This is a genomic window from Larkinella ripae, assembly GCF_054780775.1.
In genome coordinates, this window is the sequence record NZ_BAAGVR010000017.1 from 1 (window position 1) to 57671 (window position 57671).

The window sequence follows — 57671 nt, forward strand, 5'->3', positions numbered from 1 at the left end:
ATGTATTAGGCCTGCCGCTAGCGTTCATCCTGAGCCAGGATCAAACTCTCCATTGTAAATGATTTGTACTTGTATTTACGCAGAAACCTTACTTCTTACTTACTTGGTCAAATTGTCAAAGAACGTGTTTTCCTCGCTTGGAAAACTGTGGCTGAACGCTTCCGTTCAGCCGTTTTATCTAATTGGGACTGCAAAGATAGGGGTTTGTTTTGCTTAGCGCAAGTGCTTTTTCAAAAAAACTTGACTTGGCGCAAGTTTCTTTTTTCAATGCAATTCTATCCTTGTTTTGATCAGTTTACACCCTATTCATTCGCCCGCCAGAAATGGGTACCGAAAGTCGGTGGGGGAAACCAGCGTTTCCTTTATGGTCCGCGCCGACACCCAGCGTAACAAATTCAGCGACGAACCGGCTTTATCATTCGTGCCCGATGCCCGCGCCCCGCCAAAGGGTTGTTGCCCTACTACAGCCCCCGTCGGTTTATCGTTGATGTAGAAGTTACCGGCCGCATTCGACAACTTTTTAGTCACCAACTCAATTGCGTAGCGGTTTTTGGCGAAAAAGGCACCCGTCAAGGCATAAGGTGAGGTCTGGTCGACCAACTCAATGGTTTGTTCAAAATTGTCGGCGTGATAAAGGTAAATTGTTAAAACCGGCCCGAATATCTCTTCACACATGGTGATGTAAAGCGGATTGGTAGCTACCAGCACCGTCGGCTCCACGAAAAAACCGGCAGTTTTATCGACATTGCCCCCCGCTATGATTTCGACAGCCGGATCATTTTTTGCATTCGTGATGTATTGACTGATTTTATCGAAGGCCTTTTCATCAATGACGGCGTTGACAAAATTTCCGAAATCCTCTACGCTGCCCATTTTGATGGCTTTCAGATCAGCCAGAACGTAGTCACGGACCTCTTTCCATAGCGATGACGGAATGTAGGCACGCGACGCTGCCGAGCATTTCTGTCCCTGGTACTCGAAAGCCCCGCGGACCAGTGCCGTGGCTACGGCTTTCGGATCAGCAGATTCGTGCACCAGTACAAAATCCTTGCCCCCGGTTTCGCCGACGATACGCGGATAGGATTTATACAAGTGGATATTTTCGCCAATTGTCTTCCAGATCTGCTGAAAAACCCCCGTGCTACCCGTAAAATGAATGCCCGCAAAATCAGGATGTTTGAAGATTACTTCACCCGCTAGGGGGCCGTCCACATAGATTAGGTTAATTACCCCATCGGGTAAACCGGCTTCTTTCAGCACTTCCATGATCACCTGTGCCGAATAAATCTGCTGGGTAGCCGGTTTCCAGACGACCGTGTTGCCCAGCAGGGCGGGTGCCGTTGGCAAATTACCGGCAATGGCCGTGAAGTTGAACGGAGTCAGCGCGAAAACGAATCCTTCCAGCGGGCGGTATTCCAGGCGGTTCCAGACACCAGCCGATGATTGGGGCTGCTGGCTGTAGATTTCCGTCGCATAATGAACATTAAACCGCAAAAAATCAATGAGTTCGCAGGCAGAATCAATCTCGGCCTGGTAGGCATTTTTGGATTGGCCCAGCATGGTGGCCGCGTTAATTTTGTAGCGGTATGGACCAGCCAGCAGTTCGGCGGCTTTCAAAAAAATGCTGGCGCGGTGTTCCCACGACAAACTGGCCCATTCTTCTTTGGCATTCAAAGCCGCCGTGATGGCCTGCTCAACGTGGGATTCGTCGCCTTCATGGTAATAACCCAGAATCTGGTGGCGGTTGTGCGGGGCAATAATTTCTTTCTTATCGTCCGTCCGCACCTCATCCGCACCGATGTACATCGGAATGTCCGCCGTTTTTGACGTCGCTTCGGCAAGGGCGGTTTTTAGTTTTGTGCGCTCGTCGGAACCGGGGCGGTATTCTTTCACCGGCTCATTTTGTGGAATCGGAACCTGAAAAAAGCCTACTGACATCTGTTTGTTGATTTTTGAACCTGCAAATTTAAATAATGGAAAGCAACCGATTTAGGTTCCCGGCCCCTTGTAACCTTGTTTTTACGCTTTGTTGAAATGTTTGTTCGCTTAACGGTTTGAGGTTTCGTAACTTGCGACAATTTTTCCGCTCTTGATTATGAAGTTTTACAGTACGAATAATTCTTCACTCCGGGTTTCGATGGAAGAAGCCCTGCTCCGAAGTCTACCGGCCGATCGGGGCCTCTATATGCCCGAAACAATCCCGTTTATGGGCGCTGAGTTTTTCAATTCCATTTCGGATGGAACCCTCGCCGATATCGGTTTTCAAATCAGCTCAACCCTTTTTAAAGATACCATTCCGGCCCACAAGCTGGAAGAAATCACCCACCACGCTTTTCCGTTCGATACGCCGGTTGTGCCACTGGGAGACGGAAGAACGCAGGTTCTGGAGTTATTTCACGGCCCCTCGCTTGCTTTTAAAGACGTGGGCGCCCGCTACATGGCGGCTATGATGGGCTTTTTTCTGGAGCGGTCAAACCGGGAAGTGCATATTCTGGTGGCCACTTCCGGCGATACGGGTGGAGCCGTTGCGATGGGTTTTCTGGGCGTTCCCGGAATCAAAGTGACCATCCTCTACCCCAGCGGTCGCGTCAGTGAGCTACAGGAAAAGCAGCTGACAACGTTGGGGCAGAACATTACAGCCGTGGAAGTTGACGGTTCTTTTGATGATTGTCAAGCGTTGGTAAAAGCTGCATTTACGGACAGTGAATTAAATCAACAGTTTAGCCTGGCATCGGCGAATTCGATCAATATTTTCCGCCTGATTCCCCAAAGTTTTTACTATGTCCGGGCCTATGGTCAGGTGAAACACCTTGAAAAACCGGTCGTTTTTTCCATCCCCAGTGGCAATTTCGGTAATTTAAGCGCTGGTGCACTGGCCTACAAAATGGGCTTACCGGTTCGGCAGTTCATCGCGTCAACCAACCTGAATCGGGTGGTGCCAACGTATCTCAATACCGGTTTGTATGCTCCTGAGCCATCGGTTGAAACCATTTCGAACGCCATGGATGTGGGCAGCCCCAGCAATTTTGTTCGTTTAACGCACTTGTTTGATGACAATTTTGACACTCTAAAGGAGGTTCTGTCGGGCTATTATTTTGACGATGAGCAGACCAGACAGGCGATGGCGGATGTTTATCAACAATTTGGCTACGTAATGTGTCCCCATACGGCTGTTGGTTACCTGGGATTGAAAAGTTATCAACACTCAAACCCCGATACGAGTGGAATAACCCTGGCCACCGCGCATCCGGCCAAGTTTAAGGAATTGGTTGAATCGGTTATCCACAAACCGGTGGAAATTCCCTCGGCTTTGGAAGAGCTACTGAACCGGCAAAAACAAAGCTTCCCCATGAAAGCCGACTTCGCCGAATTTAAAGAATTTCTTTTGCAAACCGCCTAAAACAAAAAACCGCCGGACCGGCGGTTTTTTGTTTAATTGATAATGTCTCCCCGTAAGGAGCGAAACCGTTTTCGGGCCTCGGCTCCAAAAATACTTCCCGGATATTTCTGCAAAAGCTGGTTGTAGAGTTCCATCGCTTTGGTTTTATCCTGTTTGTTTTCCTCGTAAGTTTTGGCCGTTAAGTAAAGAGCATCGTCGCCCAGTACATCTTCACCGTAGTTAGCCGAAATTTTCTCCAGGTCCTGCAACGCTTCATCAACTTTGCTCTGCTTGATCAGCGTATTCGCCCGCAGCCACAAAATGTTATCAGCCAGATTGTGGTCCTTGTACTTGGTATAGAGTTTGTTTAGCGCCAGAGCCGCTGAATCGACCTTATTCTGGAACAGCATCAGTTCGATGGCGGCATATTCTTTCATGGCGGTTTCTGTACTATCCAAACCGGTATTATCCATGATCAGCAAACTAAGCGAACCCGCGTCGTTGGCAATTTCCCGGCTGGTGGCCTGTTTCAAAATGTCCAGCACTTCTTTCGATAGCTCAAAATCGCCTTTGTAGTAATGCAAACGAGCATTTCGGAGTTTAGCTTCGTAGCCCAGCAGATCTTCTTTCTGTGATTTTTCAACCTGAGAATACAGCAGCGTCGCTTCCCAGGGTTCGCCTTTCAGCAGGTAGATATCCCCCATGTCCAGCTTGCAGCGATCAATAAACGTCTTTTCGTTTTTACTGATTTCGGTCGCCAGTTGCAGGATTGTTAAAGCGGTGTCTTTTTCATCCAGGTAAAATGCGTACAAATTCGCGGTGCTCCGGAGGGCTTCAAGCGTCCGGTTGTTCTTGCCTAATTCCTGAAACATCTTCTGATAGTCGGCAATCAGTTTCCGAATTTCCAGATTATCGACCGGATACGTGTTTTTCACCTGCTCTTCCCGGGCCTTGATGACCAGTCGGCGGGCAAAGGCGTAGAGCTGCCCCTGCGGGTATTCCTTCGCTACGTACTCAAACATGGCCGCTGCGTTCTTATAATCTTTATTCTGGAGTGCAACTGCTCCCAGATCATAAACGCGCACACCGGTCAATTTTAAGCGTTTGTCGAGGGCGCGTTCCTGAATGAATGCTTTGTAAAACTCTTTCTTCTGCGTCAGGTACCAAACGAGCATTTCGGTGTAAAACATTTCGTTCGGATTCTCCTGCACTTTCTTGTACAGGACGGTTTCGAGCATCTTCTGATCGGCATCTTTCAGATTGTCCTGTAAGATCGCCTGCACATTATCCCGGTTTCCCGGAATCAGTCCCCAGTGCAGCAACTCGTCCACCATCTTCTCTTTCTGTCCGACGGCGCCGTACAAGCGCGCCAGTTCGCCGGCGTATGCCAACGGTTCCCGACTTTGCTCCCGGCCTTTTTTCAGGACTTTGATCGACCAGGTTTGCTTGTTTTTTTCCGCAAAATCCTGCGCCAGTTCCGGCAGACCATTTACCGCACTGCCGGCCACGGCCATTGCCTTGTTAAAATAAACCTCTGCTTTAGCCGAATCACCCCGGCTCTCCTCCAGAATACCGGATTGCAGAAATACGTACGGATTTTTATCATCCGATTTGGTAAGCTTTCGAAGCACTTTTTCAGCATCGCCGATTTTGTTCAGCCTAACTGCGCTCTCTACATAGTGATTCACGACTTGTTTGCTGGCGCCCGTTTTCATCAATCGCTGATAAATTGTGTACGCTTTTTCAAACTCGCCTTTTTTAAAATATTCATCGGCCAGTTCCTGCCCTTCCTGAGCAAAGCCACTCGACAAGCCAACGATAAACAGCAGGATCAGGACACTGGCTATCTTCTTCATTCTTCTTTTTTTATTAATTAAATAATAAAAGGATTTAAAGGATTGGTGGCTGTGGATATGTGGACAAGTCGTTTATGCACAATTAATTTGTTGAAATGTGAATAACATAAATAAGTTATCCACAGCGTTCAAAAAATTATCCACATGTAAGTTACTGATTTTCAACGACTATTTTGTTTATCCACATTCAGGTTGTCTAAAACCGTGGGTAACTGATCACATTTCCACAAGATACAGTTTAAACATTTCCACGTGTTAATAGAGAAGGGAATAATTTGTGGAGAAGAGTAAAGTTATACACGGGTCTTTTTCAAAACATCACTTATCCACACTCCATTCGGCACTGTCCACAGCAAGTTTTAGACCTTTTCACATGTTGTCCACAGAGACTCCTAACTTTTCCACTTACTTTTCCACCGAATAGTTGTGTTTTTTTAATTTCACATTGACCTTTCAAAAGGCGTTGACATCTTCACTAATATCGAAGTTGGCCTTTATCGTGATGATGTTCTTGGTTCGGGTGTTGGTGTAAAAGTGGATGGGTTCGGGCAAGCGGTTTTCAAGGACGTTTCCACTATCCCAGCGGCCGTTGCCATTTTCATCAGTAATAACGCGGAGTCGGTAACGGCCTGGTTTAATGTTAACGAAACGATACGTGGGGTTGTTTATTTGTTTATCAACGAGCTTAAAATTTTCATCCAGTAGTTCAACGATGAACTGTTTAGCTGTGGTATTGACCGTTCCGGTTAACACTCCATACTTTTCAGGATCGCGAATGAAGTAGTTCAATTCGTTTCGGGCGGTCGAGTCGTTCAGCACACTGATAAAAGCCCCTTTTCCTAAACGAATGATCACATTATTTCGGGCAGTAGTTGGCTTTGTCAAAACAAACCGGGTCTGGTTATCTTCCCACCGATAATCCTGCGGACTCAATGCAATCCGGTTGGTGCTGTCGCTGAACACCTGTAAAGAATCCATCGTAATTTGTTTCATCGGTTTTGAAAACTGCAGCGTTACTTCTACGTTTCGATCGACGTCCCCATTGTCAGCGGGCTTAGCAGTCAGCGTTACCGGCTCGGACGTTTCACGGCGGGTGGGGGTCCGGAACTTGAATTTTTGGGTTAGGTCGGTTTTATTTTTTAACGAATCGGTGACCGAAATCTGAATCCGAACCGTGTCCGTAGTGGCTTTGGCATTGAAGAAAGTAAGTTCGGTTGGCGTTCGGAAGTAAGACGGAATACTGTCCTGCGGATTGGTGAAACGGACGCTGTAATTTTCAATACCCCGATCGAACACATATGTATATGTACTGACCTGTTGCTGGGTTCGGACCGATCGCGGTGGAGTGTTGTAAAATGAGAATAACTGAAACGCCAGCGTGTCATTGTCGGCCTTCAGATCGAGTTCGCCCGGTAAAAATGCAGCCTTTTCCGTATTCGGGTTCAGGATTAGATTTAGGTTTTTATCATCAAATGCAAATACTTTGTAGCGGCCATCTTTCACATTCTCCAGCAGAAAGATACCGGATGTATCGGTTCGCGTAAAATAATACGGTTTGGTTTTGGTGGGCGTTAACGTGTCATTTGGAATATAAAGTCCGACCATCGTGTTCAGCGTCGGCTGACCCGTTTGGATGTCGACTACCTTCCCTCCTACCCGCAGCGAATCGATCGTGCTGCCAGTACTGAAAACGAATTTGAGACTGAGCGCCGGATTATTTTCGGTGACGTCTTTCACCGCATCCGTGAAATTGAACGTGTAGGTTGTATTTTCTTTGAACGGTTTTTCAAAACTCAATCGCAGACTTGTGGGCTTTATTTTGGCTTTGAAAGGCGCTTCCGGTTCTGGCGTGATCAGAATTTTTTGGTTAGGATTCTCAACCCGGATGTATTCGTTGAAAAAAAGCTCGATGGCTTTGTCGTTGAAATTTTTCTGTTTGTTGATCGGTGTACTCTTCACCAGCACCGGCGCCAGGGTGTCTTTTTTCCCACCGATCGGAGCGGCATATTGCGAACAGGAATTTAGAAAAACAGCGATAATCGCGAACAGAACTAGTGCTTGTTTCATCAGTTGGCAATAAAAAGCCCTGAATAGCCAAACTATTCAGGGCGTGAGAATTCATTTATTAGCGGGCTTGAGCGATATAAATCAAGCTTGAAAAATTTCCTCCCTCCTGGTAAGCTGCCCAATTAGAACGAAGCCCGTTCCAAAAACTTTCAAAGTAAGCCGGTTTTCCATCCCGGTTTTTAGTGCTCAGCATATTCACGTAAAAGGCATCGAATATCATCGGTTTTTGATTAATCACGGAAAAACCGTATCGGTTCAGCAACGACTTCATTGTACCCGGTGAGAAATGATACAGGTGTCTGGGCACGTCGTAAGCTGCCCAGAATTGTTTGTAATGCTTCGCATCCCACGAATGGTAATTCGGCACGGCAACGATCAGGTACTTTTTCAGCCGACAATGCGCCCGGATCCATTCCAATGTTTCCGGCAGTGCGTGTACGTGTTCCAGAACGTGCCACATCGTAATGGCGTCGAATTGCAGGGTATTGTCGAGGTCGAAAATAGATTGGGCCAGTGGAATCTGCGTCCGTTCTGCTGCCTGCCGCCGGGTGTTCGCATCGGGTTCTGTACCGCTGATTTGCCAACCCGCCTGCTGACTTGCCGAAAGAAAATACCCCGAACCGCAGCCAATGTCAAGCAACTGTCCTTTCGGCGGAGACAGTTCAGTAATCATTTTTACTTTCTGCCGTACCGTAATGGTGCGGACCGTGTGGTATAACTGGCTGATGATTCCTTTGCGGGTATCGCTGTGCGAGATGTATTCATCCGATTCATAATACCGTCCGATCTCTTCTTCTACCGGTCGGGGATTGGTCACTTTGAAACCGCATTTCTCGCAACTCTGAATGCTGAAATCACTTTCTGAAACCAGGAAATCTTTGCAATACATCCAGTGTGAAAAGGACTGATTTCCGCAAACCGGGCATTCGACAAGGTGTTCAACCGCCATACTCACCGACCTAAATAAACCATCAAAATGGAAATATCTGACGCGCTCACCCCGCTGATTCGTGATGCCTGACCAATGGTTTGGGGACGAATTCGCTTCAATTTTTCGCGCCCTTCATACGATAAAGCCGTCAACCGATCGAAATCAAAATCGGGACGAATCACCAGATTTTCGAGCTTCTCCGTCCGTTCGACCATCAAGCGTTCCTTCTCCACATAGCTCTCATACTTGACGGAAATAACCGCTTCCTCTACGGTTTCCTGGTTATAAGCGCTTAAGTAATCCGCCACGTTTTCGCCCAGCAAATGCAGCTCTTTTCGGTTTATTTCCGGTCGTCTCAGCAAGGAGTACGGTGATGTTTTCTCCCGAATCTGAGCGCTGCCCAGGGAGTCGAGCAGGGTGTTGATGGTTTCCGGTTGCACCCGCATTTGTTTCATTTCATCCAGAATCGCCAGCACATTGGCTTGCTTCGTTTGCATCAGATCATACCGCTCCTGCGAAGCCAAACCGATCTTGAATCCCTTTTCGGTTAACCGCAAATCGGCATTATCCTGCCGCAGGATGGTTCGGTATTCGGCCCGGGACGTAAACATCCGGTAGGGTTCCTCGGTCCCTTTTGTAATCAGATCATCGATTAAAACACCGATGTATGCTTCGGACCGTTTCAGGGTAAACTCCCCTAATTCTTTTGCCCTGTTGTGCGCGTTGATCCCGGCCATCAAACCCTGACAGGCGGCTTCTTCGTAACCCGTCGTTCCGTTTATCTGGCCCGCAAAAAACAGCCCGTCGATCAACTGAGTTTCCAGCGTTTGCTTCAACTGCGTGGGTGGGAAGTAGTCATACTCCACGGCATAACCAGGGCGGAACATTTTGGCGTTTTCAAAACCCGGTATTTTCCGGAGCGCTTTGATCTGAACGTCTTCCGGTAGCGATGTGGAAAAACCGTTAACGTATACTTCCACCGTATCCCAGCCTTCCGGTTCTACAAAAATCTGGTGCCGGTCTTTATCGGCAAACCGGTTTATTTTATCCTCCACGGACGGGCAGTAGCGGGGGCCTAGTCCCTTAATCCGGCCCGTAAACATGGGTGATTTTTCAAAGCCGGTTTTCAGAATTTCATGCACATCCGGATTTGTGTACGTAATCCAGCAGTGTCGTTGCTTCGTCAAAGCCGGTGTGTTCAGGTAAGAAAATTTGCCGGGTTCTTCGTCACCGGGCTGCTCTTCCATCCGTGAATAGTTGAGGCTCCGGCCATCGACGCGGGGTGGAGTTCCGGTTTTCATGCGCCCCGCTTCAAATCCAAGCTGAATCAATTGTTCCGTTAAACCGGTCGCCGAACGTTCGGCGGTTCGTCCCCCACCAAACGTTTTCTCCCCAATGTAAATTTTGCCATTTAGGAATGTGCCGTTCGTCAACACGACTGACTCCGCCTGAATTTCCAGGCCCATGCTGGTTTTTACACCCGCTACTTTTTTATTCTTCACAATTACTTCCGTCACCATATCCTGCCAAAAATCAAGATTTGGTGTTTCTTCCATGATTTTACGCCACTCGGCTGCGAACATCATCCGATCACTTTGACACCGGGGACTCCACATGGCGGGACCTTTTGAGCGGTTCAGCATTCGGAATTGAATCATGGATTTGTCGCTGATGATTCCGGACTGGCCACCGAGTGCATCAATCTCCCGAACGATCTGTCCTTTTGCCACCCCACCCATCGCCGGATTGCATGACATTTGGGCAATCGTTTGCATGTTCATTGTGATCAGCAAGACGGATGAGCCCATCGTCGCTGCTGCTGTTGCAGCTTCACAACCGGCGTGACCAGCACCAACCACAATTACATCATACTTATCAAACATAGAATTTCAATTTTATCAAAGTTGGAAAAATGTTCCACGTGGAAACATTTTACAAGAATGCGGAAAAAAGAATACAAAAGTAGAAAATTAAAAAATGAAGAAGCGCTAACAATTGTTAAAATCAACACCGCAGCTAACGAAAAGATTCAAAATAAGAAAGGGGCCGAAGCCCCTTAACTTACTTTAACTTCTTAAGATAAGAATCAACCTCACGCTTATAAAATGGTGAAAAATCGGGCGGAACAGAACGGAGCAATTCGACCTGCTTTTGTTTGTCTTTCACCAATTGCTCATATTGGGGGGGCGGTTTTCGCATAACCGGTTTTGCTGATTCCGCTTTACGCTGCATATCTTCCTCCTGTTCTTTCATGGCTTTTTCGGATTCGAGCAAGCGAACCAATACATCTTGCTGGCGCTTAATTGTATTTTGATTAACCCGTTTATTCACCAGATCGGTTTCGGTTTCATCCATTTTATTCATGAGCTCGTTTAGCTCATTGCCCAGTTTCTTACCCAATTCCGTTCCTTTCTGCGCGTCCTGAAGCTCTTTTAGCATCTTCCGCATCATCGACTGTTCAGCGGCCAGACGGGAAAGTTCTTCCGACATACCCCGTCCGCCTTTTCCACCCTGGCCCTGGTTCTGGCCTTGCTTCATAAGCTGCTGCATCCGCTCATTCAATTGCTTCTGCATCTCCCCCATCGCCATGCTCTTACCTTTGCCTTTTTTCTTGCCTTTGCCGGAACCGGATGCAGACATTTGGCTCATTTGCTCCTGCATTTGTTTAAAGACATCGCTGAGCATAAGGGCCAAATTATTGATCGACGTCATCGCAAACTGCTGCTTCGATGTAGCAACATTTAATCGACGTTCCCGAATGTATTTGACGCTTTCATCCATGTAACCCTTCATGTTGTTCAACTCACGGGTTACAAAAGATTGGATTTGAAGAACCCGGTTAGCCAGGGCATACAGACTGTCCTCGATAATTTTAGCGTCATCCTGAAGTTTGAGCTGGTCCTGCGCGAGCTTTACAAACCGGGGGTCCTGCAACGAAACCGCTTTGAAATCCTTCATCACGCGCTCCTGATCGAACGAAAGCTGAATCAGATTTTCAAGAATGTCACGCAGATCATCCATGTTTTCCTGCGACTCTTCCATTTCCTGCGATTGCATTTGTTGCTGCAATTGCTGACCGAGTTGCTTCATTTGCTTGGCGGCATTCTTCTGCGATTTGGAAGCCTTGCTGTTCTGTTGCTGATCCAACTGCTTCTGACTTTCCTTTTGCTCGTTGCTGATTTCGTTCTGAAGATCCTGGTGCGTGTCCTGCTCCTGACTGTCTTTCATGTCCTGAGCCATCTTCTCGATCTCTTTCAGTTCTTCGCGCGTTTTTTCAAACTCTTTGTTAAGCTCATCCTGTTTTTTGCTCAACTCCGAGTTCTCCTCTTTTTTAGACGCATCGCTTTCGTTCTGCTTGGTGTCGGCATTTTCTTCTTTCTTCCCTTGTTGATTTTCGTCCTTTTTCGATTGGGCGTTCTCATCTTTCTTTGATTGAGCGCTATCCTTCTTCGATTGTGGATCGTCTTTTTTCGGTTGACCTTTCTCGTCTTTGGCTTGCGGAGTCTCTTTCTTTTCTGTCTCGCTGGCTAATTTCTCCTGCTTTTCAGCCTGCTTCTCGAGATCCTTGATGGTGTTTTCCATCTTCTGTTCCATCTGAAGTTGCTTGAAAAGCTCCAGCGCCCGCTCCAATTCTTTCTCCAGGTTTTTCTCTTTATTCTTCAACCGATCGAGCATATCGATCATTTTATCGTCCTGCTTCTGCTCCAGCAGCTTCTTCAATTCCTCATACAACTTCTGGGTTTCCGGGTCCATCAACTCATTCATGAGCTTTTGCAATTGCTCAAACTTCTGAAGGAGTTCTGGATTCTGCTGATTGAAACGCTGCTGCCGTTCGTTGTTGGTTTTGTTCTGTTCCTGCAATTCTTTCAATTCCTGCATCAATTCCTCTCGCTTCTTCAGCAAATCCTCCGCTTGTTTTTTATCCTGAAAATCGAGGTTTTTCTTGGTTTGAAGGCGGTTTTCGAGGGAATTCAGGTCCTTCTTAAGCTGCTGAGCTTTTGATAGCGTCTGACTAATCTGGTTCTCGGTCTTTTCAGACGAACGTTCAGCCTCTTCAGCGAGCTTGGATTGATCGGGAACGGCGAACTGGGCAAAGCTTGAACGGGCGGTTTTAAAACCGTTGATGACGTCGTTATCCCAAACCTGGACAAAATATTCCAGCCGGTCGCCCGGTTGCATTTTCAGACTGTCGAGTCCCCACTGGTAATAAAAGTTCTGGGTGGAGGTTGACCGGTTGAAGGGAATCGCCCGTGTCAACAATTTCTCCGGCGCATTCTGGCCCGCCCGGATCACCTTGTACATTACTTTCAGGTTTGAAAAACCGTAGTCGTCGGTGATCGTGCCACCCAGCATAACGTAATTATAGAAGGTGGTATCCTTGAAATTTTCAAGCGAAACCTGCGGAAACTTATCATTGACCACATTCAGCGTATACTGAATATTATCCCGGCTGGCGGCCACTTTATTCTTCAGCGAGACGGAATAGGTGGATGAGCGCTTGACCATGCGCGAGAACTCAAACGCATCCGACGATTGTTTTTCGGCAACCAGACCGCGCGGCTCTCCGGTAAACCTGACCAAAACCGAGTCGGTGTTGGCGGCCGAAAACCGCCAGGTCACCTGGGTTCCTTCCGGCACCAGCAGGTTTCCAACGTTGGAAAGTTGTTCGGACGGTTTGTTCAAATACGACGGATAGACCAGGCTGACGTCGAACGACAGCAAACCGGGTCGATCCAGAACAACCAGTTCGTAGCCGGGCGAGTTAAATCCAACTGCTTCAAACCGGAATGGAATGTCGCGTTGGACATTATCGAAAGTATACGTAAAAAGCCCTTTGCCATCGGTGTTCAACTTAAACCGGGTATTGTTCGAAACCAGGTAAACATCCTGCGGCAGCGCATTGCCTTTCAACTGCAGCTCCAGCGTATAATCTTCGTTCCGGAAAGCTTTGAGATCCTTGTTTCGCAACATGAACTGGAAAGGAGCTTCTTCCGCAAATTCCTGGTCGTAGCTGATGATCCGTTGCGAAGTAGTTGTCAGAAAAGCCGGATAAAGCAGCAGCAAACCGCCGATGATAAACGCCGGAATAACGGCATACTTCACAAACCGCCGGTTTTGATTGATCTGGATGGCGTCGGCAAACCGCACGATCAGTAATTGCTTCGACCGCTGGTTGATGCTGGCTTCCAGCAAATCGCTTTGGTGGCGACTCAGCGCGCGCAGTTGGAGCGTGTTCAGCAGCTTATCCCCTACCTCCGGAAAAAACCGCCCGATCTGCTGCGCGGCTTCTTCATTGCTCAACGATTTACCCAGGCCGTACAGGTGGACCAGCGGATTAACAACCCAGTAGTACAACGCGAGCAGCATCACCGTCAGCGATCCAAAAAACAACACGCTCCGGACGGGTGAGCTAAACCGGCCAAAAAACTCCGCCGTGTTCATCAGTAAATAAACCGACAACGAAAACGCAATGAAAAAAATGGCGCCCTTGGCAATCTGGTTTACGTAAAATTTCTTCCTGTATTCTTCAATACGCAGCAGCAGCGTTTGAGTGGATTCTTGCATCTGCATCGGTCTATACTTAAAAGGTTGACACGGGTCTGGTAATCACGGTTCTAAATCCTAAATCAAGATAAGCATTTGACCGTTAACTTCCTTCTGATAACGAAAAAGATCGTTACACAATTTTATCGGGTGGACCAGCTTGCATTGCCTCGGGCAAATCGAGGTAATCTTCGAAATATTTGATGACGTGGAGTTTCAAAAAATTCTCCTGTGACAACAGATCAATGTACGGCACTTTCTGCACTAGCTTCCAGTGCGGCCAGCCGTCCTGATCGGTGCCCTCCAGTTCGTAATAACCGGATAGGCTCAGCACCTTGCAGATGGCGATGTGCATCAAATCCTGTTTTTGCTCCTTGGTGAAAATCTGCGTTCCGTGTCCCAGCTCCTGCACACCAATCAGGAAAAGGACGCTATTCAAATCGGCGGGGCGCTTGCCAACGGCTTTTTCCAGATAAGAAAGTACCTGCTCCCACTCCTGTTCAATTTCCTGTGTAATCATCTCGTAAAAAAGATTAGCGAGTTTCTCAACTCATTTTTATGACTTTTTACGAACCCGTTCGTCACATATAATAAGACGAAAGAGGCACGCATCATTCGGTTCGTTGCATTAAAACGTTTTTGGCTAACTAAGTTCGTTAAAATGATCGGAAAACTAATCAAAAGCAGTTTTCAGGACCTGCTCAACCTGCTGTATCCCAATCCGTGTCTGCTCTGCCAGTGTACGTTGCAGAATCAGGAGGAATTGATCTGCACCACCTGCCGGCTGCGTTTACCGGAAACCGGTCAGCACCGGGGTGAAGCACTGGTGGCGGGCCAAAACCGGTTTGCCGGGAAAGTGCCGGTCGAGTTTGTGTATGCGTACCTGTATTTTACCAAGCGGGGAAAAACCCAGCGCCTGATTCACGCTTTAAAATACCGGGATCGCAAGGAAGTCGGGCATCTGCTGGGCCGCTGGTACGGGTATCAGCTTAAAACAGAAAGCCAGTTGCCGAAACAGATTGATCTGATTGTGGGCGTTCCGTTGCACCCGGCCAAACTGCGGCAACGGGGCTACAACCAGAGCGACTGGTTTGCGCAGGGACTGTCAGAAATGCTGGAAATACCGTGGAACGACCGCGCGTTGGTCCGTACCAAAGACACCATCAGTCAAACTGGCCAGGACCGGCTGGGGCGCTGGGAAAACGTCAACATGGTCTTTACCGTCGAGAAGCCCGATTTAGTGGCCGGTAAGCGCCTATTGCTGGTGGATGACGTTCTGACTACCGGAGCGACTTTGGAGGCTTGTACGGCGGCTTTACGGGCCGCAAACAGCCGCTCAGTCGGGATTATAACGATAGCGGCCACCCGATAGTCGGGTGGCCGCTGGTCAGAGCTCGAAAAGTCTGTGCTTATTTGTTCCGGCCTCCGGCGATCATCGCACAACGGAAACCAATTGAAGCGGTTGCCGAATCCTGCGCCATAAACCGGCGGGTTCCCGGAGCCAGCCAGTAGGCTACATCCGCCCACGAACCGCCTTTGTAAACCCGCAACTTATCGTTGATAATGGAGTTGCCATTTTTGGTATCGTAATTTTTCTCTTCATCCAGGTACCCATCCCGGCGCAGCGGGTTGAGGTCGTTCATGTCCTGATACGACAGCGGACGATAAACGTCATACACCCACTCGTTCACGTTTCCGGCCATGTTGTACAAACCGAAATCGTTCGGGGGATACGTGTAAATCTCGGCGGTGATGATTGCAGCATCGTTCGATTTACCGGCAATCCCGGCGTAGTCACCACGACCCCGTTTGAAGTTGGCCAGCATCTGGCCCTGTTTCCGGCCTTTCTTGGCGTTCCGGATGGACGAACCGTCCCACGGATAAATTCGCTGATTCGACTGGTTTTCGTCCAGGTACTGCGTGCCAATCATGGCTTTCGCTGCGTATTCCCACTCCGCTTCCGACGGCAGACGGTAGTTGGGCAGAATGTTGCCACTTTCCATCGCCCGGGTCGTTTGTGAGTTTTTAGCCACGGCCTGTTCGCCTTCAGCCGCCGGAGCCGCTTCCTCTTTTTTCTTCCGCTTCAGCGAGAAACCTTTTTTCTTGGACGTTGTGCTGCCGCCTTTCGACATGTTTGCGTTCACCGCGTCCGTCCGCCAGGTTGAATAATCGACGGCCTGTTCCCACGAAACCCCAACGACCGGATAATACCGGAAACCGGGAAACCGCAAATACTGCGTTACGTACGGATCATTGTACGACAGCGGGTTTTTCCAGACGTTCGTGTCGGGCAGAGCGCGGGTATAAATTTCTTCCGACGAATCGCGCTGAATGGCGTCGAGGTATTCGAGGTAGTGAATGTTGGCGATCTCGGTTTCGTCCATGTAGAACGACTGAATACTGACGGTCCGCTCCCGGTTGTCACGCGAGTTCATCACGTCTTCTTCCAGCGCGCCCATCGTGAAACGTCCGCCTTCGATGAACACCAGGTTCGGCCCGGCCGTTTGTCCTTTGTATTTAGCTACCTGAAATCCATTTTCTTTGTTGTAATCAATACCGGTGGCTGTACTGAGCTTACCCGGTTTCACGCTGGTCGGGTGCTTGGACTTACAGGCGCCTAGTACCGCGGCAAACGCCAGCAGGCAGACCATTGAACGTAACGGTTGTGTTCGATTCATTGCGATTTGGTAACTAATAGAAGTTCAAAATTACAGTATGTCAGGCAAACTTTCACGATTACAAACAGCCGGACTTCAATTTCTGGCTGTCACTCCACCATCTGGCTCAGCACATCGTCCATCTGATCGACTGTATTCACGTCGCGCTGCGTAAAAATCAGCTTTCCCTTATAGTCTTTTAATGAGCAGGTTGCCGAATGTTTCTTGACGTAATCAATTACTTTGCCAAACTGGCCGGAGTTAAAGAAAACGTCATTCCCAGAAGAAACGAAGGTACCCTTCATGATATTATTCTTTAACGTCAATTTTTCAAACTGCAAACGCTCTGCTTTCCAGCGCACCATGACCAGTTTGATCAGATTATCGAACTCTTCCGGCACCGGCCCGAACCGGTCGGTCATCGAGCGCTGAAAACTGTCCAGTTCCGGCTGGTTCTGAATGTTATCCAACTGGTTATACAACGACAAACGTTCGGAGATATTGGCTACGTATTTTTCCGGAATCAGCACCTGCAAATCCGTTTCGATCTGGGTATCCGGCAGCAGCGTTTTCAGGCTCTCTTCGTTCGGCATGAAGAGGTTTTTAAACTCGGTTTCTTTCAATTCCTGAACCGCTTCGTCCAGAATCTTGTGGTACATTTCAAAACCGAGGTCGTTGACAAAACCGCTCTGTTCGGCACCCAGCAGGTTGCCGGCGCCCCGGATGTCGAGGTCGCGCATGGCAATCTTGAAGCCTTCGCCCAGTTCGGAGAAATCCTCCAGCGTTTGCAGCCGCTTGCGCGCGTCGGAGGAAATAACCGAAACCGGGGGCGTCATCAGGTAACAAAAGGCTTTTTTGTTCGACCGCCCGACCCGCCCGCGCATCTGGTGCAGGTCCGACAAACCAAACATGTGCGCCTGGTTGATGATAATCGTATTGGCGTTCGGTATATCCAGCCCCGATTCAATGATGTTCGTGGACACCAGCACGTCCGATTCGCCTTCAATAAACCGGGTCATCACGCGCTCCAGCTTCTCTCCTTCCATCTGTCCGTGGGCCACCGACACCCGCGCGTCGGGAACGAGCCGCATGATCAGGTTGGCAATCGAATCGATATCGCTGATGCGGTTGTGGACAAAGAAGACCTGGCCACCCCGCCGAACTTCGTAACTCACCGCATCACGAATAACGGTTTCGCTGAAGGTATGCACTTCAGTCGTAACGGGCTGGCGGTTGGCGGGCGGTGTCGCAATCACCGAGAGGTCGCGGGCGCCCATGAGCGAAAAATGCAGCGTTCGGGGAATGGGCGTGGCCGTCAGCGTCAGCACATCCACATCGACGCGCATTTCCTTCAGCCGGTCTTTCGTCTTAACGCCGAATTTCTGTTCTTCGTCAATGACCAGCAGCCCTAAATCCTTGAATTTGATGTCTTTATTAACAATTCGGTGCGTACCGATCAGGATGCCGGTTTCGCCCGATGCCACCCGCTTCAGGGTTTCCTTGATCTGCGTGGCCGTCCGGAACCGGTTGATGTACTCAATTTTAACCGGAAAATCGGCCAGCCGTTCCCGGAAGGTGTTGTGGTGCTGCATGGCCAGAATGGTCGTCGGCACCAAAATCGCCACCTGCTTATTGTCCGTAACGGCTTTGAAAGCAGCCCGAATGGCTACTTCGGTTTTCCCAAAACCCACATCACCACACACCAGCCGGTCCATCGGGTGCGATTGCTCCATGTCGGCTTTGACGTCGGACGTTGCCTTGGCCTGATCCGGCGTATCTTCGTAAATAAACGAAGATTCCAGCTCGGCCTGCAGGAAGCTGTCCGGCGAAAACGCAAAACCGGGGGCCTGCCGCCGTTTGGCGTACAGCGAAATGAGTTCCTTCGCAATGTCCTTAACCTGCTTCTTAACGCGCGATTTCTTCAGGTCCCATTCCTGCGAACCCAGCTTGCTCATCACCGGTGGCGTACCTTCTTTGCCGGTGTATTTTGCAATCTTGTGCAAGCTGTGAATACTGACCAGCAGAATGTCGTTATCGCGGTAAATCAGTCGGATTGCTTCCTGTTCGCGACCGCCCACATCGACCTTTTCCAGACCGGCAAACCGCCCGATGCCGTGATCGACGTGCGTTACAAAATCGCCCGGTTGCAGCGTTTTGAGCTCGCGCAGCGTCAGCGCCTTCGATTTGGAAAATTTATCGCGAACCCGGTATTTGTAGTAGCGGTCAAAAATCTGGTGATCCGTGTAGCAAACCACCTTCGTCTGTTCGTCGATAAAGCCTTCCTTCAGCGAAATGTTCAGCGACTGGAATTTGAGAAACGGATCGAGTTCGTCAAAAATGGTTTTGAGCCGCTCCTGTTGTTTGTAGGATTCGGCCGCAATGATGTTGGTATAGGCTTTCGACTGATTTTCAGACAAGTTATCAACCAGCCGCTTGAAATCCTTGTTAAACGACGGCTGCGCTTTGGACGAATAGGTAAGTTTCGTCTCGGTCTTGAAATAAAACCGGCGACCAAACTCCACGGTCCGGAAGGTCTTGATCTGGTTCAACAAACCGCGCCGGGTTTCGAACAGGACATTGGGATCCGAGACGATCTGAATACCGCCTTTGCCACCCACCAGCCCCGCCAGACTTTGTTCGGCTTTTTCGAAGTTTTTCTCAATGATTTCGAGCGTCAGCTCCACGTCTTTGAACCAGAGCAGGGCGGTGTCGGCAAAAAACTCCAGAAACGGTTCCCGCGTTTCGTGAATCAGCTTGTTCTCGATGTTGGGAATGATGCTGATGTGGTCGACCGGATCGGTAGAAAGCTGGCTTTCGGGGTTGAACAGCCGAATGCTTTCGATTTCGTCGTCCCACAATTCGATCCGGTACGGAAATTCGCTGGCAAACGAAAAAACATCGATGATCCCCCCGCGAATGGAAAACTGCCCGGCTTCGTACACAAAGTCGGTTTTTTCAAAATCATAGCTGTTGAGCAGTTCGTTGATGAAATTGGCATCCAGTTTATCCCCGGGTTTGACCGACAAGGTATTCTCGCGCAACGACCGTTTGTTGATTACTTTCTCGAATAACGCTTCCGGATAGGTGACAACCAGAACCGGCTTGTTACCGCTGGAATTTAATTTATTCAGCACCTCCGCCCGCATCAACACATTCGCATTTTCGATCTCTTCGTATTGATACGGTTTTTTGTATGACATCGGAAAAAACAAGACTTCTTCGCCCAGCATATTTTGCAGGTCGTTGAAGAAATAAGAGGCTTCTTCGCGATCACTCAGCACAAACAGAGAGGTGGCCGGATGCAGGCGGTAAACAGACGCAGCCAGCACAGCATCCAGACTGCCGGTTAGGCCTTTCAATTGAATACGGGCGGGGTCAGCCGTGTGCGGCTGGCGGAATTGTTCACCAATGATTTTGATAAAACTATCTTCGGTGTAAAGCGTAATTAAATCGGCTACCTTCATAGAAACAATACATACCAAAAGCCGCAGGGAATAAAATCTCCATGCGGCAAACAGCATCAGACTAACGGTTTGTCAGCTAATTTTGTTAAAAAATTAAATGGGCCGGTCGTAGGCAAAATCCTCTTTATCCAGCAGCGCAACCAGCGCGTCGCCGGGCTGAAATAAAATCACAAACTGCCGGGCTGATACGCCTTCTTCCTCATCCACCCATTTCCAGTCTTCGGCGGCAACGTCCAGCGTATTCAGTACGTCGACTTTTTTGGCTTCGCTTTTTTCCTGCGACAAAAAAGCGTCCGTGTTGGTGATATAAACCGCAATCTTATCGTCATCGAGCCATTCCAGGTCATTCAGGGCTTCATCCAGCGACTCCAGATCAGGCCCCAGATCGTCCGGAAACCGGAGTTCGCGGGCAATTTGCGCATAAAACGCCTTGAAGGTCTGCGCCTGCTGGCCGTCGATTCGGGCCAGCCGAAAGTCAGCGTACGGTTTCAGCTCCGAATCCGACGGGATGAATCTAAAATTTGCCATGAATACCGGGAAAAGACGGGCAAAAGTAGTTAATTCAGCGAAAACAAGGGCATTCGTAACGAAACGATATTATTGAACATCAGCTCCGTAATGGTGGGGTCCATAAAATGAATCAGCGGAAATTCGGAGACGATTTCCATTACTTCAAATTCCGTCTGCGCCTTCACAACGCACCACAATTTCTGGCGGTCGAGCGACAACGCATACGTAAGCAGCTTGCCGTTTTCCATCAGCTCGTTCACCTTCAGGCGCTGGAGCGGTATTTTTACCGTAAATTCCTCGGTCATTTCGACCGGGAGATCAAATTCTACCATAAACTGGCTCATCGGGCGTGGTAGTTTTAGGTGTACAACTCTCGGATGGGTGCGCCGGACGTGGGCGAACCGTCAATCAACTGATTAACAATCTTTAGCTCATCTTCGTTGACCGAATGCGCAAAATTTGGGTATAATTTCATTTTCACCCCCGCGCCCATCGACCGGAATACTCCTTCGGACTCAATCACCCGTTCTTTCGGAATGTGCGGATCAATGTCGCTGCAACCCAGAAAAACCGGTGTTTCTTCCAGATCGCCTTCATACAGCCGGGGCGTTCCCGGCGGGCCGATCAAACCACCACTCAGGCCAAAAACCCCGCCGTAGGGCATCGCGTTGCGGACCACAAATTCCAGCGCCAGACAGGCTCCCTGCGAAAAACCAAGCCAGAAAATCTGGGGCATTTTAAAATTATAGTCGGACTGCAAACGCGCGCGCAGGCTGCTCAATACCTGCAGGGCCGACGACAGATTCGGTTCGTTCTGTTCCAGCGGACTCAGAAACGAATGCGGATACCACGAACCCTGGTGGGCCTGCGGGGCAATAAAAGCAAATTCCTGGTCGTCGATGTACTCCGCCAACGACAGAATGTCCTGTGCCGAGGCTCCCCGGCCGTGGACCATCACCATGACTTTTGACGCTTTTTCCAGCGGTTTTCCGGCAGTGAGAAAGTTGTTAGGATCGTGTATCATGGTTCTTTACGGTTAGTAAGGCCAGATTGCCGGTTTGCCGAAACCGCTTACACGGAAAGGACAAATCGGCAATCTAACGAAAAAAGCAAACTTACTTCACTTCAATTTTCGGTAAACCCGCTTCGATTTTAGCGCGCCGGGGTTCGTACCATTCCGGCAATTTAAGCGTTTTACCCAATTCGGCAACCGGCTCATCCACCGCAAATCCCGGCGGATTGGTAGCCACTTCAAACAAAATACCGCCCGGTTCGCGGAAATAAATGCTGTGAAAGTAGTTCCGGTCCTGAACCGGTGTCACCTGATAACCGGCTTCCAGCAGTTGGTGTTGCAAAACAAGCTGCGATTCGTCCGAGTCGGTCGAGAACGCAACGTGGTGGACCGAACCGTTCCCCTGATGGGCCCGCACGTCGTTCGGCGCGTGTTTCACATCCACGAAATTGCCGGAACCGCCTTTGCCGGCCTGAAACCGGAACAAACCGGCCTCCTCCGCTACCAACGTGTGACCGAGCGATTCGGTTATCAATTTTACCGTATCGTCCACGTTAAATTCGTTTAAGGTCACGGTATGAAAACCTTTGATGGCGTGCCCGGCCGGAATAAAACCGTTCGACCAGCCCGGCCGTTGGTCATTATCGTGAGCCACCAGTTCGATGCCCATGCCATCGAAATCCTCAAACCGCAGGTAGGTTTCGTTGAATCGCTGGTACGGTCCCGAAAAAGCGATGTTGAATTCGTGCAGCCGGTTGATCCAGAAACTCAGCGAAGCCGTCGGAACCGAAAAAGCCGTGTAGGTCAGTTGTCCCCCACCCTTCCGGCCGCGCGGAATGCCTTTGCCGTACGGAAAGAACGTCAGAATGCTGCCCGGTGATCCGGTTTCGTCGCCGTAGTATAGGTGGTATACATCCGGCGCATCAAAATTGATGGTTTTCTTGACCAGCCGTAAGCCCAGAATGTGCGTGTAAAAATCGACATTGCCTTGGGCGTCGCCGGCCAGAGCCGTTACGTGGTGTAATCCATTGACGAGCGTTTCCATAATTGGGAGTGTTTTGAGGTAATATGTCAAATTCTTTTAAATGTATCGACATTTAATGTATATACATTTAAATTTATGCCAAAGTTCATCAACACGCAATATTTTTGGAGAATGCTTTTTTGTGCCCTTTAGGCGCTTACCTTTGCATCGCTAATCTTACATAAGGGGTGCCTTAATACAACGGGCTGAGATTATACCCATTGAACCTGCACCGGGTAATGCCGGCGAAGGGAACGTGCCATACGGACTGGCGGACTTTAGTTCGTACGTCCGTAGCAACTGTAAATCACCAAAATAATAATGGATAGGCTGGCCCCTTGCCTGTCGTGAACATTTCGTATCGCATGAAAAATGTTACGATTGGAAGGCGCGCCATGGAGCGGTTGTTCGTTAGATTCCACGGACTGACGGCGGTTTTTTTGCTGGTCAGCCTGCCCACTTGGGCGCAATTTTCCATTTCCGGAACCGTCAATGATGCCGACGGCGGGGTGTTGCCCGGCGCAGCCATTTCCGTAGAAGGCACCTACAAAGGCACCTTTGCCGACGCCGATGGTGCGTTTCGGTTAACCAATCTAAAACCGGGTTCTACGCAACTCCGGATTTCTCTGTTGGGGTATGAGCCGGTTTTGCAAACCGTTGATCTAAAGCAAAATGAGCGGATCAGCGTGGCGTTAACGAAAACCGTTGTCGTTGTGGATGAGGTGGTGGTGAGTGCCACCCGGGCCAATCAGAAGTCGGCGGTTGCCTACACGAACGTTTCGGCGCGGGAACTTACCAAACAGAATCTGGGGCAGGACATTCCGCTGCTGCTCAACTTCACGCCCTCGCTGGTGACGACCTCCGACGCGGGCGCGGGGGTTGGCTACACCGGTTTTCGGATTCGGGGTTCGGATGCTACGCGGATTAACGTGACCGTCAACGGGATTCCGTACAACGACGCCGAATCGCAGGGCACCTTCTGGGTCAATATGCCCGATATTGCCTCGTCGGTGAGCAGCATCCAGATTCAGCGGGGCGTTGGAACGTCTACGAACGGCGCGGGCGCTTTCGGGGCTTCGGTCAATGTGCAAACCAATCGTTTTGAGAAAAATCCGTACGGCGAAGCGGACGTCTCCGGCGGCTCGTTCAATACGCTGAAAACCACGGTAAAAGCCGGTTCCGGTTTATTGAATAATCACTTTGTGGTTGATGCCCGGCTTTCCCGAATCGTGTCTGACGGGTACATCGACCGGGCCTCGTCGAATCTGAAATCATTTTATGTGTCGGGCGGCTGGTACGGCAAAAAAAGCTTCGTGCGGCTGAATGTTTTTTCGGGCACGGAGAAAACCTACCAGGCCTGGGACGGCGTGCCGGAAAACTTGCTGAAAACCAACCGAACGTACAACGCTTATACCTACGATAATGAGGTGGACAATTACCAACAGGATCATTACCAGTTGATTAGCTCCCACGAACTAAGCCGCAACTGGCGCCTGAACGCTTCCCTGCATTACACCCAGGGTCGGGGCTATTACGAGCAATTCCGGGCGGGCGAGGACCTGTCCGATTACGGTTTGCCGCCGGTCGTGATCCGGGATTCCACCATCAATCAAACCGATCTGATTCGGCGTCGCTGGCTGGATAATGACTTTTACGGGGCGGTTTTTTCGCTGGATTACAATAGTTTCGGCAAGCTGACGGCCCACATCGGCGGGGGCTGGAACCAGTACACCGGCAAGCATTACGGCGAAATCATCTGGGCGCGATTTGCCAGTACGGGCAACATCCGGCACCGGTATTACGACAACGACGCCACCAAAACCGACTTTAATCTGTACGGTAAAGCCTATTACCAGCTCACATCCAGGTTGAATGCCTACGTCGATTTGCAGGTCAGGACCGTCGGGTATTCATTTTTAGGCTACGACAACCAGCTTCGAAACGTGCAACAGGACGATAACCTGAGCTTTTTTAATCCCAAAGCCGGGATCACCTACGCCCTGAACGACCGCAGCAGTGTGTACGCTTCGTTCGGCGTCGGACACCGCGAGCCGAATCGCAACGATTATACGCAATCGACGCCCGCCAGTCGCCCGAAAGCCGAACGACTGAACGACTGGGAAGCGGGTTACAAAATGCAAACCCAGCGGCTGGCTTTTTCGGCCAATCTGTATTACATGAAGTACAAAAACGAGCTGATTCTGACCGGCCAGATCAACGATGTGGGGGCGCAAAACCGGGTGAATGTAGCAAACAGTTACCGCGCCGGAATTGAGCTGGAAGCCGGAACCGCGCTGACGAAAAATCTGCGCTGGAATGTAAACGCGACCTTTAGTCAGAATAAAGTAAAAGCCTTCACGGAATTTCTGGATAATTACGATACCGGCCAGCAGCAACTCAACCAGTATACCGACACCGACATTGCCTTCGCGCCGAACACCATTGTCGGCTCCCAATTGCTGTTTACGCCCGCAAAAGGGCTGGAAATTGGCTGGCTGTCGAAGTTTGTCGGAAAGCAGTATCTGGACAACACCGCAGATGAAGCCCGCAAACTGGATGCTTATTTCGTCAATGACCTGCGGTTTATTTATACCGTGAAGCCCAAAGGGATGAATGAAATCGCGTTTTCGCTGCTGCTGAACAACGTGCTGGGGGAATTGTACGAGTCGAACGGTTACACCTACAGTTATATTTCGGAAAGTCAGACCGTGACGGCGAATTTCTATTATCCGCAGGCCGGACGGAATTTTTTGGCGGGGGTCAGAGTACGTTTCTGAACTTGGATTACGCGGATTAAAGGACTAACTATGATATAAAAGTAGATCTTAGGTAATGCTTCAATCCGCGTAATCCAAGTTCAGGACGGTTACCCAATCGCCTGTTCCAGATCCTGGATCAGGTCCTCAACGTCCTCAATCCCAACGCTCAGGCGAATCAGCGTGTCGTTTAAGCCGTTCTTTTCGCGTTCTTCTTTCGGAATGCTGGCGTGGGTCATTGAAGCCGGGTGCGTGCAGAGCGACTCCACACCGCCCAGCGATTCGCCCAGCGAAAACACCCGGAAACTTTCCATCACCCGCACGGCTTCCGGCAGCGAATCGCCCCGGAGTTCGAACGACACCATGCCGCCAAAACCGCGCATTTGCCGCTTCGCCAGTTCGTGCTGCGGGTGGTTTTCCAGGCCCGGATAGTTGACCTGACCGACTTTCGGGTGCTGGCTCAGATACTGAGCGACTTTCAGGGCATTTTCCCCGTGCCGCTGCATCCGGATGTGTAACGTTTTGATGCCGCGCAGGACCAGAAAACAATCCTGCGGCCCCGGAACTGCCCCGCAGGCATTCTGGATAAATTCCAGCCGCCTGGTGATCTCATCGTCGTTCAGCACAATTGCGCCCATAACCGTGTCGGAATGGCCGCCGAGGTATTTGGTCACCGAGTGCATCACCAGATCGGCGCCCAGGTCCAGCGGGTTTTGCAGGTAGGGCGACGCAAACGTGTTATCGACCACCAGCAGCGTATTTTTCGCTTTCGTGATCGCGGCAATGGCGGCAATATCAACGATGCGCAGCAACGGATTGGTCGGTGTTTCAATCCACACCATCTTCGTCGCGGGCGTGATGGCGGTTTCCAGCGCCGACGGATCTTCCAGACCGATAAACTTGAATTTCAGGCCGTATTCCTGAAAAACCCGCACCATGATCCGGTACGTGCCGCCGTACAGATCGTTGCTGGCAATGATCTCATCGCCCGGTTTAAACAGCTTCAGAATGGCGTCGGTAGCGGCCAGACCGGACGCGTAGCAAATACCGTGTCTGCCGTTTTCGAGCGCGGCCAGGTTGTTTTGCAGCACCGTGCGGGTTGGATTTTGCGTCCGGGCGTATTCGTAGCCCTTGTGTTTTCCCGGCGACTCCTGCACGTAAGTCGACGTCTGGTAGATCGGCGTCATGATGGCGCCCGTCGTGGGGTCCGGTTCAATGCCGGCGTGGATGGCTTTGGTTGCGAATTTCATACCCGAAAGTAACACGGTTTTGTAAATGGTACCAGTCATTGACGCGAAATGCCGTAAGTTTGGCGTGTGAAAAAAGTACAGCTTAAAGCGTTGTCGGGTCCGGCGCTGGCGGGATTGGTGTTGTCGGTGGTCCCGCTCCTGTTCAGTTCGGCGCTGACGTACCTGACGGTTTCCTACGAGCCGGTTATTGCGCAGTTCAACGGCTGGGAATGGCTGGGCTTGACGGCGGTTTGCTGCCTTACGTCGGCTTTTGCCCTGACCCCGCCGACTTTCCTGGCCCTGATTTTTGGCTATTTTCTGGGCTGGAATTCGCTGCTGCCGCTGTTTGCGCTCAACATGATTTGTATTCTGATGGTCAATCGCATGGTCAGCTGGGTCGATCAGGACCGGTTTGTCCGGTTTATCGAGGAAAACCAGAAAGCCAGAAAAGTGCTGGAACAGATTCGGGAGCAGGAATTAAAAGTGATTTTCTTCACGAAACTGTCGCCGGTTTTGCCATTTGCCGTTACGAATCTGGTGTTCGCGCTGTCGGGCGCCAGGCTGCGGAATATTCTGCTGGGCGGTTTTCTGGGCATGATTCCGCGGACGCTCATTGCGGTCTGGACGGCCGGACAGGCCCGGGAAATCCGGACGCTGGTCGAAAATCCAAACGCCGGCAACTGGACCCAAATTTCGATTGGCGTTTTGCTGCTGGCGTCCGTCGTTGGCCTGTATGCGGTTTTGAACCGAACGCTGAACCGCTAAAGCAGCTTTGTTACCTTCTCGATCAACCGGTTGTGGCCGGTTTTCAAAACCGTCAATTCGTACGAATGCAACCGGCGGGTCAAAGGGGTCAGGAACGAAACCGGCAGGATTTGGTCATGATACCCAACGAAAAACCGGATGCGCATCGGCTGCTGGTTGAACAGGGTGCCAAGTGCCTGGTAATTAAAGTGTAACTTCCTGAAATAAACCCAGGAATTGTAAACCGACTCGCGTTGTTCGGGCGTGGAAAGCGTGTTTTTCGCAAATTTTAACGCGCTGCGGTTAATGAATCCGACGGACAGAAAGAAGTGGCCCAGGCGGTGGAGAAGGGGCATGTGTTTCAGTAAATACCGGAAAATCCGTCGGCCAAAACCGGTGCTGGTGGCCATGCGGTACCAGGGGCTGACCGTAATCCCGTCGGGGGCCAGTAAAATAAGCTCGTCGATTTGGGAAGCAAAAGCTTCGGCCGTCGCCAGCGCAAACCGTCCGCCCATGCTGAAACCCAATACGGCAAACCGATTAATCCGATGCTGGTCCAAAAATGCCTGAATCAGGTCCCGGTACGCCGGTTTCGTCAGCACGTCGTCGGCAACCTCAGGTGGATTGGCGCCGTGAAAAAACAGATCGAAGGCATACAGAGCGTACCGGCCTTCGAGCGCCCGCGCCAACGGTTCGAAGGCCCGGTGATCCTGACCAATACCGTGAAACGCCAATAAAGGAACGGGGCCGTCTGACAATTTAAAAACCGGGCGCATAGCCAAACATACGACAAACGCACGAAACCGTCACCTTCATGTTCGATTCGATCAGCCGCTGGCTTGAGCAGGCTTCTATTTATCCGGGCGAGGAAGAGATCGGGTTATACACCCGAACGGCGCATTTGCTGCGCCTATCCAAAGGGACTTCGCTGGTTCGGCAGGGCCTGCACTCGGGCCGGATTTTCTTTATGAACGAAGGTATTTTGCGGGTTTTCACACAGCATCAGGACGCCGAAACAACGCTCGGTTTTGTGATCGCACCCGCTTTCGTTTCGGCCATTCCGGCACTTTGGGAAAATCGACCGGCTACATTCAGCGTTCAGACCGTAGGCGGGGCCGAGGTCTTGTATTGGGAAGCGACCGAACTGGCGGCCATTCGGAAAAACAATCCGTCGGCCGGCAACATCGAGCGGCAGGCGATTCAGGAGCTGATGCGGGAGAAAGAAAAGCGCGAAATGAGCCTGCTGACCCAAACCCCCGAAGAGCGGTATTTGCAGTTAATGGCCGAAAAACCGCAGCTTATTCAGCAGGTTCCGCAGAAATACCTGGCTTCGTACCTGGGCATTCAGCCCGAAAGTCTGAGCCGCCTTCGTAAAAAATTGAGTACAAAAACTTAACTAACGTCAATTTACAGGTTTTGAAAACAGCTTATTTTTGCTGAAAAATAAACAGCAAAAATAATGGTAAATTTAACGTCAATTCAGAATGCTATTTATCTGGAAGACAATACTTTGATTGAAGTTTCTATTCCTGTTGTTTTTGAAAAACTGCGGCACTTGGATCACTACTATAGGCAGCTGGCGGTTGGCCATCAGACCTTTGAAATTACGAACGGGAGCCGGTTAGAAGAAGGCAGTAGCATTCACTGCGAAGAAACGGCCGGCAATCAGCAGGTAATCCACCGGTATAAAGTAGAGCGACTGGTTTCTAATCAGTCGCTCTACTACGTGTCAAAACCATCGGTTTCGTATATCAACGGAAACAAACACCGGCCGTTCAAAAGCAACACCCACGTCCAGTATACGCTCGCTGCCGTTTCCGCCAATCAGACGGCGTTGACAACAACCGTTATTATCCAGTTTCCGAGCAGTTTTGCCAAATTACTGGCAATCCTGAGCGGCACCCGGAAGCTCTGGCAAGCCCACGTGGTGGAAGAAACCACGGGTTTGAAACGGGTGATCGAATCGCTGGTCGTATCGGAACGCCTTACTCCTGCATCAGCAGATACGCCTTGATAAATTCGTCGAGGTTGCCGTTCAAAACCGCATCGGTGTTGGACGTCTGGTAACCCGTGCGGTGGTCTTTCACCCGGCGGTCGTCGAGGACGTAACTCCGGATTTGCGAACCCCACTCGATTTTCTTCTTGCTGGCTTCCACTTCCGCGCGGGCCGCGTTGCGTTTTTCCACTTCGATCTGGTACAGTTTCGACTTCAAAAGCCGCATCGCCACTTCCTTGTTTTGCAACTGGCTCCGCTCCTGCTGACACTCGATGATCAGACCCGACGGTCTGTGGCGCAATCGCACGGCGGTTTCAACCTTGTTGACGTTCTGGCCACCAGCACCACCCGAGCGGAACGTATCCCATTCGATATCCGCCGGATTGACTTCAATCTCAATCGAATCGTCGATCAGCGGATACGCGTAAACGGAAGCAAACGAAGTGTGCCGCCGGGCGTTGGCATCGAAGGGCGAAACCCGCACCAGCCGGTGAACCCCGTTTTCGGACTTCAAAAAACCGTAAGCCAGCGGACCGTCCACTTCCAGCGTGGCCGATTTGATGCCTGCGCCGTCGCCGGGTTGGTAATCCACCTGTTTGACTTTATAGCCGTGTTTCTCGGACCACATCAGGTACATGCGGTAGAGCATATCGGCCCAGTCCTGGCTTTCGGTTCCACCCGCGCCAGAGTTAATTTCCAAAACCGCACTGAGCTGATCTTCCTCGTTGCTGAGCATTTTCTTCAGCTCCAGATCGTCCAGGGCGGCTTTTACTTTTTCGCCTTCCACGTCAATTTCTTCCTCCGAAACATCGCCGGCTTCGTAAAATTCAAACAGCGTTTCCAGGTCACTCAGGAGCGTATCGACGTGCTCATAACCGCTCGTCCAGCCTTTGAGGGCGCGGACCTGCTTCATGGTTTTTTCGGCCCCTTCCGCGTCCTGCCAGAACTCGGGTTGGGTGGTCCGGTCTTCTAAATCAGCGAGTTGTTCTTTTTTGCTATCGTAGTCAAAGATACCCCCTCAGGGCCTCTACTCTGGCCCTCACGTCCTTTAATTGGTCGGTCGTCATAATGCGTGAAACAATGATTAATTTGAAAAATGAATCCGCAAAGATACGGTTTTACGAACGGCTATCCGAATGCAACCCCAAAGCGGATGAATTCGTCCACCCGCCCGGTACCTGTAAAACCGGGTACACGTCCTTTTGTTGGGCACCGGCAATCCGTTCCATTCGTCACCCTTTCGGCGTACCGGCTTCGGACCGGCGGTTTTCGGACCAGGAGTAACATGATTTCGACCAGCTTCTCCCAAAAACCGTGTTGTCGTCCTGCGACCTGCGTGTAGAAGGGTGATGCGGTTTTGGTCCCGGACGAAAACCGGCACGAAAGCGATTCCCGGAAACCAGCCTGCCCGTTGGAATGAACTAGGTAAATCAACTTTTCAGCCTAACTTTGCGTTCCCTCTGAGAGTGCATTCGGGGGCACCCGTGCGGTTAATTCTTCCTATTCATTAACATTCCTTACATATGGCATCACAATATGATGTAATTGTTCTCGGCAGCGGCCCCGGTGGCTACGTTGCCGCCATTCGTGCATCGCAGCTGGGTCTCAAAACGGCCGTTGTCGAACGCGAAAGTCTGGGCGGAATCTGTCTGAACTGGGGCTGTATTCCCACCAAAGCCTTGTTGAAAAGTGCGCAGGTATTTGAATACATTAAACATTCGGAAAACTACGGAATTACCATCAGCGGTGACGCAAAGGCCGACTTTGGTGCGGTGATCAAGCGCAGCCGGGGCGTGGCCGACTCCATGAGCAAAGGGGTGACGTTTCTGATGAAAAAAAATAAGATTGATGTGCTGCTCGGCAACGGCAAAGTAAAACCGGGTAAGAAAATTGACGTAACGGATAAAGACGGTAAAACCACCGAATACGAAGCAAAACACGTAATCATTGCCACGGGTGGCCGCGCCCGCGCCCTGCCCGCCGTTCCCATCGACGGTCAGCGCGTGATCGAATACCGGAAAGCCATGTCGCTGGAAAAACAGCCCGAATCCCTGCTCGTCATTGGTTCCGGCGCCATCGGCGTTGAATTTGCGTACGTCTACGCGGCTATGGGCACCAAAGTAACGATCGTCGAGTTTCTGCCGCGCATCGTGCCGGTCGAAGATGAGGAAATTTCGAAAGAACTGGCCAAGCATTACAAAAAGCTGGGCGTCGACATCTACACCAGTTCGGAAGTAACAAAAGTCGATACGAGCGGTAAACTGAGCAAAGTGTACGTCAAAACGCCGGAGGGCGAAAAGACGTTCGACGTGGAAGTGGTGCTGTCGGCCGCGGGTGTGGTGGCCAACATCGAGAACATCGGACTGGAAGAAACCGGCATCAAAACCGACCGTGGTAAAATCACGACCGACGACTATTACCGGACCAGCGTGGAAGGCTATTACGCCATCGGCGACTGCACGAAAGGCCAGGCGCTGGCGCACGTAGCCTCCGCCGAAGCCATTATCTGCGTGGAAAAAATCGCCGGACTGGACCACGTCGAACCGCTGAACTACAACAACATTCCCGGCTGTACGTATTGCACGCCCGAAATTGCCTCAGTGGGGTACACGGAAGCGGCCGCCAAGGAAGCCGGGTACGACATTCTGGTGGGAAAATTCCCACTCTCGGCGTCGGGAAAAGCCAAAGCCGCCGGTGCGCCGGAAGGCTTTGTGAAGGTGATTTTCGACAAAAAATACGGCGAGTGGCTCGGTGCGCACTTCATCGGGTATAACGTGACCGAAATCGTGGCCGAAGTGGTGGCCGCCCGCCGGCTGGAAACCACGGGACACGAAATCCTGAAAGCCGTTCACCCCCACCCGACCATTTCGGAATCCATCAAGGATGCCACGGAAGCGGCTTACGGCGAAGCCATTCACCTCTAGGCAACCCGGTTTTGAAATACCGGAACCCCGCAGAAGCCCCGCTTCTGCGGGGTTCTTTTTTTACGATTCAATCCGCAAAATGAACAGTTGGGAATCTGAAAATTCCGTTTGCTGACAAGTCCTCTTTCGGCCCGCGCTCCGGCGCTTACCTTTGTCGTACGGTTTTTGAAACCGGCAATGCCTGACAACAAATACATAACTAAACACCATGAAAAAACCAGTACTGACCTGGTTGGCGGTCACGTTCTGCCTGGCGGCCAATGCCCAGGACCTGATGACCGGCCCACTGGCCGGCGTCTCCACGCAACTGCAACCCGTTAAAACCGGCAATGCCCAATTCGTTCAGAAACTGGAAGCGTCGCAGCCTACCTACCGGGCCACGTTCTCCGTCACTAAAACCAGCGACAAAGGCAAAGGCGACGAAAATACGTACTTCCTGAATTTGTCGGATCTGGATGTGGCGACCGTGACGTACAAAGTTGAAAGGGACGTCATCTCGGTCATTGCCGATACCAAACAGCACCGAAAATTTATCCGCTACAGCGAAAACGGCGAACTCAAGAGCCTGACCGATCGGGTTAAGCTCTACGCCGATAATCCGGACCTTGCCAAGGCCCTGGTCGAGTCGCTGAAAAAAGCGATTCAGGCGGCCGAAAAAGCCTATAAACCGACCCGGACGCCGGAAACGCTGGACGATTTGCGCCAGTGGCTGAAAACCAACATCGGCAGCGAAGCCATCGGCTCCGACAAGTACGAACAGGCGCTGACGTTCGATTTTGATAACCCCCTGCGGGCGGTTTTCCGGCGCAGCGAAGTGGGTGCGAAAGGTTCGGCGTCTTCCGAAACGTTCTCGTTCAACCTTGGCGATCTGGGGCTGGAAGGCTTGCAGGTCGAAACCAGGGGCAAGCGGTTTGAACTGTCGCTGGTGGTTCAGCAGAAGCAGAAACTGATGGGGTATGCGAAGGACGGTAAACTGGACAATGTCGTTCAGACGTTCGAGATCATCAGCGGTGACGCCGACCGGATTCGGGACGTGGCCGCAGCCTGGCGCAAACTGATTCCGCTGGCTGTCAAGCAACTGGAAGCCCGCAAGCCGGTTTTTGCCAGCATGGCGAGTGCCCAGAAATACCTGGAATCGAGTTTACAGGCTGCCAAAACCAACGACCGCACGATTGAGCAAACCCTGAAACCGGACTGCATCTGCACCTACACCCGGCGCGAAACCTACAATAAGAACAACACCGAGGAGGTCTACGAATTCAACCTGGCCGATCTGGCCGAGAAAGGCGCCAAACTGGGCGTCGATAAAGAACTGTACGCCATCGACCTGAAAACCCGCGACAACCGCAAGTTCATCGGATACACGAAAAATGGCGTTCGGCAGAATTACGTATCCGGCATCGAATTAGCCGCCGACAATCTGGAGAATGTCCGGTATATGTCACCAGCCTTTGAAAAAGCCGTTCAGTTGTGCGCGCAATCCCGCAAAAGCCCGGTGCCGACCGGCAGTCAGCAGGCCCGGCTGGAGTGGATCAAAGAGCAATTACCGAAGGATCTGGGCGAAAAAGAACCGACGAATTACACGCTGTCGGCCGAAAATGGCACCTGCGATCTGAAACTGACGGTGACGCAGGGCGGCCGGAAAGCAGCGGAACTGGTGTACGATCTGGCGCTGAAAGACTTCAATGCCGACGCAACCAATTTTGATGTCGACGGCAAGAACGTCTACGTGAGTCTGGTCACGAAAGGAAAAGAAAAACTGGTGAAGACCTACAAAGACGGAAAGCCTTCCGACTATGTCCACACGGTAAAAATCCAGCTTGGCGATATTGAAAAAGGCCGCTACGTGGCCGAAGCCTTCAAGCAGTTGATTCGCAACTGCATCTCGAATTAAGTTTAGTTAGGTTAATGGTTGGAACCCGCAGTGCTCCCGATAGCGCTGCGGGTTTTTGAGGTTCCGGAAAACCGCCCGCTTTAGACCCGGTGGCCGGCATGAAACAGACTGTACAGAAAAACAAGTCCGAAACCGACCGTCAGCATGACGTGGAAAACCAGCATGTTGTACTGGTGAAAATGAAATCCCAGCCCGATTCCGAACAGGAAATAAAGCATAAAAACACCTTCCAGCATGGTCAGCCAGTTGATGCCGGGGTTGAGGTCAAGGTGCAGGTATTTGTTCGTGCGCCAAGTGTCGCCACCCGCTTTCACATTGAATTTGGGGGTGCGGATAAAAGGCGTTTTCCGGCCGATGAAGCCTTCCACGACGGCGATGGTATTGTGGAGCGACAGGCCCATCATCAGCGACGAATACATCGGGAAATAATACAGGCCCAGTTGTTCGAGCTTGCCCCGTCGTTCCAGCCAGAACGGGATGCCGTAAAAGAAAATCAGAATCAGTAAGTTAAGTTGAAAAAAACCGAGTAGTAGAAAAACCGACTGGTATTCCGGATGCCGGATTCGGATGTATAAAACCGGTACGCTCAGCAGACCCAGCAGAAAAACCAGAATAAACGTGGAACTGCTGAGCAGGTGAAAAAAGGCGTGCAGCTTAATTCTGAACGGTATTTGCGGAGCGCCGATCACCTTGACCATCAGCTTGCGGGCGCACTCGGCGGCTCCTTTCATCCAGCGGTATTGCTGCGATTTGAGCGCATTCATGGCCACCGGCAGTTCGGCCGGGGAGCCAATGTCCTCGCGATAAACAAACTGCCAGCCTTTCAACTGGGCGCGGTAGCTCAGGTCCAGATCTTCCGTCAGGGTGTCGTGGCTCCAGCTACCGGCGTCGAGAATGGCGGTTTTTCGCCAGACCCCCGCCGTGCCGTTGAAGTTCATGAAATAACCGTCGGCATTGCGCCCGCCTTGTTCAATGAAGAAATGGGCGTTAAGACCAAAGGCCTGCAACTGCGTCAAAACGGAATAATCTTCGTTCAGGTGCGTCCAGCGGGTCTGGACAATGCCGACTTTCGGGTTTTCAAAATGGGGGATGGTTTTAAGCAAAAAATCCGGTTCCGGCACAAAATCGGCGTCAAAAATGGCGATGAACTCCCCTTTGGCGCGTTCCAGCCCGTAGCTCAGGGCGCCCGCTTTGAACCCGCTCCGTTCCGGCCGGCGGATGTGCTGAATGTCAATGCCGATCTGCTGGTAATGCGCTACTTTCTCCGCAATGATGCCCACGGTTTCGTCCGTCGAGTCGTCCAGCACCTGAATCTCGAATTTGGCCCCCGGGTAATTTAATTGCGCCACCGCGTCAATCAGGCGGGCCGCTACGTACAGTTCATTGTAAATCGGCAGCTGCACGGTAACAGACGGAACCGACTCGGCCTGCGTCGCCGGATACTGCCGAAACGATACCCGTTTTCGTTTGGAACGCAGGTAACTGATAATTAAGCTGAGCTGTCCGCAATTGTATGAAAATAACAGTAACAAAACCAAGCCATATAATGCTAATATGAACGCTTCCATTTTCCCCTCTCACAGTGGATGACCGTCGAAAAAACTGCCGGAATCGTTTTTTGTTTGCCGTTGAAAAATATCTTTATCACATGAAACTCTCCTTCATTGGTGCCGGGAATCTGGCCTGGCACCTGGCAATGGCCTTCGAAAATGCCGGGCATTTTATCTGTGAGGTATACAGCCGCGAGGCCAAACACGCCCGCCAACTGATTTCAATGTTGTACGACGCCCGCCTGAGTACCGATCTGAACTTTGCCGAAAGTGAAGCGGAACTGTTCGTGCTCGCCATTCCCGATGATGCCCTGGAAACGGTCGTTTCGGAGCTAGTCCTGCCCGAAAACGCGGTTTTAGTCCACACCTCGGGCAGTAAATCGCTGGAAATGTTGCACCGGCTGGTGACGATCTACAGCGATGTACCGGTGCAGACCGGCGTTTTTTACCCGCTTCAAACGTTCAGCAAAGGCACCAATCCGCTTAGTTTCGACACCATTCCGCTCTGCATCGAAGCCAGCGAGCCCGAAACGGAAGCCCGGCTGGTGACGCTGGCGCAGGAGCTCAGCCAGATTGTGTACCTGATCAACTCCCACGAACGAAAAGTGCTGCATCTGGCTGCGGTTTTTGCCTGTAATTTCACCAATTACCTGCTCGGCATCGCCAAAGACCTGACCGATTCCGAAAATCTGGAGTTTGATTTATTGCGCCCTCTGATTGAAGAAACGTTTCAGAAAGCCCTCGATGCCGGCCATCCGGCGCAGGTGCAAACCGGTCCGGCCCGGCGCGGAGATGGGAGCACGCTGGGCCTGCATCGGGCCTATTTATCGGACAAGCCGGCCTGGCTGCAACTGTACCGAATGCTGTCCGACGGCATTCAGCACCGGGCGGAAAGCGCTTAATTCGCCGGTCGGCCCAGGCGCGTCTCCAGGCGGTTTTTGGTGGCAATCACGGCGGCCTGTTCCAGCGCCCGCCAGGTGCCGTACAAGCTTTTGATCAGGTGATAGCAGCTTTTTTCCGGGCTGGCCTTCAGGGTTGAAACGGGTTGCCCCTTCCGGTCGAGAACGCCGAACCATTCCTTGTTTCCTTTATCCGGGAAATGGTGCCAGGTGTAATCGTGCGTTTTCCAAAACCACTTCAGGCAGTCGTTTTGGCGGGTGTGAATGTATCCTTTCGAAAAAACCGCCAGCGCTTCGGCGTGCACCCACCAAAGTTTCCGGTCCCATTCGCTGTAGATACTGGGCCGTGCTTTCAGGTCGGCATACTGAAAAAAACCGCCCAGCGGTTCATCCCAGCAAATGTCGGCCAGGTGCAGGGCCATCTGAACGGCCTGTTGAGCCAGCCGGCGGTTGCCCGTCAGCTCGGCGGCTTCCAACAGGTAAGCAGCGGTTTCAAAACCGTAGCCGCCGTGCAACCGCCGGCCGGCCGGACTGTCGCAAAACGAACCGCCGGGCAACACATTCTCCCGCAAAACCGCAATTCGTTTGTCAAAAAACTCGTTCTGAATTTCGCCCAAAACTGCTTCGTACGCCTGTTTGTAGACGTCGGGGTCCAGCAGCGAGCGGGTTTCGAGCAAGGCCTTCAGCAGCAGCATCGGTTCGCCAAGGTGTTTCAGGGGCCGGAAACCGCCCAGATCCGCTTCCCATTGGTCGCGTTGCTGCTGACGATGGGCCAGGATGGCACCGATGGTTTGCCGGGCAATAACCGCCCATTCGGTCTCCTGCGTGGCCTGGTAAAACTGGGCAAACGCCATCGCGGCTGCGCAGTCGGGGGCAATGGTGGCCGCCGGAGCCACGGGGCGGCCCCGGCGGTCGACCACACCCAGCCAACGGTTTTCGTGTCGACCGGTTTTGAGCAGAAAGTCAACGCCGTGCCGGGCCAGCTCCAGCCACAACGGAATGGCATCGACCTGATTGAACAGAAAGGAAAAAGCCCAGATTTGCTGCGCCTGAAGTTGAAGAACCTTGTCGGTATCGAACGCATCGCCCTGGTCGGTCAGGGCATTGTAATAGCCGCCACAAACCATATCGCGGCTGTGTTGGGTCCAAAAAGGGATGATTGTTCGGAAAAGGCTTTCCTGGTACTGGGCCGCCAGTTTACTGAAATCCATCGAAATTTTCTGCATGCGTTGGCACGCCCGAAACTATAAGAAAATCGCAGGAAATGGAAATTAAACCGACTGAACGCGTATTTTCGTGGCTCAACCCCTTCCGCATGACGGCTTTACAGGAACGATTCAAACGAATAACCACCTTCATTTTCGACGTTGACGGCGTGATGACCGACGGCAGTGTCAACGCCCTGGAGTCGGGTGAACAATTCCGGACCTTTAACATCCGCGACGGATACGCCATCGAGCGGGCCGTTCATGCCGGATACCGGGTGGCGGTTTTGTCGGCCGGCAATCAGGCTGGCGTTCGCAAGCGGCTGGAGTTTCTGAAAATCAAGGATATTTTTATGGGCGGCCCCGTTGAGCAGAAGATTTATGCGTACTTCAACTTCCTGAACCGCGACCGGATCAACGAAGCCGAGGTGTTGTACATGGGCGACGACATTCCGGACTTACAGGTGCTGTCCCGCCCGGCCCTGCTCAGCACCTGCCCCGCCGATGCTGCCGACGAAATTAAAGCCGTCTGCGACTACATCTCACCCGTTGCGGGTGGTCGCGGGGCCGTCCGCGACGTGATCGAGCAGGTGATGAAAGCGCAAAACAAATGGCTGTCGTGGATGACGAACGACGATCCGTTTGCCGTGCAAAGTGAAAAGTAAATCGCTTTGAAAACCGCCCAAAGCTGGCCGGTCTGGCGACCAGTCGTCTGTCACCAGTTTTCGATCAGTTCATTAAATTCTTCCAGCAGAAACAACGTCCGTTTACCCGGTTTTCCGTCACCCACCGTCAGGTCGCCCACCTGGACGATGGGCAGCACTTTTTTCGTTGAACTGGTTGTGAAAGCTTCGTCGGCATCGTACAGATCGGAAACCAGCACCGGCCGCTCTTCCACCTGAAAATCGTTCTGCGCCAGGTGCAAAACCGTCCGGCGCGTGATGCCGTGCAGAATGTGGCGGTTGGGCGTAATCAGCCGGTCGCCTTTGAAAAGAAAGAAGTTACTACGGCTCAGTTCGCTGATTTCGCCGTTTTTCTGGTACAACACATCCGACGCCCGCGCCGAGCGAATGGCCTGCGCCAGCAGAATCACCCGCTTGTAGTCCGTACTTTTCACTTCGGCCATTTCCCGAACGTACTCGTCCAGAATCACCTTGATGCCTTCTTCAAACTGAACAGGCGGTACGGGGTGTATTTCTTCGGCCATGATCAGCAGGTTCGGCGCAACGACACTGATGCTGTCCGGGCTGTAGCCGCCCGTCATCACAAAACGGATGGCAACGTCCGGAAAACCGCTTTTTTCGACCAGTTCCATCACCACCCGGTGCGCTTCCTCTTTCTGGAGGGGCACGGGCAGATGCATTTTAGCCGCCGAGTTGGCAAACCGCTCCCAGTACCAATCCCACTGAAAAGGACGACCGTTGTAGGTGCGGAAATAATCGAAAAGTCCGAAACCGCGCAGGAAGCCAAGGTCCGTGATGCCGAACGAAATCTGCTCAACCGGGAGAATTGCGCCGTTGAAATAACCGTAATAAGCCATACCGATGCGTACGTAGTCGAAAAACAAAGATAGAAGGAATGGCTTTACCGAGTTGGCAAACCGCTTAAAATCCATCGTCAGGACTTACGGAGTGCTTAAATCGAACGGAAGGATTCAATGGCGCTGGAAAGTTTAACGAACTTACGGAATTAAGTAGTTGTTTCGCGGACGGGGCCGCCCGGCGGTTAAGCGGAGAAAGGAGGTTCGCAGCGGCTCCGCCTACCCTGCGGAATAATTAAAGAGCATCGTGAGTAAAACTGAATTTGACGCCCTGGTCGTGGGTTCCGGCCCGAACGGACTGGCGGCCGCCATCACGTTGCAGCAAGCCGGGTTATCGGTGTTGGTGCTAGAAGGAAAACCGACCATCGGCGGGGGCCTGCGGTCGGCCGAACTGACGTTGCCCGGTTTTATGCACGATACCTGTTCCGCCATTCACCCGATGGCCGCCGGTTCGCCGTTTTTTCGGACCTTACCGCTCGAAGCGCACGGCCTGGAATACATTCAGCCGCCGGTGGCAGCCGCGCATCCGTTCGACGACGGCACGGCGGCTTTGCTGACCCGCTCGGTGGACGAAACCGCCCGTTCGCTGGGCGCGGATGAAGGGGCCTACCTCCGGTTTTTCAAACCCCTGATCGATCAGTGGCCCCGCATCGATGGCGATGTGCTGGGACCGCTCACGTTTCCGAAACACCCGCTTGATTTCGCTGCTTTCGGCCTCAAGGCTCTCCCCCCGTCGACCTGGCTGGCGCACTGGTTTAAAACCAAACAGGCCAGAGGGCTCTGGGCCGGAATGGCCGCGCATTCGATCCAGCCCTTATCCAATCTAACCACTTCGGCCATTGCGACGGTGTTGATGACGGCGGCTCATCTGCGCGGCTGGCCGCTGACCAAAGGCGGTTCGCAGCAGATGGCCCAGGCGCTGGCTTCGTATTTTGTTTCGCTGGGCGGTAAAATCGAAACAAACGTTTACGTCTCGAACCTGGCCCAATTGCCGTCGGCCAAAGCGGTTTTGTTCGACGTGACGCCCCGGCAACTCCTGCAAATTGCCGGACACCGGTTTTCGTCGCTCTACCGCTGGCAGTTGAATCGCTACCGCTACGGCATGGGCGTGTTCAAAGTGGATTGGGCGCTCGACGGGCCGATCCCGTTTACGGCCGAGGGGTGCCGCCGGGCCGGAACGGTTCACATTGGCAACACGCTGGAGGAAATCGCCGGGTCGGAGCGGCAGGCGGCCCAAGGACAGCACCCCGAAAAACCGTACGTCCTGGTGGCGCAGCAGAGCCAGTTTGACGAAACGCGGGCTCCGGCCGGCAAGCAAACCGCCTGGGCCTACTGCCACGTTCCCAACGGCTCGACGGTGGACCGAACCGACGCCATTGAGCGGCAGATTGAGCGGTTTGCACCCGGTTTTCGCGACCGGATTCTGGCGCGGCACACCATGAATACCCTTCAGGTTCAGGAACACAACCCCAACTACATCGGGGGCGACATCAACGGCGGCATTATCGACCTGGGCCAGCTTTTTACCCGGCCGGCGCTCCGCTGGTCGCCCTACCGGACCTCGGCTAAAGGGCTTTACATCTGCTCCTCTTCTACCCCACCCGGGGGCGGGGTCCACGGCATGTGCGGTTTTCACGCGGCCCGGCGGGCCTTGAAGGATCTGTTTACCGCTTCCTAAAACCTACCTACCGTTCAATAGGCCGTTCGGGCTGGTGTTCATTGAAATTGTCCATTATTGTGTCGGTAAAATTAAATCTAACCAGACCAATAGCCATGCCAAACGAACATGAAAAACCGGTACCGTTCAAAGAAATTGAACGGCACTTCAAGCCGCGTAAAGCTCTGAAAGACAGTCTGATCCAGATCGAACGGCGCTTCCACATTACCGCGGAAAAAGAACCCAAAGTCACCACCCGACTCGAGCGCGTCGACCGGGGTGATAACGGAGACCATTGGGAAATCGTCGTCGAAATTGACGGCGTCCGGACCGAAACCCGCGCGCTGCCATCGGCCCTGAAAGGAGAAGCCGTTAAGGTAGAGCGTCGTAAAATCAGCGAGGACCAGTTGGCAAAACAACTGACCAGCTTTATTCCGGACCACCTCGGTTTTAACCCCACGCCGGTGGATTTGCAAAAGAGCATCAAAACCATTCGGGAGGTGACGGGTGAACGGCGGGTGGCCACCACCATTTTCGGCTCCGATAACCGCCGGGCTTTTCGGGATACGACCTATCCCTGGTCGACCGTCGGCCTGGTGGAAACCAATCGCGGCAGTGGTTCGGGGGTAATGATTGGCCCGCGTCACCTGCTCACGGTCAGCCACGTAATCGACTGGACCGCCCCGGCGGGTTTTGCCGCCGACTGGGTGCGGTTTACGCCCTCCTACTACGATGGCGGTACGCCGTTTGGCGAAGCGTACGGCAGCCACATTTACTGGTACGTCAAGGAAGACGGCGACGGTTTTATCTCCGGCAACGAAGGCAATTTTGACTATGTGGTGGTGGTGCTGGATCGCCGGTTGGGCGACACCACCGGCTGGATGGGCGCCCGGGGCTACAACGATGACTGGGACAACCTGGCCGTCTGGTCGCACATGGGCTACCCCGGCGACCTCAATAACGGGCAGCGCCCGACCTGGCAGGGCGGTTTTCGGGTGGATGGCACCGACGCCGATGCGCAAGCCATTCTGCACCAGGCCGATGTGTTCCCGGGTCAGTCGGGCGGACCGGTTTTCGGATTCTGGGAGGGCGATGTAGGCCCGCGCGCCATTGCCGTCCAATCCTGGCAAAACAGCACGAACAACGGCGCCAGCGGCAGCATGGACATGCGGGATCTGGTGGCCAAAGCCCGCAGCGAATTTACCTGATCGGAAACGGTTCGTTTTGAGCGGTTGCGGTTTCTGTTTGCAACCGCTCAAAACGATTAATCAATCCTTCAGGTCTGCTTTTCTGGGCGGCTTTCCTTATCTTGCTTGTTTAATTGCAACCGGATATGAAAACCGCCCTGACCTTAAACGTACTGTTTCTCAGTTTTTCCCTTTCGTTCGCTCAGGACAAAACGGGCATTCTACCGGATGCGCAAACGGCGGCCCAATCGGTCAAACCGGAAGCCATTAAGGCCCACATGCGGTTTCTGGCCGACGATGCGATGGAAGGCCGGAAACCGGGTACGCGGGGCTACCGGCTGGCGGCCAATTACGTGATTGCGCAGTTCGAAGCGCTGGGTCTGCAACCGGCGGGCGAGGAAAAAACGTACCTGCAAAAAGTGCCGCTGCGCCAGTGGCGGGTTCACGAAGAAGGCAGCTCACTGACGTTCATCAGTAAAAAAGGGCAGGAAAAACCGCTGACACTCGGCAAAAATTACACCCTGAGTCCGGTTTACGGCGACGAAAAAAGTGAGACAACGGCCCCGGTTGTTTTTGTCGGTTTTGGCGTTACGGCCCCCGATCTGAACTACGACGATTACAAAAATGTGGATGTGAAAGGCAAAATTGTGGCTTATTTCAACGGAGCTCCGGCGGCTTTTCCGTCCAACCAGCGCGCCTACCACAATTCGGCCAAACTCGAAAACGCGGCTGCCCACGGCGCCGTGGGCGTCCTGTCGTTTAGCCTGCCCACCGACGTCCGGAACCGCATGGAGGCATCCTCGGCGCGGGCGCGGCAGGGCACGTACCGCTGGCTCAATAAAAACGGCCAACCGCAGCGGGTTTTTCCGAAACTGAAAGGCGTGGCGGCACTGGGCGATTCGACCGCCCGGACGGTTTTTGCCGAATCCGGTCATGCGCTGGCCGACGTGCTGGCGGCCGCCAACAAGAGCGTGGCCCAGGCGTTTCCGCTTAATTTTTCGGCCCGGATCAAAACCGAAACCCGCTCCGGGGGCGACATTGCCGGGTATAACGTCGTGGGCGTTTTGCCGGGAACCGACCCGGTTTTGAAAGACGAATACGTCGTCTACGTTTCGCACCTCGATCACCTCGGCATTGGCCGGCCCGTCAAGGGCGATTCCATTTTCAACGGCGCGCACGACAACGCGTCGGGGGTGGCCATCAACCTGGAAGCGGCCCGGCTGTTTGCGGCCTTGCCCACCAGACCCAAGCGGTCCATTTTGTTCGTGGCCGTCACGGCGGAGGAGATGGGTCTGCTGGGGTCCGATTATTTTGCCAGCAACCCGACGGTTCCGAAAGAAAAGCTGGTGGCTAATCTGTGTCTGGATATGCCGTTTTTCTTCCATTCGCTGGTGGACATTGTGCCGTATGGCTCCGAGCATTCGAGCATGGCGAAGGAAGTCAATACGGTGGCGAAGTATTTGGGGGTCAAGGTGGCGAAAGATCCCATTCCGGAACAGGTGGTGTTTATGCGCAGTGACCATTTTAGCTTTGTGCGGCACGGCATTCCGGCTATTTACATCAAAAGCGGCACCGAAACCGGCAATCCGCAACTCGACGGCCTGAAGCTGAACCTCGACTGGCGGGCGACCATTTACCACTCTCCGCAGGACGACATCAACCAGCCGTTTGATTTCAACGCAGCCGCCAAACACGCCCAGCTTCAGTTTCTGATTGGCTACCTGACGGCCCAGAATCCGCAGCGTCCGACCTGGAATCCCGGCGATTTTTTTGGAAACAAGTTCGGCGCCAAACCGGCGGGCAAAGCGCCGGCCGACAGCGGAAAGTAAGATTTTGGGCTAGGTCGTCCGTTCCAGGTGGAGAATCGGGAACGGTTTTCCGCTGGAATCGAGTTCCGACCGGCCGACGACCTGAAAACCCAGGTGGCGGTAAAAACCGACGGCCTGCCCGTTGGCTTCTTCACGTCGACTCTGGTGGCTTTTAGTTGCCGAATAGCGTAATCGATCAGAATTTTGCCAAGTCCTTTCCCCATCGCGTCCGGATGGATAAACAACATCTCGATTTTATGATCGGCCGTTCCCAGAAAACCGCTTAATTTTCCGGCTTCATCCCGCAGGCCAACCAGCGCAACAGCGTTCAGGTATTCGTTCAGAATCAGCGGTTTAAAGAACTGAATATCTTCTTCCGTCAGGAAGTGGTGCGTGGGCCGCACCGACGCTTCCCAAACTTCCACGACTTCGGGGTGATCGGCCAGGGTGAGTGGGGTGATTAATAGGTTCATTAACAAAGATCAGGTATTAATTCTAACCCAACCGAAATCACTTACGATGCGTAATCTTTGCGGTTTTTTGTTACTCGTTTGGTTTCTTTTTGCTGGCGTAACTTCTTCTGGTCCAGAATATATTCACTGATTTTTTGGTGTTCTTCCGAAGTCAGATCGCGACCATCAACCACAAAATCTACCTCCTTCGGTTCTTTAACGAGTCCCATATGTTCACGATTTGAAGTATCGATTGATTAGTTTTAAAGCTTCAGGCGTATCAATGACCATCGTATTCCCAAAGAGTACCTTTGCGCCCAGCGTTTGCTGGTAGTGTTTTTTTTAGGTTGTTTTGGCAATGAAGGAAATAAAGCCCTGATAGCCTGCTTCAATGGAAATTTTGCAGGCAAAAGCAACCAGATTGCCGGGAATGCCTACAGATCCTTTTTCTTTTCCTCTCTTAAACTTCGCACTTTCGATTCGGTGCATAAAGAAATGATCTTTTTTGTCTTCTATACTCAATAACCCCTGAATGACTGTTGGATTATTGATCGTAGTGAGCTTATAAACCTGTTTCTCTGCATCCTTTAATTCCTGCTTCCAGGTAAACTGCCAATCTTTCCTTTTGATTTGTTTTCCGTCCTCTTCGAACAGCCGGCTAACTACGGTGTCAAAAACTTCGCCAGTAATGGCATTCTCAATCGAGTTAGTCAGTTTATCAATCTCAATAATCAAAGGAGTTGGCCGCTTAACGAACATAGTGAAAGATACGAAAAAGTGGGGTAAAATTTGAATCGTTTTTAATGCCGACGCCTACCGATGCTGACCAATAATTTTAAGTACGCTTCCCGCGAAATTCCTCAACAATCATTCCTTCCGATCATGCATCGCCAGAGAGACAACTCATCCTTTTAACTTTTTTCAGATTTTTTTAAAACCAACTAAGGTGATTCTGGCGAAAAGTTGTCTTTATCAGTACAGCATTGACTTTTAAAGGGATAATTTAGGTTTAAGCCAAGACTATGCACGCTCGCCCACAAATCGAATTCCCAGGTCAGCCACTGCCCATCAGTCCGCAACAGGCCGGTCAATCCGAACCGGACAACGAGGACCCAACCGGAAAACCGGCTCGCAACGATACGGAATTGTTTATCCGGCGGACGTTTGAAGAAAGCCCGCAGAAGGGCTGCGAACTGCTGTTCCGGCGCTACCACCAGGCGCTGTGCAGCCATGCCGTGCGGTATGTCTACTCGAAAGAAACCGCCGAAGACCTGGTCAGCGATGTGTTCTGCAAGTTCTGGAAGACCCGGGCCTACGCCAGCATTACCACCTCCTACCGCTTTTACCTCTTCCGAAGCGTCCGGAACGAAGCCTATAATTACCTCCGGCTGGAATTCCAGAAACTGGACGGCATCGAAACCGCCGAGGTGCGGGAGGGGGCGCTGAGCCAGCGGCCCGATCAGGTGCTGCAATTTGAAGAGGTCGCCCACAAAGTCGAAGACCTGGTGGAGTCGCTGCCCCCCCAATGCCGCAAAGTGTTTCTGATGAGCCGGTTTGAAGGAAAAAAATACGGGGACATTGCGACCGAACTGGGGCTGTCCATCAAAACCGTCGAAGTCCACATCGTCAAGGCCCTGAGCATTGTCCGGAAGGGGCTGAAAGACCACTGGCTGCTGCTCCTGTCCGTGCTTGGGCAGTCGTTTTTCCCCTGACGCGGCCGTTGAAGAACCGACGCTACGGGCGGTTCAACCGGTGCGATCCTGCTTCAAAATGAGTCTTACCTGGATGATGAAATATGGAATCTGAAGTTAACAAGAATCTGGTTTTTAGCTACTTTGCCCGAACCGCTTCCCCGCTCCAGCGCGAATTGATTGCGCAGTGGCTGCGGGCGGAAAAAAACGAAGAGCAGTTTTACGAATGGCTGGAAGAATGGGAAAATAGCCATCCGCAATACATCGCCCCGACGGACACGGCCCACCGGCACTACACGGTTTTTCTGGCCCGAAACCCGCAGGCCACCGACGAACCGGAGCCGGATTCCGCCGAACTCAGCCCAGACCACTGGAACCGGAAACAATGGCTGGTGGCAGCCTCGCTGCTGTTTCTGCTCGGACTCGCCGGCCTGGTTTTTCAGAAACCGCTGCTGTATTCCACCTTCGAAACCGGTTTTGGCGAAACCCGTTCCCTGCAGCTAGCCGATGGCAGCCGGGTGATTCTGAACGCCAATTCAAGCCTTCAGGTGCCCCGCTGGGGCTTTGGCCACCGAACCCGCGAGGTGCTGCTGGCCGGTGAAGCCAGCTTCTCGGTCCGGCATACGCCCGACCATCAGAAATTTGTGGTCAAAACGAAAAAGAACTTCGAGGTCATCGTGCTGGGCACGGAGTTTACGGTTTTTGCCCGAAAACGCGGGGCCCGGGTGGCGCTCAACAAGGGTCAGGTACGGTTTCAGTACGGCAAGGGAACCGATTACAAACAGCTGACCATGAAACCAGGCGAACAGGTGACGCTTGATCCCGAAAACCGCATTGCCCTGAAAAAAGTCCGGCCGCACCACCTCCACCCAACCTGGAACGAAAAGCGCTTTGTGTTCGACGAGACCCCGCTGCAGGAGGTTGCCTACCTGCTTGAAGAAAACTACGGGTTGCAGGTCAGCATCAGGGATTCGGCGCTTGCAAGCCGGGTGCTGATGGGCTCGTTCCGGGCCGACAACGTCGATCAATTACTCCAATCCATTTCCGAACTGCTGGATATTAACGTCGTCCGGCAGGGCAAACGGGTTCAGTTAACCAGCCAATAACCATCTCACCCATATCCCTTTCCCTTACTTCTATGACCAACTCCATCCGGAAAGTCTCCCAAGCGGGGCTTTTGCTTGCCTTCCTGTTGCTGCATCTTCAGTCGGGCTGGGCGCAGGCTGATTTGCTGGCCAGCAACCTGCAACAACGAAACCGAAAACCTTTCAACGGAGCCGCTCGTCAGCTCAAGGATGTTCTGTCGGAACTCAAATCGCGGTACCGGGTCGATATTCTGTTTGAACTGCGGGCGGTGGAAGGCGTTGCGGTAGCCGCCGAAACCATCAAACCGGACGCCAGTCTGGAGAAGAATCTGACGACCCTTCTGCGGCCCTTGGGGTTTCGCTACAAGAAAGTAAACCGCAGCTCGTATCTGGTGATCAGCGATCGAAAAACCCGCAAAACCCCGGAACTCGATGCGTCGGTTGACCTGCTGGAGCCGGTTTTGCAAAATTCGGCCCTGCTGGTCGACAAACTCCCGGAAATTGCCAGTCCGGCCCCCTTGCCGACCGAAACCGTTGCGGTCGACCGCGCCATCAGCGGAACCGTCCGTAGCGAAACCGGCGAAGTGCTGCCCGGCGTTAGCGTGGTCGTCAAAAACACCACGCGCGGTACCTCAACCGACGGCGAAGGAAACTATAAACTCAACGTGCCGGACGGACCCGCTACGCTGGTTTTTTCCTTTGTCGGTTATCTCAACCAGGAAATTGCCCTCGGAAACCGCAGTACGGTGGATGTGCAACTGGCCCCCGATCAGAAAACGCTGAACGAAGTGGTCGTGGTGGGGTATGGAGTGCAACGCAAATCGGATCTGACGGGCGCCGTCGGAACCGTGAAGGCGGAAGCCCTGCAGGAACGTCCGGCGGCTTCGCTGAATCAGGGCCTGGCGGGCCGCATCACGGGCGTGAACGTATCGGTCAACTCCGGTCGGCCGGGCGGCCGGGCCAACATCCGGATTCGGGGCAATACGTCGGTCAGCGTCGCCAACAACCCGCTGTACGTCATCGACGGCGTAATTCTGAACGCCAGCGGCCTGACCAACGGCAGTACGCCCATCGATTACATCAATCCGAACGACATTGCGAGCATCGAAGTCCTGAAAGATGCGTCGGCCACGGCGATTTACGGCGCGCGGGGAGCCAACGGCGTTATTCTGGTGACGACCAAACGCGGGAGTCAGACCGGTGGCCGGGTGACCTACGATACGGATTTCAGCATCGGCGTGTTGCCCAAAAAACTGGAACTGCTGAACTCGAAGGAGTTTTTACAGGTCGAGGACATTGCGTACGTCAACGCCCAGAAATACGATCCGGTCGGCTGGGCCGGGGGCAAATACAAAGATCCCAAAACCAAACGCACCAATCCGCTGCTGTTCGATGCCAGCGGCAATCCGCTGTATAATACCGACTGGCAGGATGAAGCCTTTCAGCGGGCGTTTACGCAAAACCACCAGCTCTCGTTTGCGGGCGGCAACGGCAAAGACAGCTACGGCGTGTACCTCGGCTACCGGAACGAAAACGGTCTGGTAAAAGAATCGTGGCTGAAGCGGTATGCCGGCCGGTTTGTCTTCGACAGTCAGATCAAAAACTGGCTGAAAGTGGGCGGTAGCCTGAGCTACAACGACCAGAACGAGAACCAGATCGACCCGCTGGGCGGGGGCGGCATCATCGCCATGCGGCAGGTGCTGGAAGCCCTGCCGATCATTCCGGTCAAGTACCCGGACGGACGCTGGGGCGGCAACGAAGATTATCCGGGCATGGAAGGGGGCGGCAACCCGATCAACATCCTGAAAGAACGGCTGAATTACATCAAAACCCAGACGATGCTGGGTAACGTGTACGCCAACATCAACCTGGCCAAAGGACTGGAACTGCGCACCACCGTCGGAACCAACGTCATTAACCAGCGCATTGATCTCTACAGCGGCCGGACGCTGAATTACATTTCCCGGAACCAGGGCGGTGTTGCCAGCGTGACCAGCGAACGGCACAATTCGTGGCAGTTTGAAAATTACCTGACCTACAACCGGCAAGTCAAAAACATCCATTCGTTTACGGGCCTGCTCGGCTTATCGTGGCAGCACGTCGACCGGTTTACGGCAGCGGCCAACACCCAGACGTTCCAGGACGACTACTTTCAGTTCAACAACCTGGGCGCCGGTTCCAATCCGCAGGCCCCCAGCTCGTCGGCCGTGGCCTACGGGCTGAATTCGTATTTCGGCCGGATTAATTATGGGTTGAAAGACAAGTACTTACTGACGCTGACGGGCCGGATCGACGGTTCTTCCAAGTTCGGTTCTGAAAACCGCTACGCCTTTTTCCCGTCGGCCGCGCTGGCCTGGCGCCTTACGGAAGAGGATTTCATGAAAGGGGTTCCGGCGATATCCAACTTTAAACTTCGGACCAGCTACGGCGTTACCGGGAACTCCGAAATCACGGCCTATCAGGCGCTGGCGGGGATGAGTAACTATTCGGTCATTTTTGGCGGGGCGCGCGCCATCGGGATCGGAACGGGTCGCCTGGCGAACCCCGATCTGCGCTGGGAGAAAACCCACCAGATCGACGCCGGGCTGGAACTGGGCCTGTTCCAGAACCGGTTTTCGATTGAAGTCGATCTGTACCGAAAACTGACGACCGATATGCTCCTGAGTGCGCCCGTACCCTACAGCAGCGGCTACGAGACGGTTTCCAAGAACGTCGGCAGCATGGAAAACAAAGGGATTGAATTCGCCCTGAACAGCGTCAACGTCAATGCCGGTGACTTTTCCTGGAATACGACCTTCAATGTTTCGTTCAATAAAAACAAGGTCATTGCACTCACGGGCGGTTCCGACATTTTCATCGGTTCGACGGTGGTGCGCGAGGGCGAACCGGTAGGTTCGTTTTTCGGCTTCGTTCACCAGGGCACCTGGAGCACGTCGGAAGAATCGGAAGCGGCCAAATACCTGAAAAAACCGGGTGACGTGAAATACCAGGATGTGAATCAGGACGGGATCATCAACAACAACGACCGGGTGATTATCGGGAAGGGGATTCCCGATGCGTTCGGAACGTTCCTGAACACGTTCAAGTACAAAAATTTCGACCTGACCGTTGATCTGCAATTCATGACCGGCAACGACGTGCTGTACCGCAGCGAACACTCCGCCGAAGACCGCACCGGCATTGCCAACAGCTTCAAAACCGTGTTGAATGCCTGGACGCCCGAAAACCAGAATACGCCCCTGGCCCAGTTACGCCCGGTTTCGGCCGGTTACAACACCAACGAGGATACGCACCGCGTCAAAGACGGTTCGTTTCTGCGGGGCCGTAACCTGCTGCTGGCGTACACGTTTCCGTCGCGAACGGTCGATAAGCTGAAACTGAATCGCTTGCGGGCCTACGCGTCGGTGCAGAACTTCTTCCTGAGCACGAAATACCCCGGCTACGATCCGGAAGTTTCGACCACCGGAAATGCCTTCGATCAGGGGGTTGCGCTGTACGATTACCCGAAACCCCGCGTCTTCATGGTCGGTCTGAACATTGGTCTTTAATCCTTCAAAATGCCTTCTACGATGAAACTGAAAATAAAAACCGCCGGTCAATGGATGCTCTTCTCCGTGCTGCTGCTGAGCGGAGCCGGATGTTCGGATTTCCTGGACGAAACCGACCCCTCCAACTTCACGGTTGAAAGCTATTTTACCAAACCCGAACACGCCACCAGCGCCGTCAATTCCATTTATGACGCCTTGAAAACGACGACCGGGGGCGGTTTTAACGGCGCTCCCTGGATGATGCTGGAGTTTGCCACGGGTCTGGCCAATACCGAGCTGGGACAGGCCGTCAACAGCATTTTTGTGCGAAACCTGAACAATACGTCGGACAACGAATACGGGCGGGTTTACTGGGCGAGCAGCTACAAAGGCATTGGGAACGCCAATCTGGCCATCGCCAACATTCCCAACATTGCGATGGACGAAACGGCCAAAAAGAAAGCCCTCGGCGAAGCCCGGTTTTTGCGGGCTCTGTATTACTACAACCTGGTGCGGATTTTTGGAAAAGTGCCCCTGGTGACCGATCCGGTTGGGTTAACGTCGGAAAGACTCGTGCCCGAAGCCGCTGCCGAGGACGCCATCTACACCCAGATTGTCGCCGATCTGGTCGAAGCGGAAGCATCCGGGTTGCCCTACCTAGACAAAGCCGGTCGGGTGTCGATGGGCGCGGTAAAGTCGCTGCTGGCGGGGGTGTACCTGACGATGGCGGGCTATCCGCTGCAAAAAGGCGCGGAGTATTACAAAAAAGCCGCCGACAAGGCCAATGAGGTGATCACGTCCAACCAGTATAGCCTGTTTGCGTCGTACGACGACCTGCACGATCCAACCAAAAAGAATACCGGCGAAAACATCTTTATGGTGCAGTTTGCCGCCAACATTCAACCGTCGGGCTGGCAGACGTCCATTATTCCGTACAACCAAGGGATTTCGGCCTATTCCGACGAAACGGGGGCTATTTTCGCCAACAAGGAATTTGTGGAATCGTACGCCAAAGGCGACAAACGGGCCGAAGAAAAGCAGTTTTATTACCGCTCCTACACCTTGAGCGACAACCGGTCCCGCACCGTCGATCTGGGCGGTTATTACATCTTCAAGCATTTCGACACGGCCGCGCACCTGACCACCACCAGCAGCGACCTCAACTGGCCCCTGATCCGGTTTGCCGAAGTCTTGCTGACGTTTGCCGAAGCGCAGAACGAAGTGGGCGGCCCCACGGCGGATGCCTACGAAGCCGTCAACAAAATCCGTCGGCGGGCTAACCTGCCCAACCTCAGCGGTTTGACCAAGGAACAGATGCGGGAAGCCGTCTGGCGGGAACGCTGGTACGAACTGAGCTTCGAAAACATCACCTGGTTTGACATGGCCCGGCTGCGAAAAGCCTACAACGTAAGCACGAAAGGCTTTGAAAATTACGTTGGTCATACGTTCTCCTACGGCCCGGTGCTGAAAGAACGGGAGCTGCTGTTTCCGATTCCGACGGCCGAGATCCGCAACAACAACAAGCTGGTGCAAAATCCGGGGTACTGAGGCTGCCCGTCCGTTTTCAGTTTCCGGTTTTAGGAACAACCCGGCTTTCAAAACCAAAAACCGGAAACTGAAAAGCTACTTACAACCACTTTTATGGGTATATTCGGCAACGATTCGACTTATCATCAAGAGTTTCCCCGAAACCCCAACCCGTGCTATTCATGAAAAACAAACGCAGAGCTTTTTTGCAACAGACGTCCGGCTTGCTGGGGCTTACCGGTTTGCTGAGTCTGGCCGAAAACGAAGCCCTCGCCAACCGCCTGAAATCCCTTTCCGCCAAAGCCGATAAACCGTACATCGTTTTTGTCACGGGCGACCACGAATACAGCGGAGAGCTGACCCTGCCGCTCGTTGCCGCCGAACTGGAGAAAAATTACGGCCTGCGAACCCGGGTGCTCAAAGCGTCGCCGGACCAGAATGCCGAAAAAAATATTCCCGGTCTGGAAGCACTTCGGGAAGCCGATCTGGCGGTTTTTTTTCTGCGGTGGCGTCAATTGCCCCCTGATCAATTGCAATACATTGACGAATACCTCAAATCGGGCAAACCGGTGATGGGCTTTCGGACCTCCACTCACGCGTTTAATTTCCCGAAAGGCGATGCTTCTGAGGCCTGGAATGCCTTTGGCGAACGCGCCTTTGGCTCTCCTCCCGGTTGGGGGAAGGCCGGGCATACGCATTATGGACACGAAAGTACGACCGATGTTACCGTGATTCCGGAAGTGGCCAGACACCCTATTCTAACGGGCGTCGCGCCGTCGTTTCATGCCGCTTCGTGGCTCTACCGGGTCCGTCCGGAGTATCCCCCGAAGGATGCCACCCTGCTGCTGATGGGAAAATCGGTCAATCCTGACAAGCCGGCTATCGAGAACCCGGTGGCCTGGACCTGGACGAACCAAGCCGGCGCGAAGGTTTTTTTTACTACGCTGGGACACCCCGAAGATTTTCGGGACGAAAACCTTCAGCGTCTGACCATCAATGCCATCCATTGGTTGCTGGGTAAGCCTGTTCCGAAACGATTGAAAAGCAAACTCGCCATTAATGTGCCTTACCGGGGCATCGTAAAATCGTAAAAAACCGGGCTGGATTCCCCAAATAAACCGGGTCTCTGTCCGACTGCGTGACCCAACTCACCTAGCTAAACCCGCTTACCCATCATGACTAAATCCAGTATATTCAGCCTCGTCGGCTTAATGGGCGTGGTTGGATTGGCCTTTATCGCATTCACGGCTTTCCAGGCTGGCCCGCCGACCCTGAAACTACAGAAAGGGTCACGCATCGTTCTGCTCGGCAACAACCTGGGGTCGCGCATGATGAATTACGATAATTTTGAAACCGAACTGCACGTCCGGTATCCTGAAAACGCGCTCTACATCCGGAACATGTGCGACGGCGGGGATACACCCGGTTTTCGGCCCCACGCCAGCCGGAACTCACCCTGGGCCTTTCCCGGCGCCGAAAAGTTCCAGACCGAATACGCCAATCCGTCCCAGAGCGAGGGCCATTTTGAAACCCCCGATCAGTGGCTCACCCGGCTGAAAGCTGACGTAATTGTGGCGTTTTTCGGCTACAACGAATCGTTTCAGGGACCGGAAAAGCTGGAAAATTACAAAGCCGAGCTGGAAGCGTTCATCAAGTGGACCGCAAGCCAGAAATACAACGGCACCGCAGCCCCGCAGCTGGCCCTCGTCTCCCCCATTGCCTTCGAGGATCTGTCGGCCAAGTTTGACCTGCCGAACGGCAAAAAGGAGAATGAAAATCTGGCGCTGTACACCAAAGCCATGAAGGAAGTGGCCGACCGGAACAACGTGCTTTTTGTCGATGCCTTCACGCCTTCGCAGCAGTGGTACGCCAACACCAAAGAGGATTTGACGATCGACGGTTCGCAACTGAACGAAGAGGGCTACAAAAAACTGGGGTTGTTGCTGGTCGATCAGCTTTTCGGAAAAACCGCCCCCAGGGCGGAAGCCAACCGGAAGCTGGTGCACGATGCCGTAACGGAAAAAAACTGGATGTGGCACAACGACTTCAAGATCCCGAACGGGGTGCACGTCTACGGTCGGCGCTACAACCCGTTTGGTCCGGACAACTACCCTGCCGAAATCCAGAAAATCCGGGAAATGACCGACGTCCGGGATCAGGCGGTTTGGCTGGCGGCTTCGAAAGGACAAAAAACGGATCTGGCGGTTGCGGACAAAAAGACGTCTCCCCTGCCGCCCGTCAAAACCAATTTTAATCCGGAGAAAAACGGCAGCCTGACCTACCTCTACGGCCAGGAAGCGCTCGCGAAGCTGAAAGTGCCGCAGGGCTACAAAATCGAGTTATTTGCCTCCGAAGAGGAATTTCCGGATCTGGCGAAACCCATGCAGATGTCGTTCGACAACAAAGGACGGCTTTGGGTGGCCTGTATGCCGAGCTATCCGCACTACAAACCGGGGGACACGAAACCGAACGATAAAATCATCATTCTGGAAGACACCAACGGCGACAACAAGGCCGACAAGCAGACGGTTTTTGCCGACAAGCTGCACCTGCCACTCGGGTTTGAAATTGCCAAAGAAGGCGTTTACGTGTCGCAGGGCATCAACCTGAAACTGTTTACGGACACCAACGGCGACGACAAAGCCGACAAAGTGGAGATTCTGCTGAGCGGTTTTGACGACCACGACACCCACCACAACAGCCACGCTTTCTGCGTTGACCCGTCGGGCGCGATTTACTCGGGCGAAGGCGTTTTTCTGCATACCAACGTCGAGACGTCGTACGGACCGGTGCGGGCCACCAACGGCGGTTTTTACCGCTACGCCCCGCAACTCAAAAAACTGGAGCGGACGGCCCAGCTTTCCATCCCGAATCCGTGGGGAATTGCCTTCGATGACTGGGGCCAGCCCTTTTTTGCCGAAACCTCCAGTCCGGATGTACGCTGGATGATGCCCGGTTCGGTCTTGCCGCGCTACGGTCAGGCCACGCACAAATCCGTCCAGTTGATCGAGGAAGCGCACCGCGTCCGCCCGACTTCCGGGCTTGAATTCGTGTCGAGCCGGCATTTCCCCGACGAATTGCAGGGCGATTTGCTGATCAACAACACCATCGGTTTTCTGGGAACGAAAGAACACGCGCTGGTGGACGACGGAACCGGCTACAAGAGCAAGCACCGGATGGATCTGGTCGTGAGCGAAGACCGGAATTTCCGGCCCGTTGACATGGAGTTTGCGCCCGACGGTTCGCTGTACCTGATCGACTGGCATAACATTCTGATCGGCCACATGCAGCACAACGCCCGCGACCCGCTGCGCGACCATTCGCACGGCCGGGTGTACCGGATTACGTACCCGTCGCGCCCGCTGGTGAAACCGGCCAAAGTGGACGGCGCCAGCATCGACGAACTGCTGGATAACCTGAAACTACCGGAATACCGCACCCGCTACCGCACCAAGCGCGAACTGCGCGGTCGGGACGCCAACCAGGTGTTAACGAAACTGACGGCCTGGGTAAACAAACTCGACAAAAACGACCCGCGTTACGAGCACCACGTTCTGGAAGCCCTGTGGGTGAGCTGGGGCCTGAACAAAGTTGATCCGAAACTGCTCCGGCAAATGCTGGCCGCCAAGGATTACCACGCCCGGGCGGCTGCCGTTCAGGTGGTGCGCTACACCGGTCATCAGGTAAAGGAGCAGGCCGATTTACTGATGCAGGCCGTGAAGGACGACAACAGCCGGGTTCGGCTGGATGCCATCGTGGCCGCTTCCTGGATCGGGCCGGAAAAAGGCTTGCCCATTCTGGCCGAAGCCGCTAAAAAACCGCTGGACGACTGGATGGTACACGCCCACGCCACCGCCGTCGCCCACCTGAAAGGCGAAAATGTGAAACCAATCAAGGAGAAAGTGGTTTCGTCGGGCCTGAAAGGGGCTGAACTGGCCCTTTTCAATCAGGGTAAAGAAATTTACGGCAAAGAAGGCTATTGCATCACCTGCCACCAGGCCGACGGAAAAGGGCTGGCCGCTTCCGGTTTTCCGCCCCTGAACGGCACCAACTGGGTCAATGGCAACGAGGAGCGGTTGATCAAAATAGCCCTTAACGGGCTGCTGGGACCGATCGAAGTGGCCGGCAAGAATTACCCCGGTCAGGTGCCGATGACGCCCTTTGCCGGGTTGCTGAAAGACGACGAAATCGCGGCTGTGCTGACCTACGTGCGAAATTCGTTCGGCAATCAGGCGTCGGTTATTTCGCCGGATCAGGTGAAGAAAGTCCGGGCGGCCACGGCCGGCAAAAAAGACTTCTATTCGCCCGATCAGTTGCTGAAAGCGCATCCGATGGAAAAATAACTCAACGCTGTTGACGCTGGATAACCCCGGGTGCAACCCGGGGCTGCCCCGTAACCGGATCCTCGACCGCCGTCGGGGCTACATCAGAATGTCGTTAATGGCCTGCACGCGCTTGGGCAGGTCGGTTTCGGCCAGCATGTCGCGCAGGTCAATTTCGATGTTGCGGCAAATGGCCGTCATCGGTACGTCGTTGATGCTGTTCTCAAACGGATTTTCGCTCGTGTCACCCACAATTTCCATCGTGTTGAAAATCCAGGCAATGATCGTGTAAAACGGGATGGTGAGCCAGATGTGCCAACTGCCCACTTTCGCCATTTCGGTCAATAAACCGTAGGGCAGCACAAAAATGAACAGCCAGGTGAACACGTAGCTGAAAAACGCGTACTGACGCGGGAACGGAAAGGTTTTGATCCGCTCACAGGCCCCCTGCTGGTTGTAAAACTCGACGAGCATCCGCTCCAGGTCGACATGGTGGAAATCGCTGAGAAAACCGCCTTCGTATAACGCCCGGAGCTGGGCGGACTGCTGGCGCATCAGAAACGTGGCCGGGTTCGGGTGTTGAATGATCTTCTCAATTTCATGAAGTGGCAAAAACCGGCTTAGTTCCTGATCCAGGCTACACTGCCGGAAAGCCGCAATCCGCTCAATGACGTCGTGCGCCGGATTATGGTGCAGTTCCCAGACCGGTTTTTGCCGGAGCTGAACCCGCAGGGCCGTAATGTAAGCCAGATGGCGGTAGATCAGGTCTTTGTGAATTTGCTTTAAGTCGTCGTCGGCCAAGTCCTTACCGTTCCGGTTTGTCGTGATGTAATCCAGCACCATGATGCCCCAGGAGCGGCTGGCGTTGGTGATGCTGCCCCAGATTCGGCGGGCTTCCCAAAGCCGGTCGTAGGACGAGTTGTTTTTAAAACCGACGTAAAACGCCACCGCCGTTCCGATGGTGGCGACGGGCACGAATGGAATGGCCAGAAACTTCCAGTCCATTAGTTCGTAGAGGAAACAGATAAAAATAGAGTAGCACAAAAACAGGAGAATGGCCCGCCAGGTAAACGGAAAGATGATGGTCAATGGAACGCGCTTGGTCGTAAACATACGGTCAGAAGTCGGTTGGATAGAGTGGACAAGTTACGTAAACATCCGATTGAATGCATTGAAACCGTTGATTCCGGCGCGAAGTTGCCGTTACTTTACTGATCATACGTAAAAAAACTCT

Annotated in this window: 42 protein-coding genes and 1 riboswitch; of the genes, 19 read left to right on the plus strand and 23 right to left on the minus strand. The window is 52.8% G+C overall.

Annotation, left to right across the window (positions count from 1 at the left end):
• Positions 1-306: 306 nt before the first annotated feature.
• Complete coding sequence (gene pruA, locus ACYVHX_RS09330) at positions 307-1938, minus strand: L-glutamate gamma-semialdehyde dehydrogenase (RefSeq protein WP_460671356.1); 1632 nt, start codon at positions 1936-1938, stop codon at positions 307-309.
• Positions 1939-2095: 157 nt separating this feature from the next.
• Here pruA and thrC point away from each other — a divergent pair, with 157 nt between their 5' ends.
• A complete protein-coding gene (gene thrC, locus ACYVHX_RS09335; RefSeq protein WP_460671357.1) occupies positions 2096-3400 on the plus strand; it encodes a threonine synthase in 1305 nt (434 codons plus the stop codon).
• A 32-nt stretch (positions 3401-3432) separates the two neighbouring features.
• Here the strand turns inward: thrC and ACYVHX_RS09340 are convergent, their stop codons facing one another.
• From ACYVHX_RS09340 to ACYVHX_RS09365, 6 genes are all read right to left on the minus strand, one after another.
• Positions 3433-5235: a tetratricopeptide repeat protein gene (locus ACYVHX_RS09340; protein ID WP_460671358.1), complete on the minus strand. Its 1803-nt coding sequence runs from the start codon at positions 5233-5235 to the stop codon at positions 3433-3435.
• 453 nt (positions 5236-5688) lie between these two features.
• Positions 5689-7302 carry an Ig-like domain-containing domain gene (locus tag ACYVHX_RS09345; RefSeq protein WP_460671359.1) on the minus strand — a complete coding sequence of 538 codons (1614 nt, stop codon included), beginning with the start codon at positions 7300-7302 and terminating at the stop codon, positions 5689-5691.
• 58 nt (positions 7303-7360) lie between these two features.
• A complete protein-coding gene (locus ACYVHX_RS09350; protein ID WP_460671360.1) occupies positions 7361-8251 on the minus strand; it encodes a class I SAM-dependent methyltransferase in 891 nt (296 codons plus the stop codon).
• Between the two features lie 2 nt (positions 8252-8253).
• Complete coding sequence (gene mnmG / locus ACYVHX_RS09355) at positions 8254-10116, minus strand: tRNA uridine-5-carboxymethylaminomethyl(34) synthesis enzyme MnmG (RefSeq protein ID WP_460671361.1); 1863 nt, start codon at positions 10114-10116, stop codon at positions 8254-8256.
• A gap of 178 nt (positions 10117-10294) precedes the next feature.
• The gene (locus ACYVHX_RS09360; protein WP_460671362.1) at positions 10295-13804 is read right to left on the minus strand and encodes a DUF4175 family protein; all 3510 of its coding nucleotides are present in this window, start codon (positions 13802-13804) and stop codon (positions 10295-10297) included.
• A gap of 106 nt (positions 13805-13910) precedes the next feature.
• Positions 13911-14297 (minus strand): hypothetical protein, encoded by a 387-nt coding sequence (locus ACYVHX_RS09365; protein ID WP_460671363.1) that lies wholly within the window; start codon positions 14295-14297, stop codon positions 13911-13913.
• Between the two features lie 141 nt (positions 14298-14438).
• On the opposite strand from ACYVHX_RS09365, the gene ACYVHX_RS09370 reads away from it, so the two are divergent.
• On the plus strand, positions 14439-15149 hold the full coding sequence (locus tag ACYVHX_RS09370; protein ID WP_460671364.1) for a ComF family protein: 711 nt from the start codon (positions 14439-14441) through the stop codon (positions 15147-15149).
• Positions 15150-15186: 37 nt separating this feature from the next.
• Here ACYVHX_RS09370 and ACYVHX_RS09375 read toward each other — a convergent pair whose 3' ends face one another.
• The 6 genes from ACYVHX_RS09375 to ACYVHX_RS09400 form a co-directional block, all read right to left on the minus strand.
• Positions 15187-16428 carry an SUMF1/EgtB/PvdO family nonheme iron enzyme gene (locus ACYVHX_RS09375; protein ID WP_460671635.1) on the minus strand — a complete coding sequence of 414 codons (1242 nt, stop codon included), beginning with the start codon at positions 16426-16428 and terminating at the stop codon, positions 15187-15189.
• Positions 16429-16544: 116 nt separating this feature from the next.
• Positions 16545-19898, minus strand: coding sequence for a transcription-repair coupling factor (gene mfd / locus ACYVHX_RS09380; RefSeq protein WP_460671365.1), 3354 nt, complete (start codon positions 19896-19898; stop codon positions 16545-16547).
• 93 nt (positions 19899-19991) lie between these two features.
• On the minus strand, positions 19992-20426 hold the full coding sequence (locus ACYVHX_RS09385; protein ID WP_460671366.1) for a barstar family protein: 435 nt from the start codon (positions 20424-20426) through the stop codon (positions 19992-19994).
• Positions 20427-20455: 29 nt separating this feature from the next.
• Positions 20456-20752, minus strand: a complete 297-nt coding sequence (locus ACYVHX_RS09390; RefSeq protein WP_460671367.1) for a muconolactone Delta-isomerase family protein — start codon at positions 20750-20752, stop codon at positions 20456-20458.
• A gap of 14 nt (positions 20753-20766) precedes the next feature.
• Entirely contained in the window at positions 20767-21432 is a 666-nt protein-coding gene (locus ACYVHX_RS09395; RefSeq protein ID WP_460671368.1) for an alpha/beta hydrolase, read from the minus strand.
• Between the two features lie 91 nt (positions 21433-21523).
• Positions 21524-22465: a ring-cleaving dioxygenase gene (locus ACYVHX_RS09400; RefSeq protein ID WP_460671369.1), complete on the minus strand. Its 942-nt coding sequence runs from the start codon at positions 22463-22465 to the stop codon at positions 21524-21526.
• Positions 22466-22618: 153 nt separating this feature from the next.
• Positions 22619-22716: riboswitch (TPP riboswitch) on the plus strand.
• A gap of 123 nt (positions 22717-22839) precedes the next feature.
• Here ACYVHX_RS09400 and ACYVHX_RS09405 point away from each other — a divergent pair.
• Positions 22840-25221: a TonB-dependent receptor gene (locus ACYVHX_RS09405; protein WP_460671636.1), complete on the plus strand. Its 2382-nt coding sequence runs from the start codon at positions 22840-22842 to the stop codon at positions 25219-25221.
• 89 nt (positions 25222-25310) lie between these two features.
• Here ACYVHX_RS09405 and ACYVHX_RS09410 read toward each other — a convergent pair whose 3' ends face one another.
• Positions 25311-26450, minus strand: a complete 1140-nt coding sequence (locus tag ACYVHX_RS09410; protein ID WP_460671370.1) for a cystathionine gamma-synthase — start codon at positions 26448-26450, stop codon at positions 25311-25313.
• 66 nt (positions 26451-26516) lie between these two features.
• Here ACYVHX_RS09410 and ACYVHX_RS09415 point away from each other — a divergent pair, with 66 nt between their 5' ends.
• A complete protein-coding gene (locus tag ACYVHX_RS09415) occupies positions 26517-27194 on the plus strand; it encodes a TVP38/TMEM64 family protein (RefSeq protein ID WP_460671371.1) in 678 nt (225 codons plus the stop codon).
• Here the strand turns inward: ACYVHX_RS09415 and ACYVHX_RS09420 are convergent.
• The gene (locus ACYVHX_RS09420; protein ID WP_460671372.1) at positions 27191-27907 is read right to left on the minus strand and encodes an alpha/beta fold hydrolase; all 717 of its coding nucleotides are present in this window, start codon (positions 27905-27907) and stop codon (positions 27191-27193) included. The genes ACYVHX_RS09415 and ACYVHX_RS09420 overlap by 4 nt on opposite strands.
• Before the next feature lie 80 nt (positions 27908-27987).
• Between ACYVHX_RS09420 and ACYVHX_RS09425 the strand changes: the two genes are divergently transcribed.
• Together ACYVHX_RS09425 and ACYVHX_RS09430 are read left to right on the plus strand one after the other, a co-directional pair.
• The gene (locus tag ACYVHX_RS09425; protein ID WP_460671373.1) at positions 27988-28569 is read left to right on the plus strand and encodes a Crp/Fnr family transcriptional regulator; all 582 of its coding nucleotides are present in this window, start codon (positions 27988-27990) and stop codon (positions 28567-28569) included.
• A gap of 159 nt (positions 28570-28728) precedes the next feature.
• Entirely contained in the window at positions 28729-29187 is a 459-nt protein-coding gene (locus tag ACYVHX_RS09430) for a hypothetical protein (RefSeq protein ID WP_460671374.1), read from the plus strand.
• Here the strand turns inward: ACYVHX_RS09430 and prfB are convergent.
• A protein-coding gene (prfB, locus tag ACYVHX_RS09435) for a peptide chain release factor 2 (protein WP_460671375.1) occupies positions 29159-30236 on the minus strand; the annotation gives its coding sequence in 2 pieces (ribosomal slippage) (positions 29159-30175 and positions 30177-30236; 1077 coding nt in all). The two genes, ACYVHX_RS09430 and prfB, sit on opposite strands and share 29 nt — an antisense overlap.
• Positions 30237-30692: 456 nt before the next feature.
• Between prfB and lpdA the strand changes: the two genes are divergently transcribed.
• A complete protein-coding gene (gene lpdA, locus ACYVHX_RS09440; protein WP_460671376.1) occupies positions 30693-32093 on the plus strand; it encodes a dihydrolipoyl dehydrogenase in 1401 nt (466 codons plus the stop codon).
• A 208-nt stretch (positions 32094-32301) separates the two neighbouring features.
• Positions 32302-33987, plus strand: coding sequence for a hypothetical protein (locus ACYVHX_RS09445; RefSeq protein WP_460671377.1), 1686 nt, complete (start codon positions 32302-32304; stop codon positions 33985-33987).
• 80 nt (positions 33988-34067) lie between these two features.
• On the opposite strand, the gene ACYVHX_RS09450 is transcribed toward ACYVHX_RS09445, so the two are convergent.
• A complete protein-coding gene (locus tag ACYVHX_RS09450) occupies positions 34068-35555 on the minus strand; it encodes a cellulose synthase family protein (RefSeq protein ID WP_460671378.1) in 1488 nt (495 codons plus the stop codon).
• An 80-nt stretch (positions 35556-35635) separates the two neighbouring features.
• Here ACYVHX_RS09450 and ACYVHX_RS09455 point away from each other — a divergent pair, with 80 nt between their 5' ends.
• The gene (locus ACYVHX_RS09455; RefSeq protein ID WP_460671379.1) at positions 35636-36439 is read left to right on the plus strand and encodes a Rossmann-like and DUF2520 domain-containing protein; all 804 of its coding nucleotides are present in this window, start codon (positions 35636-35638) and stop codon (positions 36437-36439) included.
• On the opposite strand, the gene ACYVHX_RS09460 is transcribed toward ACYVHX_RS09455, so the two are convergent.
• Positions 36436-37662: an AGE family epimerase/isomerase gene (locus ACYVHX_RS09460; RefSeq protein ID WP_460671380.1), complete on the minus strand. Its 1227-nt coding sequence runs from the start codon at positions 37660-37662 to the stop codon at positions 36436-36438. The two genes, ACYVHX_RS09455 and ACYVHX_RS09460, sit on opposite strands and share 4 nt — an antisense overlap.
• Before the next feature lie 89 nt (positions 37663-37751).
• On the opposite strand from ACYVHX_RS09460, the gene ACYVHX_RS09465 reads away from it, so the two are divergent.
• Positions 37752-38306: a KdsC family phosphatase gene (locus ACYVHX_RS09465; protein ID WP_460671381.1), complete on the plus strand. Its 555-nt coding sequence runs from the start codon at positions 37752-37754 to the stop codon at positions 38304-38306.
• 50 nt (positions 38307-38356) lie between these two features.
• Here ACYVHX_RS09465 and ACYVHX_RS09470 read toward each other — a convergent pair whose 3' ends face one another.
• A complete protein-coding gene (locus ACYVHX_RS09470; protein WP_460671382.1) occupies positions 38357-39181 on the minus strand; it encodes an aminotransferase class IV in 825 nt (274 codons plus the stop codon).
• Between the two features lie 247 nt (positions 39182-39428).
• Here ACYVHX_RS09470 and ACYVHX_RS09475 point away from each other — a divergent pair, with 247 nt between their 5' ends.
• The 3 genes from ACYVHX_RS09475 (at position 39429) to ACYVHX_RS09485 (ending at position 43854) form a co-directional block, all read left to right on the plus strand.
• Positions 39429-40859, plus strand: a complete 1431-nt coding sequence (locus ACYVHX_RS09475; protein WP_460671383.1) for a phytoene desaturase family protein — start codon at positions 39429-39431, stop codon at positions 40857-40859.
• A 95-nt stretch (positions 40860-40954) separates the two neighbouring features.
• Positions 40955-42046, plus strand: coding sequence for a trypsin-like serine peptidase (locus ACYVHX_RS09480; protein ID WP_460671384.1), 1092 nt, complete (start codon positions 40955-40957; stop codon positions 42044-42046).
• Positions 42047-42171: 125 nt separating this feature from the next.
• Positions 42172-43854: a M28 family metallopeptidase gene (locus ACYVHX_RS09485; RefSeq protein WP_460671385.1), complete on the plus strand. Its 1683-nt coding sequence runs from the start codon at positions 42172-42174 to the stop codon at positions 43852-43854.
• Here ACYVHX_RS09485 and ACYVHX_RS09490 read toward each other — a convergent pair.
• The 3 genes from ACYVHX_RS09490 to ACYVHX_RS09500 all read right to left on the minus strand — a co-directional run bounded on the left by ACYVHX_RS09490 (position 43743) and on the right by ACYVHX_RS09500 (position 45020).
• Positions 43743-44306 (minus strand): GNAT family N-acetyltransferase, encoded by a 564-nt coding sequence (locus ACYVHX_RS09490; RefSeq protein ID WP_460671386.1) that lies wholly within the window; start codon positions 44304-44306, stop codon positions 43743-43745. The genes ACYVHX_RS09485 and ACYVHX_RS09490 overlap by 112 nt on opposite strands.
• 41 nt (positions 44307-44347) lie before the next feature.
• On the minus strand, positions 44348-44515 hold the full coding sequence (locus ACYVHX_RS09495; RefSeq protein WP_460671387.1) for a hypothetical protein: 168 nt from the start codon (positions 44513-44515) through the stop codon (positions 44348-44350).
• A gap of 112 nt (positions 44516-44627) precedes the next feature.
• The gene (locus ACYVHX_RS09500) at positions 44628-45020 is read right to left on the minus strand and encodes a hypothetical protein (protein ID WP_460671388.1); all 393 of its coding nucleotides are present in this window, start codon (positions 45018-45020) and stop codon (positions 44628-44630) included.
• Positions 45021-45307: 287 nt separating this feature from the next.
• On the opposite strand from ACYVHX_RS09500, the gene ACYVHX_RS09505 reads away from it, so the two are divergent.
• The 6 genes from ACYVHX_RS09505 (at position 45308) to ACYVHX_RS09530 (ending at position 56458) form a co-directional block, all read left to right on the plus strand.
• Positions 45308-45997, plus strand: a complete 690-nt coding sequence (locus tag ACYVHX_RS09505) for an RNA polymerase sigma-70 factor (protein WP_460671389.1) — start codon at positions 45308-45310, stop codon at positions 45995-45997.
• 83 nt (positions 45998-46080) lie between these two features.
• Entirely contained in the window at positions 46081-47082 is a 1002-nt protein-coding gene (locus tag ACYVHX_RS09510) for a FecR family protein (protein WP_460671390.1), read from the plus strand.
• Positions 47083-47114: 32 nt separating this feature from the next.
• Positions 47115-50609, plus strand: coding sequence for a SusC/RagA family TonB-linked outer membrane protein (locus tag ACYVHX_RS09515; RefSeq protein ID WP_460671391.1), 3495 nt, complete (start codon positions 47115-47117; stop codon positions 50607-50609).
• Between the two features lie 21 nt (positions 50610-50630).
• Positions 50631-52136, plus strand: coding sequence for a RagB/SusD family nutrient uptake outer membrane protein (locus tag ACYVHX_RS09520; protein WP_460671392.1), 1506 nt, complete (start codon positions 50631-50633; stop codon positions 52134-52136).
• A 161-nt stretch (positions 52137-52297) separates the two neighbouring features.
• Positions 52298-53206 carry a ThuA domain-containing protein gene (locus ACYVHX_RS09525; RefSeq protein ID WP_460671393.1) on the plus strand — a complete coding sequence of 303 codons (909 nt, stop codon included), beginning with the start codon at positions 52298-52300 and terminating at the stop codon, positions 53204-53206.
• Between the two features lie 84 nt (positions 53207-53290).
• Complete coding sequence (locus ACYVHX_RS09530) at positions 53291-56458, plus strand: PVC-type heme-binding CxxCH protein (RefSeq protein ID WP_460671394.1); 3168 nt, start codon at positions 53291-53293, stop codon at positions 56456-56458.
• Between the two features lie 78 nt (positions 56459-56536).
• Here ACYVHX_RS09530 and ACYVHX_RS09535 read toward each other — a convergent pair whose 3' ends face one another.
• Positions 56537-57550 (minus strand): bestrophin family protein, encoded by a 1014-nt coding sequence (locus ACYVHX_RS09535; RefSeq protein WP_460671395.1) that lies wholly within the window; start codon positions 57548-57550, stop codon positions 56537-56539.
• Positions 57551-57671 lie beyond the last annotated feature (121 nt).

Coding starts and splice junctions, on each gene's coding strand:
- pruA (WP_460671356.1), bottom strand. CDS start 1,938: ATGTCAGTAGGCTTTTTTCAGGTTCCGATTCCACAAAATGAGCCGGTG.
- thrC (WP_460671357.1), top strand. CDS start 2,096: ATGAAGTTTTACAGTACGAATAATTCTTCACTCCGGGTTTCGATGGAA.
- ACYVHX_RS09340 (WP_460671358.1), bottom strand. CDS start 5,235: ATGAAGAAGATAGCCAGTGTCCTGATCCTGCTGTTTATCGTTGGCTTG.
- ACYVHX_RS09345 (WP_460671359.1), bottom strand. CDS start 7,302: ATGAAACAAGCACTAGTTCTGTTCGCGATTATCGCTGTTTTTCTAAAT.
- ACYVHX_RS09350 (WP_460671360.1), bottom strand. CDS start 8,251: ATGGCGGTTGAACACCTTGTCGAATGCCCGGTTTGCGGAAATCAGTCC.
- mnmG (WP_460671361.1), bottom strand. CDS start 10,116: ATGTTTGATAAGTATGATGTAATTGTGGTTGGTGCTGGTCACGCCGGT.
- ACYVHX_RS09360 (WP_460671362.1), bottom strand. CDS start 13,804: ATGCAGATGCAAGAATCCACTCAAACGCTGCTGCTGCGTATTGAAGAA.
- ACYVHX_RS09365 (WP_460671363.1), bottom strand. CDS start 14,297: ATGATTACACAGGAAATTGAACAGGAGTGGGAGCAGGTACTTTCTTAT.
- ACYVHX_RS09370 (WP_460671364.1), top strand. CDS start 14,439: ATGATCGGAAAACTAATCAAAAGCAGTTTTCAGGACCTGCTCAACCTG.
- ACYVHX_RS09375 (WP_460671635.1), bottom strand. CDS start 16,428: ATGGTCTGCCTGCTGGCGTTTGCCGCGGTACTAGGCGCCTGTAAGTCC.
- mfd (WP_460671365.1), bottom strand. CDS start 19,898: ATGAAGGTAGCCGATTTAATTACGCTTTACACCGAAGATAGTTTTATC.
- ACYVHX_RS09385 (WP_460671366.1), bottom strand. CDS start 20,426: ATGGCAAATTTTAGATTCATCCCGTCGGATTCGGAGCTGAAACCGTAC.
- ACYVHX_RS09390 (WP_460671367.1), bottom strand. CDS start 20,752: ATGAGCCAGTTTATGGTAGAATTTGATCTCCCGGTCGAAATGACCGAG.
- ACYVHX_RS09395 (WP_460671368.1), bottom strand. CDS start 21,432: ATGATACACGATCCTAACAACTTTCTCACTGCCGGAAAACCGCTGGAA.
- ACYVHX_RS09400 (WP_460671369.1), bottom strand. CDS start 22,465: ATGGAAACGCTCGTCAATGGATTACACCACGTAACGGCTCTGGCCGGC.
- ACYVHX_RS09405 (WP_460671636.1), top strand. CDS start 22,840: ATGGAGCGGTTGTTCGTTAGATTCCACGGACTGACGGCGGTTTTTTTG.
- ACYVHX_RS09410 (WP_460671370.1), bottom strand. CDS start 26,450: ATGAAATTCGCAACCAAAGCCATCCACGCCGGCATTGAACCGGACCCC.
- ACYVHX_RS09425 (WP_460671373.1), top strand. CDS start 27,988: ATGTTCGATTCGATCAGCCGCTGGCTTGAGCAGGCTTCTATTTATCCG.
- lpdA (WP_460671376.1), top strand. CDS start 30,693: ATGGCATCACAATATGATGTAATTGTTCTCGGCAGCGGCCCCGGTGGC.
- ACYVHX_RS09445 (WP_460671377.1), top strand. CDS start 32,302: ATGAAAAAACCAGTACTGACCTGGTTGGCGGTCACGTTCTGCCTGGCG.
- ACYVHX_RS09450 (WP_460671378.1), bottom strand. CDS start 35,555: ATGGAAGCGTTCATATTAGCATTATATGGCTTGGTTTTGTTACTGTTA.
- ACYVHX_RS09455 (WP_460671379.1), top strand. CDS start 35,636: ATGAAACTCTCCTTCATTGGTGCCGGGAATCTGGCCTGGCACCTGGCA.
- ACYVHX_RS09460 (WP_460671380.1), bottom strand. CDS start 37,662: ATGCAGAAAATTTCGATGGATTTCAGTAAACTGGCGGCCCAGTACCAG.
- ACYVHX_RS09465 (WP_460671381.1), top strand. CDS start 37,752: ATGACGGCTTTACAGGAACGATTCAAACGAATAACCACCTTCATTTTC.
- ACYVHX_RS09470 (WP_460671382.1), bottom strand. CDS start 39,181: ATGGCTTATTACGGTTATTTCAACGGCGCAATTCTCCCGGTTGAGCAG.
- ACYVHX_RS09480 (WP_460671384.1), top strand. CDS start 40,955: ATGCCAAACGAACATGAAAAACCGGTACCGTTCAAAGAAATTGAACGG.
- ACYVHX_RS09485 (WP_460671385.1), top strand. CDS start 42,172: ATGAAAACCGCCCTGACCTTAAACGTACTGTTTCTCAGTTTTTCCCTT.
- ACYVHX_RS09490 (WP_460671386.1), bottom strand. CDS start 44,306: ATGAACCTATTAATCACCCCACTCACCCTGGCCGATCACCCCGAAGTC.
- ACYVHX_RS09495 (WP_460671387.1), bottom strand. CDS start 44,515: ATGGGACTCGTTAAAGAACCGAAGGAGGTAGATTTTGTGGTTGATGGT.
- ACYVHX_RS09505 (WP_460671389.1), top strand. CDS start 45,308: ATGCACGCTCGCCCACAAATCGAATTCCCAGGTCAGCCACTGCCCATC.
- ACYVHX_RS09510 (WP_460671390.1), top strand. CDS start 46,081: ATGGAATCTGAAGTTAACAAGAATCTGGTTTTTAGCTACTTTGCCCGA.
- ACYVHX_RS09515 (WP_460671391.1), top strand. CDS start 47,115: ATGACCAACTCCATCCGGAAAGTCTCCCAAGCGGGGCTTTTGCTTGCC.
- ACYVHX_RS09520 (WP_460671392.1), top strand. CDS start 50,631: ATGAAACTGAAAATAAAAACCGCCGGTCAATGGATGCTCTTCTCCGTG.
- ACYVHX_RS09525 (WP_460671393.1), top strand. CDS start 52,298: ATGAAAAACAAACGCAGAGCTTTTTTGCAACAGACGTCCGGCTTGCTG.
- ACYVHX_RS09530 (WP_460671394.1), top strand. CDS start 53,291: ATGACTAAATCCAGTATATTCAGCCTCGTCGGCTTAATGGGCGTGGTT.
- ACYVHX_RS09535 (WP_460671395.1), bottom strand. CDS start 57,550: ATGTTTACGACCAAGCGCGTTCCATTGACCATCATCTTTCCGTTTACC.